This window comes from Streptomyces sp. NPDC029139 (assembly GCF_055564335.1).
In genome coordinates, this window is sequence record NZ_JBVHWN010000020.1 from 1 (window position 1) to 57671 (window position 57671).

Below are 57671 nucleotides of genomic sequence, written 5' to 3' on the forward strand. Positions count from 1 at the left end.
GAATCTCAAGGACCGGAGGCGGTGACCAAGCTGCGGCATGGCCACCACCCTCGCACGTGGCCCGATCGACATGAAGTCAAAGAGACAGAACCTAGCCCCCCCTGGCCGCCCCCGCCCCTCTCCCCCGGCCCCCCTCTCCCCCGCCCCGTAGTCCCCTACCCGTAACGCCTCACGCCCGTAGCCGTCTCACACCTCAGGGCCTTCTCACCCCCCGGGCAGCAGTCGGGTCCCCGCGTTCGGCAGCTTGCTCCACCAGTGGCCGTAGCGGCGGTACACCTCCGGTTCCCGGTCGGACAGGAAGCCCACCAGCGCACGGGCCTCGCCGGCGAGTCCCTCCCACGCCTCGTCCGGCAGGTCGTGGAACGCCGTCGCCTCGATCCCTCCCTCGGTCGGGCGCCACACGCCGGCGACGTATCCGTCGACCAACAGGGTCGGCAGCACGTCTCCGTTCCGCCGGATGACGAGTGGGCGGTAGTCGGGCGGTATGACCCGGCCCCGGTCGGCGTAGGCCAGGAGGGTGCTGTCCCACATGGCCATGAGCCGAGGTGGGGCGGCCGCGTCCTCGTCCGGTAGTGGTGCCCCCGGCACGTCGAAGAGCTGCTCGCCGTTCGGCCCTTCGCACCGCTCGAGCCGGTCGGCCAGCGCGTCCAGGGCCTTCCTGACCCGGGCCCGCTGGATCAGCCCGAACTGGGCCACGTCCGCCACCGACGCCGGCCCGAACGCTTGGAGATAGCGCAGGACCAGCGTGCGCAGGGCGGCGTCGGACACCTCCGGCTCCGGCGGCGCCGGCGGGTCGGGCGGTGCCACGTACGCGGGCCGTTCCCCGAACGACCACGGCGGCGTGGTGGGCGCGTGGAGCAGCGGCGTGTAGTGCCGCAGCCCCCACCAAGCACCCGACTTCGGTGCGGTGCCCACCCGTTGCTCGAGCCATGCCTCGTACTCCGCGTTCGTCCGGGGCCGGTCGGCGAACGCCAGCAGCTCCGGGACGAGCGTGTCGGCGTCCGCCGGAGTCAGACCGGACGCCGCGAACCGGCTGCCGAGCCTCCCCGCCCTCAGCAGGGGATGCACCGCCTCCCGGAACGGCCGGTAGTCGTCCGTGTGCACGGCATGCAGGGTGATCCGCATGAGTGTCGACTTGACGACCGTTCCCAGGGCGAACGCGTCGTCGAGGTCGGCCGCGTCGAAGGCGACGGTCCTGTTCCACAGCGCGAGGTACGGCGAGGCCGGCTGCTGTGCCTGCAGCGCGACGACCCGCTGCACCGCCTCGGCGGCGCCGAGCTTCTCCCGCCGCAGCAGCAACTGCCGGGCCAGCGTCGAGCGGTTGAGCCCCCGCGCCGTGATCCTCATGCCGTGATCCTCATGCCGCGATCATTCCTCACCGGCGCGCGCGGACCGTGGCGTGGACCTCCCGGTCCGGCTGGAGCGTCAGGCTCGGTACGGGACGTATCTCCCCCGGGTCGAGGTCGAGACGGAACCGCCGGGCGAGGACGGCGAGGACGAGGACGGCCTCGACCATGGCGAACCGTGTCCCCAGGCAGACCCGCGGCCCGCCGCCGAACGGGAACCAGGCGTACTCGGGTATCTCCTCGGCTCCCTCGGTCCCCGCCGTTCCCCAGCGTTCGGGACGGAACTCTTCGGGGTCGGTGAACCAGCGGCCGTCCCGGTGTGTGGCCCACTGGCTGGTCCACACCCGCGTCCCGGCCGGGATCGACAGGCCGCCGAGGGTCGCGCCCTCCTTGGCGATGCCCGTGATGAGCCAGATCGTCGGGTAGAGCCGCAGGGTCTCCTTCACCACGGCCTGCGTGTAGGTCAGCCGGGCATAGTCGTCGAAGCCCGGTTCGTGGTCGCCGAGGACGCTGTCGAGTTCTTCGGTGAGCGCCTCGCGCACCCGGGGGTTGTGCGAGAGCAGGTGCCACGCCCAGACGAGGGTGGAGCTGGTGGTCTCGTGCCCGCCGATGTAGAGGGTGACTGTCTCGTCGCGGATCTCCTGGTCGGAGAGGTGGGCGCCGGTCTCGTCCTGGGCGGCGAGGAGCCTGCTGAGCAGGTCGGGGCGTTCGGTCCCGCCGTCGCGGTGGCGGGCGACGACCCGGGAGACCTCGGCGTCGATGACCGCGGTGGCGCGCTTGACGCGTGCGCGTCCCGGCGTGGGCACCCAGTCGGGCAGCAGGGCGCCGATGCCGCTGAACTCGGCGCCTATCTCCTTCTGCGCGACGTCCATGGCGCGGCCGATGGCCTCGGCATCGGCGGCGGTGTCGACGCCGAAGATGGTGCGTACGGCGATGAGTTGGGTGAGGGCCGCCATCTCCTTCTTGATGTCGACGCGCTGCCCGTCGCTCCACCGGTCGGCGAAGGCGATGGCGCACTCGGCCATGGTGGCGGCGTAGGACCGCACCTGCTTGGGCCGGACGGACGGCTGGACGAGGGAGCGCTTCCGGCGCCAGTCGGCGCCCTTGGCGACGACGACTCCGTTGCCGAGCAGGGTGCGGAAGGCGATGCCGAGGTCGGGCTGGTCGAAGGTGCGCTCGACCTCGGTGAGGAGTTCCCCGATGGCGTCGGGCTGGGCGATGAAGAGGGCCGGACCCGGCCCGAATCGCCAGCTGACGAAGTCGCCTCGGGCGCGGAGCCGTTCGAAGAAGGCGAGTGGGTCCCTGCCGAATTCCGGCAGGTTCCCGAGCAGCGGTACGCCGCGTGGCCCCGGCACGATCTTCTGTCCGCCCGCGGTCTCCTCGACCGCGGCCGGACCGGTTTGCGTGGTCATGCGCGTCCCCCTCCCAGCGGTACTGCCCGGTGTGTGACTCCATGGAATCGGAGAGGTCCGACACTCCGCCACCCCTGTGGAAAACGACCTGTGGACAACGCGGCCATGGGAAGAGCGCGATGACAGGTGACCACACGCCACGACGGGCGACGAAGAGGAGCGGCGCAGAGCGACGAAGGGGTGAAAGGCCGCGACGGAGGGGGCGAAAGGCCGCGACGAAGGCCACGGCGAAGGCCACGGCGCTCACACCAGGGGCCCGTGGCGTCGACCACGGGCCCCTGGCAGGCGGTGTTCAGAACGGACCCTCGGCGGGCGGCGTTCAGGACGTGGCTCGGAGCGAGCCGCGGGTCACGTCACCGAGCTGTAGGCGACGACGCCCCGCAGCAGTGAATCCACCGCCTTGCGCGCGTTCTTGGAGACCGTGCTGTTCTCCTTGGGCGCGGCTGCGGCGATCTGTCCGAGGACGTCGATGACCTGCTTGCACCAGCGGACGAAGTCACCGGCGGGCATTTCGGCCTCGCGCAGGACTTCGTCGAGCCCCCGGTCGGAGGCCCACTGGTGAGCGGCCCAGGCGAAGCCGAGGTCCGGCTCGCGCTGGCCAACGCCCTCCGCCTGATGGATCCGGAACTCCTCCTCCAGCGCGTCGAGCCGGCCCCAGATGCGCACCATCTCGCCGAGGGCGGCCTTCGCCTTGCCGGTGGGGAGTTTCGGCGCGACCGCGTCGTCGGCCTGCCGCGCCTCGTACACCAACGCCGAGACGCAGGCGGCGAGTTCCGCCGGGTTGAGGCCCTCCCATACGCCTTCGCGCAGACATTCGCTGGCCAGCAGGTCGAGTTCGCCGTAGAGCCGGGCGAGCCGCTTGCCGTTCTCGGTGACGTCGTCGCCCCGCAGGTAGTCGAGCTCGGTGAGGAGCGCGACGATCCGGTCGAAGGTGCGCGCGATGGTGTTGGTGCGGCCCTCGATGCGCCGCTCAAGCTGCCGCGTGTCGCGCTGCAGCCGGTGATAGCGCTCGGCCCAGCGGGCGTGGTCCTCGCGCTCGTCGCATCCGTGGCAGGGGTGGGCGCGCAGCTCCGTACGCAGCCGGGCGATCTCGCGGTCGTCGGCGGCGGGCGAGCGGTCCCTGCGGTGGCGCTCGGGGTTGATGTGTCCGGCCTTGGTGCGCAGGGCCGAGGCGAGGTCCCGCCGGGACTGCGGGGAGCGCGGGTTGAAGGACTTGGGGATCCTCATGCGCTCCATGGCCTCGACCGGGATCGGGAAGTCGATCGAGGCGAGCCGCTTGACCTGCCGTTCGGCCGTGAGCACGAGCGGGCGGGGCCCGTCGTGGTGCTCGAAGCCGCGGTGGCCGTTCGTCCGCCCTGCGGGGATACCGGGGTCGAGGACGAGGGCGAGTCCGGCGAACTTGCCCGTGGGAACGTGGATGACGTCGCCGGGCTTCAGCTTCTCCAGGGAGGCCGCGGCCTGGGCGCGGCGCTGCGCGGCCCCCTGCTTGGCCAGTTCCGTCTCGCGGTCCTTGAGGTCGCGGCGCAGCCGCGCGTACTCCTCGAAGTCGCCGAGGTGACAGGTCATGCCCGCCTTGTAGCCCTCCAGGCCCTCTTCGTTCTTCTGCACCTGGCGGGAGATGCCGACGACGGACCGGTCGGCCTGGAACTGCGCGAAGGAGGTCTCGAGCAGTTCGCGGGAACGGTGGCGTCCGAACTGGTCGACCAGGTTGACGGCCATGTTGTACGAGGGCTTGAAGCTGGAGCGCAGGGGGTACGTGCGCGTGCCGGCGAGCCCGGCGAGGTGGCCCGGGTCGAGCCCGCGCTGCCAGAGGACCACGGCGTGGCCCTCGACGTCGATGCCGCGGCGTCCGGCGCGTCCGGTGAGCTGGGTGTACTCGCCGGGCGTGATGTCGGCGTGCTGCTCGCCGTTCCACTTGACGAGCTTCTCCAGGACCACCGAACGGGCGGGCATGTTGATGCCCAGCGCGAGGGTCTCCGTGGCGAAGACGGCCTTCACGAGGCCGCGTACGAAGAGCTCCTCGACCACTTCCTTGAACGTGGGCAGCATGCCGGCGTGGTGGGCGGCGATGCCGCGCTCCAGGGCTTCCAGCCACTCGTAGTACCCGAGGACGTGCAGGTCCTCGGTGGGAATGGAGGCCGTGCGCTCCTCGACGATCTCGCGGACCCGCTGCCGTGCGTCGTCGTCGTTGAGCCGCAGGCCGGCGTACAGGCACTGCTGGACAGCGGCCTCGCAGGCGGCGCGGCTGAAGATGAAGGTGATGGCGGGCAGCAGCCCCTCGGCGTCGAGCCGCTCGATGACCTCGGGCCGGCCGGGCGTCCAGATGCGGGAGCGCTGACGGCGCTCGCGCTCGCGGTCGGCCTCGCGGATCATCTTGCCGCGCCGTCGCTCGCGCGGGTTGTAGGTGCGGGTGTTCTCGGTGCGGGCGAGGCGCATGAGGTCGGGGTTGACCTCGCGGCGGGAGGCGGCGCGGCCGCCGTGGTCGGTCTCCTCCTCGAAGAGGTCGTACATCCGGCGTCCGGCCAGGACGTGCTGCCACAGCGGGACGGGACGGCTCTCGGAGACGATGACCTCGGTGTCGCCGCGCACGGTGTCGAGCCAGTCGCCGAACTCCTCGGCGTTGGAGACGGTCGCGGAGAGCGAGACGAGGGTGACGGACTCGGGGAGGTGGATGATCACTTCCTCCCAGACGGCGCCGCGGAAGCGGTCCGAGAGGTAGTGGACCTCGTCCATGACCACGTACCCGAGGCCACTGAGTGCCTGGGACCCCGCGTACAGCATGTTGCGGAGGACCTCGGTGGTCATGACGATGATCGGCGCATCGCCGTTGACGCTGTTGTCGCCGGTGAGGAGGCCGACCTTGCCGGGTCCGTACCGCTTGACGAGGTCGGCGTACTTCTGGTTCGACAGCGCCTTGATGGGTGTCGTGTAGAAGCACTTGCGCCCTTGGAGCAGGGCGAGGTGGACGGCGAACTCGCCGACGATGGTCTTGCCCGAGCCCGTGGGGGCGGCGACGAGTACGCCTTTGCCCGCCTCGAGGGCCTGGCATGCCTCGATCTGGAAGGGGTCCAGACCGAACTCGTACATCTCGCGGAAGGGGGCGAGCGCCGTGGCCTGCTCGGCGTTGCGGGCCCGAGCAGCTGCGTACGCTTCGGCTGGTGTGAGGTCCTCTGTCATCTTACTGTCGAGCCTACCCGCCACCTCTGACACTGACGCGATCTTTAATGACCGCCTCTCGCCCGCCCGGACTCGGCCCGGGGCGCGAGGACGCGCAGCGCCCCCGGGACGCAGGTGGCGGTCAGCGGCAGCGGTCCCAGGGGCTCGCCGTCGGCGTAGCCGGTGATGCCGGGGGCGTCGAGGGTGAGGGCGCGGACGCGGTGCACGGTGACCTTGGGGTGGTCGAGATGCGTGCCGCGGTAGACCCGGGGGAAGACCTTGATCAGGGTCGTACGGGAGCAGTCGCCGACGACGGTGACGTCGAAGAGGCCGTCGTCGATGCGCGCCCCGGCGCAGATCCGCATGCCCCCGCCGTACGAGGTGCCGTTCCCGACGGCGACGAGCGTGGCCTCCACCTGTCGCTCGCTGCCGTCATCGAGCGTGAGGCGGTACGGCACCGGGCGGAACGCGGCGAGCTCGGCGATCATGGCGAGGTCGTACTTGAACCGGCCGACGGGCAGCTTCATGCGGTTGCCGCGGTCGTTGACCCGGGAGTCGAAGCCGGAGGCGAGGACGGTCCCGAACCAGCGGTCGCCGACCCTGCCGAGGTCGATGTCCCGCCCGCCGCCGCCCTTGAGGAGCCCGGCCGCGAGCCGGCCGGCGGCCGCGGGCTCGCGTACGGGCAGGCCGAGGGTGCGGGCGAAGTCGTTGCCGGTGCCGACGGCGACCACGCCGAGCGGCGTACGGGTGCCGGCGAGGGCCTGCAGGGCGAGCGAGACCATGCCGTCGCCGCCGACCGCGACGAGCGCTCCGGTTCCGCCGGCGACGGCGTCGCGGGCGCGATGAAGGGCGTCGTCGGCGTCCGCGCCGAGGACCGTACGGACCGAGAAACCGGCGTCCCTCAGCGCGCGGGCGGCCGGCTGCGCGGCGTGCGCGCCCCTGCCGCGGCCCGCGGTGGGGTTGACGAAGAGGGTGATCTCGCTGGTCATGGGTCTCCCCCCGGGCGGACTCTGGGGGGAGGACCCTACAAGATCAGGTGACGTCGTCGTAACTGCTCGGGCGGAGCGCCCTGGCGCCGTCGGCCTCGCCGCCGGCCTGCTCGGGCAGCGCGCGGGTGGCCCCGACGGGCTCGACGGAACCGACGCGCTCGGGGGTGAGGTCGAGGGCGGACGCCTCGTCGTCGTCGAGTTCGGCGTCGGGGTTGTTGCGGGCCCGGCGGCGGTCGTTGAGGAGCGAGAAGCCGACGGCCCCGAAGTACAGGACGGTGATCGGCCCCGCGAGGGCGATCATGCCGACGGGGTCCGTGGTCGGGGTGATGACGGCGCCGAACACGAAGACGCCCATGATCACGCCACGCCACCAGCCGGCCATGCGGCGGCCGGTGAGGACTCCGGTGAGGTTCAGCATCACCAGGACGAGCGGGAGCTCGAAGGCGAGGCCGAAGACCAGGACCATGCGCAGGGTGAAGTCGAGGACGTCACCGAGGGAGAGGATGTTCGCCGATCCACCCGGCGTGAGGCTGATGAGGACCTTCACGCTGATGGGGAGGATGAGGTACGCGAGGTAGGCACCGGCGGTGAACAGGGGGACCGCGGCGCCGACGAAGGCGTAGGTGTACTTCTTCTCGCTCTTGTGCAGGCCGGGCGCGATGAAGGCCCAGAGCTGGTACAGCCAGATCGGGCTGGCGACGACGAGGCCGGTCACGAGGCTGACCTGGATCGTCGTGCTGAAGGGGGCGATCAGTGTGTTGAAGGAGACGATCGCGCAGTTTCCGCCGTCGCTGGTGACGCCGGGCCCGCACTTGGGCACCGACTTCGTCAGGAACTGCATGAGCTCCTCGCTGTACACGAGGGCCACGACAGTGACCGCGGCGATGGCCAACAGGCCCTTCGCCATGCGGTTGCGAAGTTCACGCAGGTGCTCCACGAGGGGCATCCGGCCCTCGGGATCCTTCTCCTGCTTGCGGGCAGACTTGAGCAACCCACGTCCTCATCTCGTGCGGCCGGCCGCCGCTCGCCGCGGCGGCCGCGGCGGACCGGGTCAGCGCTTGGTGGTGTCCGAGGGCTCGGTGACGGGACGCGAGCTGGTCACGTCGCCGGGCGCGGCCTGGATGGTGCGCGGGGCGGCCTGGTCCGGGGTGCCGGTGGTCGGCGGGTCGGCCGGGGCGCTCTGCTGGTCGTCCGACTTCATCGCCTTGGCCTCGCTCTTGAGGATGCGGGCGGACTTGCCCAGCGAACGGGCCATGTCGGGGAGCTTCTTGGCGCCGAACAGCAGGATGATGACGACGAGGATGAGAATGATCTCGGTGGGGCCGAGCCTACCCATAGCTTTTACCTTCTTCACCGAGGCGACATGGTGTGCGTGCCCGGCGGGTCGGACATGCGTCCGGCCACCGCGCTGTCTGCGATCGTAACCCGCAGGAGTAAACGCAGGGCAATGCCTGTGCATACTCACGATTGCGGCCCGCGCGCCCCCGTCGGGACCGTCCTGAGCAGCGTACGGCACACGCTCAGCGCAGTGCTTCGCCGGTTCGGGCGAGCCGGCCGGCGGCGTTCTCGAGGTCTTCGGCAGCGCGATTGATGCGCTCCGTGGTCCGGGCCACCTGGCGGCCGAGCCGCTGGGCCTCGATGAAAACCTTGATGCCGAGGACGCCGAGGACGGCGATGCCGAGGAATCCGAGAGCGATGGCGAGCATGGGCCAGAACATGTTCCGAGCCTAGACGCTGCGCGGCCCCGGCCGGACTCCCGGGGCGTCAGACGGTGGAGTGCAGACGCAGGGTGCGGACGCCGCCGCCGGTGAGGAGCTCGACGATCCGCTCGCCGGCGGGCTTGCGGACCGAGCTGCCGCACTCGGGACAGGTGAAGGAGTAGAAGGTGGTACGGCGGCTGGCGCCGATCGCGAGGCGCAGCGCGCCCGCCGAGAGTTCGCAGCGGGCGCGGCAGTCGGGACAGGCCGCCTTGAAGAGGACCGGTGCGATCGACGCCGTCATTCCGTGCATCACGGACATTTCCCTCATCCCTCTCGATTCCCGCGCACGCGCGAATCCAACGACTCCACAGGCAACAGCGTCGACGCGGCGGGGAATGTCACCTTCCCCCCGCGTCACTCCTGGCCGTCGTAGGCGGCGAGGGCCGCCGTCGCCGCCTCACGGGCACTGTCGGCGAGGTCCTGCGGGGAGACGATCCGCCCGTCGCTGCCGAGCCGCAGCGCAAGGCGACGCAGCGACGCCGGCGCCGGCGTCCGCAGCGTGATGCGCAGCCCCCCGTCCGGCAGCTCGTCGGCCCGGTCGTGCGGGTAGTACTCCGCCACCCAGCGGCCGCCGGGTCCCACCTCGACGACGACCTCCGGGTCCTCGGCGGACGGCTGGACCAGCCCCTCCGAGAGGTCCCGCAGCTCGATCTCGGGCGGGGCGGACTGCTCGTCCAGGATCCGGATCTCGGCCACCCGGTCGAGGCGGAAGGTGCGGCGCGCCTCCGAGAGCCTGCACCAGGCCTCCATGTACGTGTGACCGACGGCGAACAGCCGGATCGGATCCACCTCGCGCTCGGTCAGCTCGTCCCGGGCGGGCGAGTAGTAGCGCACCCACAGACGCCGGCGTTCGGAGATCGCCCGGTCCACCTCGGCGAAGACGCCACCCTCGGACTCGAAGGTCACCGAGAGCCGGGAACTGGCCCCCGCGGCCTCGCCCGCCGCCGTCTCCAGCTTGGCGGTGGCACGCAGCAGCGCCTCACGGTCGCTCTCCCGCAGGCCGGGCAGCGTGGCCACGGCCCGTGCCGCGACCAGCAGGGCCGTCGCCTCGTCGGCGGCGAGCCGCAGCGGCTCGGCGACATCGTCCGGGTTGTGCCACCAGATCCGGTCGCCGTCCGTGTCGATGTCCAGCAGATCCCCGCCGCGGAAGCTCGTCCCGCACATGGGCAGCACGTCGAGGTCGGAGATCAGCTCGTCCTCGGTGATCCCGAAGGCGCGGGCGACATCGGCGACATGCGCACCGGGCCGTTCCCGGAGATAGGTGACGAGGGAGAGCATCCGCCTCGTCTGGTCGATCGCGTTCGCAGCCATGCCGTACGTCTCCCCTTCAGCCCTTGGCCACGGCGCGCAGCCGGTCCACCACATCGGCCCGCAGATCCGCGGGCTCCAGTACGACGACATCGGGACCGAACTCCACGAGCCAGGCGTCCAGACCGTGCCCGTACGGGATCTCCAGCTCGTCCCAGCCGTCCGCGCCCTCGGTCACCGACTGGGCGCGGGCCCGCAGCGGATAGCCGCAGCCGGCGCGCAGCCGGATCCGGGCGGAGCGGGTCGCGATCTCGCCCGCCCAGCTCTCGACGGTCTCGCGGACGGTCACGACATCGGGAACCGGCGCGGTGAAGGCGCCGGCCCGCGAGCGGACCTTGCCGGTGATACGGGAGAGACGGAAGACGCGCTCGGCGCCGCGGTCGCGGTCCCAGCCGGCCAGGTACCAGTGGCCGCGCCAGCACTCCAGGGTCCACGGCTCCACCTGGCGCGTCTCCGGGCGGGCGGCGGTGGCCTTGCGGTACTCGAAGACGACCGGGCGCCGGTCGCGGCACGCCAGCATCAGCGGCTCGAAGGCCGCCTCGTGCACAGGGATACGGGGCTCCAGCGCGCTGTGCTGGGCGTCGTACGCGTCCTCCGCCTCGGGCATCCCGGCGGCGCGCAGCTTCTGCAGGGCGCCACTGGCCGCTCCGGCGAGACGCGCCTGCTGCCACACCTTCGCGGCGAGACCCAGCGCCGCGGCCTCCTCGGCGTCGAGCGTGATCGGCGGGAGGCGGTTGGAGTCGCGGCGGGCCAGATACCCGATCTCGCCCTCGAGGTTCTCGACCGTCTCGATGACCAGCCCGAGCTCGCGCAGATCGTCCTTGTCCCGCTCGAACATCCGGTTGAAGGCGTCCTCGCCCCCAGCGGCGCCACTGCCCCTTGTGGCCTCGACATAAGCCTCGATCGAGTCCCGCAGCTCACGCTTCGACAGCGGCCGCCGGGTTCCGAGCAGACAGAGGGCCAGATTCATCAGCCGCTCGGCCTTGGCAATCGCCATCGACGCCCTGCACCTCTTCTGCCGGATTGACTTCTCGGACATCCGACCGTACCGCCCCGGGGTGTCGCGACAAAAGCCGAGGGTCCCCGTCGTACGACGGGGACCCTCGGATGACCGTTTCGGGTCGTGGCGTGACCGATCAGACCGCGACCAGGTCGCAGACGAAGATCAGGGTCTCGCCCGGGGCGATCTTGCCGCCGGCACCCTGGTCGCCGTAGGCGAGGTGGGCGGGGATGATCAGCTGTCGGCGGCCGCCGACCTTCATGCCCTGGACGCCCTGGTCCCAGCCCTTGATGACCTGGCCGATGCCCAGCTGGAACTGCAGCGGGGTGCCACGGTTCCACGAGGAGTCGAACTCCTCACCGGTGGAGAAGGAGACGCCCACGTAGTGGACGGAGACGGTGGCCCCGGCCTTCGCCTCCGGGCCGTCGCCCTCCCAGATGTCCTTGATCTCCAGGTCGGCCGGCGGCTCGCCGCCCGGGAAGTCGACCTCGGGCTTCTCGATGCTCACTGCAGTGTGCTCCTCAAACGGATGAACCGCGCAAACGATGAACTGCGCGACCCGGACAGTCTTACATCTTCGCCAGGATGTCGATGGCGAACACCAGCGTGGAGTTCTTCGGAATCCCCTGCTGCTCCTTGTCGCCGAACGCCTCGGCCGGCGGGGCGACGATCAGGATGCGGCTGCCGACCTTCTTGCCGGTGATGCCGTCCTTCAGGCCCTTCAGCGTCAGCTGCGCGAGCGGGAAGTTGGCGGTCTTGCCCTGCGCGTACGTCGAGTCGAAGACCTTGCCGTCCTTCCACAGCGACGCGACGTAGTTCACGACGACCGTGTCGGTGGCCTTGACGACCTCGCCCTTCGACTCCAGCACGTAGTTGGAGACGAGCTTGGTCGGCGGGTCGACCTTCGGAACCGTCACGGAGGGCGCCTTGCCGTCGGTGTTCGTACCGACCTTCGGCAGGTCCTTGTTCTCCTGGGCGACCTCGGTGCCCTCGGCCGACTTCGGGACCGTGGTGGCCTTCAGGATGTCCACGACGAAGACGAGGGTGGCGTTGGGCTTGATGTCGCCCTGCCCCTTGTCCCCGTAACCGAGCGCCGGCGGGATGCCGATCTCGATGCGGCTGCCGACCTTCTGGCCCTCCAGGCCCTGGTCCCAGCCCTTGATGACCTGGCCGGCGCCCAGGGTCAGCTCGAACGGCTGCCCGCGGTCGAAGCTGTTGTCGAAGGGTGTGTCCGAGTCCCAGGCCTGCCCCAGGTAGTTCACCTGGAGGGCGTCACCCTTCTTCGTGACCGCGCCGTCGCCCGCGCTGATCACATTGACCTTGAGGTCCTTGGGCGGATCGCCCTCGCCCTTCGCGAGCGTGGGCTTCTCCCCGAACTTCTCACCCGCGGTGATGGCGGGCAGCCCGTTCTTCATCGAGGCGGAATCGGAGCCCTTGTCATCGCTGCCGCAGGCCGCTGTCGAGAGCAGCAGCAGCGGGACGACCAGTAGGCCGGCAAGTCGGCGCACGTGTTCCTCAGATCTCAGACGGCACAGTAGTTGCCCGACACTCTAGGGGACCGTCCGGCCAGGCCAAGGGCCCCGCACGTCAAACGCACGGGGCCCTGGCACTTCGTACGACGATGTCCTACATTCCGGCGATCAGCTTTTCCACGCGGTCGTCGACCGACCGGAACGGGTCCTTGCACAACACGGTGCGCTGCGCCTGGTCGTTGAGCTTGAGATGGACCCAGTCGACGGTGAAGTCCCGCCGCTGCTCCTGCGCGCGGCGGATGAAATCGCCGCGCAGACGCGCCCTGGTGGTCTGCGGGGGCACCGACTTGCCCTCGAAGATCTTCAGGTCGTTGCAGATCCGGGCCGCCTGGCCCTTCCTCTCCAGGAGGTAGTAGAGACCGCGGCGGCGGTGGATGTCGTGGTACGCGAGGTCTATCTGCGCGACCCGGGGGTGCGACATGGTCATGTTGTTCTTCGCCCGGTACCGGTCGATGAGCTTGTACTTCATGACCCAGTCGATCTCGGTGCCGATCCGGTCGAGATCCTCGGCCTCGATGGCGTCCAGGGTGCGGCCCCACAGCTCCAGGACCTGGGCGACCGTGCCCGTACGGATGCCGCGGCGGTCGACGAAGTCGGCCGCCTTCTCGTAGTACTCGCGCTGGACCTCCAGGGCGGACGCCTCGCGGCCGCTGGCGAGCCGGACCTTGCGCTGGCCGGTGATGTCGTGGCTGACCTCGCGGATCGCCCGGATCGGGTTCTCCAGGGTCAGGTCGCGCATCACCGTGCCCGCCTCGATCATGCGGAGCACGAGGTCGGTGGCGCCGACCTTGAGCAGCATGGTCGTCTCGGACATGTTCGAGTCGCCGACGATGACGTGCAGCCGGCGGTAGCGCTCGGCGTCCGCGTGCGGCTCGTCACGGGTGTTGATGATCGGCCGGGAACGGGTCGTCGCGGAGCTGACGCCCTCCCAGATGTGCTCGGCCCGCTGGGAGACGCAGAAGACCGCCCCGCGCGGGGTCTGGAGCACCTTTCCGGCGCCGCAGATGAGCTGTCGGGTGACGAGGAAGGGAATGAGGATGTCCGCGAGCCGGGAGAACTCTCCGTGGCGGGCGACGAGATAGTTCTCGTGGCAGCCGTAGGAGTTTCCCGCCGAGTCGGTGTTGTTCTTGAAGAGATAGACGTCGCCGGCGATTCCCTCCTCGTGCAGGCGGCGTTCGGCGTCGACGAGCAGGCCCTCGAGAATGCGTTCGCCCGCCTTGTCGTGCGTGACCAGTTCGGTCACGTTGTCGCATTCGGGAGTTGCGTATTCCGGATGCGATCCCACGTCGAGGTACAGGCGGGCGCCGTTCCGCAGGAAGACATTGCTGCTGCGGCCCCATGACACGACACGGCGGAAGAGGTAGCGCGCCACTTCGTCAGGTGACAGTCGGCGCTGTCCCCTGAACGTGCACGTGACGCCGTACTCGTTCTCCAGCCCGAAAATGCGGCGGTCCATGTCTGAACATTACGCCTGATGGCCTGAGCTGAAACCGGGTTCGACGGCCCCGTTTCGATCATTTTCCGAAGGGTGCGCGTTCCTTTCGGCGTGTCCGGTGCTCCCGGCAGTACCGCTGACGGCGTGTCGCACGCTCCGGCCGGGGACCGTGAGGACCCGCCCGGTGCCCAGGAGCACGAGCAGGGCCACGAAACCGCCTGCCCCGGCCACGGCGAAGCCCGCGGTGGTCCCGGCCAGTTCGACGGCCGGTCCCGCGACCGCCGAGCCGAGGGCCGCGCCCACGCCGAAGGTGGTGACGAGCCAGGAGAAGGCCTCGGTGACGGTACCGGCCGGCGCGTGCCGGTCGACGACGATGAAGCCGCAGGCGAGGGCGGGGGCGAGGAAGACGCCGGAGAGCGCGGCGAGCGCCGCCATCGGTACGACACCGGGCGTGAGCATGAGCGGCAGGTAGCCGAGGGCGAGCAGCCCGACGATGACCCGCAGCCGCCGCTCGGGCGCGCCCGCCCAGCGCCGGGCGCCGTAGAGGACACCGCCGATGAGCGCGCCGAGGCCGAGAGCGGCCATCAGCCAGCCGTAGGCCGCCTCGTCGCCCCGGTCGTCGGCGTAGGCGAGGCCCGCGACGGTGATGGAGCCGAGGGCGAGCCCGACGAAGAAGAACGAGCCGAGCAGGGCGAGCAGGCCGGGCGAGCGCAGGGCGCCGAGCCAGTGGGCCTCACGCGGTTCCGAGCGCCACGCGCGCGAGGGCTGGGACAGGACGACGGAGAGCGCGCCGAGGATGCCGAGGACGTTGATGACGAGGAGGGCCGCGGCCGGCGACCAGAGGGCCACCAGGAGGGTGACCAGCAGCGGTCCGACGGTGAACATGACCTCCTGGGCGACGGCGTCCAGGGCGTAGGCCCGGTGGACCCGGTCCTCGCGGCCGAGCACGCTCGGCCACAGGGCGCGCAGCCCGCCCTCGAGGGGCGGGGTGAAGAGCCCGGCGACGACGACCGCCGCGTAGGCGAGCACGAGGGGGCTGATTCCGGCCACGGCCAGGACGATCATGCCGAGGGCGGAGACGATCGCAGCGGGCAGCTGGACGCGCGGCTGCCCCTTGAGGTCGACGGCCCGGCCGAGCAGGGGCTGGCCGACGGCGGTGGCGATCCCGTACGCGGCGGTGAGCCCGCCGGCCAGGCTGTAGCTGCCGCCCTCCGAGCGGACGAAGAGCACGAGGGCGATGGGGCCCGTGCCGTTCGGGAGCCTGCCGACGAGGGTGCCGGCGAGCAGTCGCAGGGCGTGCGGCGCCCTGAGGATGTCGAGATAGCCGCCGCTCTCCTTGGCCTCGGTGGCCATGTCCGTCTCCTCTCCCCCGGTACCCCCGCCGAGGTTTTACGTATAACTTCCGACGTCATACGTACCATGGCGGGATCCCGCGGGTCCACCCCGCGGCCGGCAACCATCCCTCGCGGAGGCAACGAGTGCAGACCCCGGAAACCCCCAGCGCAGCGCGGCCCACCAGCCGGGACGTCGCCAGGGCCGCCGGGGTGTCCCAGGCCACCGTCTCCCTCGTGCTCGGCGACAAATGGCGCGGCCGCGTCTCCGAACGCACCGTCGAGGCCGTACGGGAGGCGGCCCGCGGTCTCGGATATCGGCCGAATCTCGCCGCCCGCAACCTGCGGCTCGGACACACCCGGACCGCGCTCCTGGTCGTCCCCGCCCTCACCAACGAGTTCTTCGCCCGCGTCTACACGGGCGCCGCCGGCGTCGCCGCCCGGCACGGGTTCGGCGTCGTCCTCTACCCGTCCCCCGAGGGCGTCGGCCCCGCGAAGGACCCCTTCGCGTCCGCCCGTGCCGCACTCGACGGCGTGATCGCCTCCTCCATGGCCGCGGACGCCCTCGCCGCCTTCCGCGGCACCGACCTGCCGCTGGTCATGCTGGACAGCGACCCCTCCGACAGCGGCGCGGCAGCCCACGTCAACCTCGACATCGCGGACGGGATGCGCCAGGTCACCGGACACCTTCTGGCGCTCGGCCACCGCCGCTTCGTCCACCTCGCCTCGGCCGTGCCGTCCTGGACCTTCGACGTGCGGGCGGCGGCCCTGGCGGAATCGCTGCGCGGCGCCTCGGTCCGCACGCTGCGCGCGCCCCTCGACGTGGACGGCGCCCGTGCCGTCGCCGAGCGCGCCCTCACCGGCCCCGGTCCGCGGCCCACCGCCCTCGTCTGCGACGACGACATCCTCGCCGCCGGCGCGTGCAAGGCCGTGCGCCGCCTGGGCCTGCGCGTCCCCGAGGACGTCTCCGTCACCGGCTTCGACGACCTGGCCCTCGCCACCGCCGTCGAACCGGAACTCACCACCGTCCGTCTGCCCGCCGAGCGCATCGGCGAGCGGGGCATGGCCGCTCTCCTCGCCGTCCTGGCGGGCGAGACCCCCGAACCCGGGGATCTCCCGGTCGCCCTCATGCCCCGCGGCTCCTCCGGACCCGCACCGGTCTGAGCACGACGGAGCCCCGGCCCGCCGAAGCGGACCGGGGCCGTCGAGTGCGCGAAAGGATTACTCCTCCGTGTCCTCCGGGATCTCGTCCGAGGGCTCGTCCGTCCTGGCGCTCGCCGCGTTGTCCGCCTCCAGCAGACGCACCAGCTGACGCCCGACGATCCGCTTGAACTTGCGCTGCTGCGGGCGCGTACGGTCGAGGACCGCCACCTCCAGCCGCTCCGCGGGGATCTCCCGCTCGCTGCCGTTGGTGTCCCGCGACAGCGCCTGCACGGCGAGCTTCAGCGCCTCGGCGAGCGACATGCCGTCACGGTGCCGCTGGTCGAGGAAGCTGCCGATCTGCTCCGCGTTGCCGCCCACGGCGACCGAGCCGTGCTCGTCCACGATCGAGCCGTCGTGCGGCAGGCGGTAGATCTGGTCGCCCTCGGGCTCCGTGCCGACCTCGGCGACGACCAGCTCCACCTCGTACGGCTTCTCCCCCGCGCTCGAGAAGATCGTGCCCAGCGTCTGGGCGTACACGTTCGCCAGGCCCCGGGCCGTCACATCGTCCCGGTCGTAGGTGTAACCCCGCAGGTCGGCGTAGCGGACACCGCCGATCCGCAGGTTCTCGTACTCGTTGTACTTGCCCGCCGCGGCGAAACCGATCCGGTCGTAGATCTCGCTGAACTTGTGCAGCGCGCGGGACGGGTTCTCACCGACGAACACGATGCCGTCGGTGTACTGCAGGACGACCAGACTGCGGCCGCGGGCGATGCCCTTGCGGGCGTACTCCGCCCGGTCGGCCATGGCCTGCTGGGGTGAGACGTAGAACGGAGTCGACACCGGCTACCCGTCCCTTTCTTCTGGGATTCTGCGGACGACGAGTGATCAGAGCAGGGCGGCGCGCGGGCCGTCGGGCTGCTCCAGGCGCCGATCGGTGACCGAGCGGGCGAGCGCCGAGGACTCCTCCTCGGAGAGCCTGCGGAAACCCTCGTCGGTGATGACGGTGACGATGGGGAAGATCTTGCGGTACAGGTCCGGGCCGCCGGTCGCCGAGTCGTCGTCGGCGGCGTCGTACAGCGCCTGCACGACCAGCGTCGTGGCCTGCTCCTCCGTCAGATCGGGGCGGTACAGCTTCTTCATGGAACCCCGGGCGAAGATGGATCCCGAGCCGGTGGCGGCGAAGCCGTGCTCCTCGGAGCGGCCTCCCGTCACGTCGTAGGAGAAGATGCGGCCCTTCTCCTTGCCCTCGTCCCAGCCGGCGAAGAGCGGCACGACGGCGAGGCCCTGCATGGCCATGCCCAGGTTGCCGCGGATCATGGTGGACAGACGGTTCGCCTTGCCCTCCAGGGAGAGCGTCGTCCCCTCGACCTTCTCGAAGTGCTCCAGCTCCAGCTGGAACAGCTTCACCATCTCCACGGCGAGACCGGCGGTGCCGGCGATGCCCACGGCCGAGAACTCGTCGGCCGGGAACACCTTCTCGATGTCGCGCTGCGCGATCATGTTCCCCATGGTCGCCCGCCGGTCACCGGCGAGCACCACGCCGCCGGGGAAGGTCGTGGCGACGATGGTGGTGCCGTGCGGCGCCTCGACGATCCCGTCGGGCAGCTTCCGGCTGCCCGGCAGCATCTCCGGCGCGTGGTCGGAGAGGAAGTCCATGAACGAGGACGATCCCGGCGTCAGGAAGGCAGCTGGTAGACGCCCGGTGCTACGAGTGTTGGCTTCCACGCGTGTCCCTCCAGGTATGAAAATGGCCCGACGAATGGTGTCGGGATCGTCTCCCAACAAGCCGATAGCCGTATTGCAGTTGAAGCACGGTACGCCACGGACCCTACCCGTCTTGTGACGGTGATCAACATGGACTGCGGGGGCAGTCGCCGCACCGTTTTCCGGACGCGTCGCGCGCGACCGGACGGCACGGGCAGCTCTGCCCGCACCGTCCGGCACCCGCCTGGGTCACCCCGCCCTTGCCTTCGATCCGAAGGCGTGTGACCTTACTGGCCACCCTTTTGCACGAAGGAGCGCACGAAGTCCTCGGCGTTCTCCTCGAGCACGTCGTCGATCTCGTCCAGTACGGAGTCGACGTCGTCGCTCAGCTTCTCCTGGCGCTCCTTGAGGTCGGAGGTCTCCTCCGCGGTCGTCTCCTCGACCTCCTCCGTGGAACGCGTCGCCTTCTGCTGTCCGCCGCCGGTGTCCTTGGTCGCCATATCCCTCACCCCGCTCGAATCGGCCCGCTCGGTTGGGTCTCTCAAGATCAGACCCTACAAGCCAGGTCTGACATCGGCCCCGCAGTTTGGTACAACGTCCGGGCACTAGTCCCATGATTCCCAGTGCCCGGTCGTTTCAGCCGCACATCGGCCCCTCATCGGCCCCGGATCAATTCCCGGACAGCACGCGCACCAGCTCCTCGGCCGTGCGGCAGCGGTCCAGCAGCTCCTTGACGTGGGCCCTGGTGCCCCTCAGCGGCTCCAGGGTCGGCACCCGCTGGAGCGAGTCGCGGCCCGGGAGGTCGAAGATCACGGAGTCCCAGGAGGCGGCCGCCACGTCGTCGGCGTACTGCTCCAGACAGCGGCCCCGGAAATAGGCCCTGGTGTCCTCAGGAGGCTTCGTCTCGGCCCTCTCGACCTCTGTCTCGTCCAGGAGGCGCTTCATGCGCCCACGGGCCGCCAGACGGTTGTACAGGCCCTTCTCGGGGCGTACGTCGGCGTACTGCAGGTCCACGAGGTGCAGCCGGGGCGCGTCCCAGTCCACCTCGTCGCGGCGCCGGTAGCCCTCCATGAGCTCCCGCTTCGCGATCCAGTCCAGCTCGCCGGCCAGGCTCATCGGATCGTTCTCGAGCCGGTTGAGGGTGTCCTCCCAGCGGATCAGGACGTCCTTGGTCTGGTCGTCGGCGTCGGCGCCGAAGCGCTCCTCCACGTACTTCCTGGCCAGCTCGAAATACTCCATCTGGAGCTGGACCGCGGTGAGTGTCCGGCCGCTGCGCAGAGTGACGAGGTGTTGCAGCGTCGGGTCGTGGGAGACCTCGTGGAGGGTGCGGACGGGCTGCTCGACGGCGAGGTCGACGTTGATGAAGGAGTCCTCGATCATCGAGAGGACCAGGGCGGTCGTGCCCAGCTTGAGGTAGGTGGAGATCTCCGAGAGGTTCGCGTCGCCGATGATCACGTGGAGGCGGCGGTACTTCTCGGCGTCCGCGTGGGGCTCGTCGCGGGTGTTGATGATGGGGCGCTTGAGCGTGGTCTCCAGGCCGACCTCGACCTCGAAGTAGTCGGCGCGCTGGCTGATCTGGAAGCCGTGCTCGCGGCCGTCCTGGCCGATGCCGACGCGCCCGGCGCCGGTGACGACCTGGCGGGAGACGAAGAAGGGCGTCAGGTGGCGCACGATGTCCGAGAAGGGGGTCTCCCGCTTCATCAGGTAGTTCTCGTGCGTGCCGTAGGAGGCGCCCTTGTTGTCGGTGTTGTTCTTGTAGAGGTGGATGGGCTGGGCACCGGGGAGCTGCGCGGCTCGTTCCGCGGCCTCCGCCATGATCCGCTCGCCGGCCTTGTCCCAGAGGACGGCGTCGCGGGGATTGGTGACCTCGGGGGCGCTGTATTCCGGGTGGGCGTGGTCGACGTAGAGCCTTGCTCCGTTGGTGAGGATCACATTGGCCAGGCCGATGTCCTCGTCGGTGAGCTGGCTGGAGTCGGCGGCCTCACGGGCGAGGTCGAAGCCGCGGGCGTCCCGCAGCGGGTTCTCCTCCTCGAAATCCCAGCGGGCGCGGCGCGCCCGGTGCATCGCCGCCGCGTAGGCATTGACGATCTGGGACGAGGTGAGCATGGCATTGGCGTTCGGATGGCCCGGAACGGAGATCCCGTACTCCGTTTCGATGCCCATTACTCGCCGTACGGTCATGCGGCCCTCCTTGCCCGGCGGCGCTCCCCTTCGGGTGCGGCGCAACAAGTACCGACGAGCCTAGAGCGACTCCGCGCCGGTGGGGAGATCGATTCACGGTTTTGCTGAGGTCTGTGTGGTGCTGGGGTCTGTGCGCTGAGGTGGAATACGACGGCTGCGGATGTCCGAGGTTCCGGACATCCGCAGCCGGTGTGCGATCTAGAGGTACTGACCGGTGTTCGCCACCGTGTCGATGGAGCGTCCGGTGTCAGCGCCCTGCTTTCCGGTGACAAGGGTACGGATGAACACGATCCGCTCGCCCTTCTTACCGGAGATACGGGCCCAGTCGTCCGGGTTGGTGGTGTTGGGCAGGTCCTCGTTCTCCTTGAACTCGTCCACGCATGCCTGGAGGAGGTGGGAGACGCGGATGCCCTTCTGGTTGTGGTCGAGGAAAGCCTTGATGGCCATCTTCTTGGCCCGGTCGACGATGTTCTGGATCATCGCTCCGGAGTTGAAGTCCTTGAAGTACAGGACTTCCTTGTCGCCATTGGCGTACGTGACCTCGAGGAAGCGGTTCTCCTCGGATTCCGCGTACATCTGCTCGACCACGGACTGGATCATCGCGTGGGCGGCCGCGTCCTTCGAGCCCTGGTGCTCGGAGAGGTCGTCGGAGTGCAGCGGCAGCGAAGGTGTGAGGTACTTCGCGAAGATGTCCTTCGCGGCCTCCGCGTCCGGGCGCTCGATCTTGATCTTGACGTCGAGCCGGCCGGGCCGCAGGATCGCGGGGTCGATCATGTCCTCGCGGTTCGAGGCACCGATGACGATGACGTTCTCCAGGCCCTCCACACCGTCGATCTCGGCGAGCAGCTGCGGGACGATCGTGTTCTCGACGTCCGAGCTGACTCCGGATCCGCGGGTGCGGAAGAGGGATTCCATCTCGTCGAAGAAGACGATGACGGGGGTCCCCTCGCTCGCCTTCTCCCGCGCACGCTGGAAGACGAGGCGGATGTGCCGCTCGGTCTCGCCGACGTACTTGTTGAGGAGCTCCGGACCCTTGATGTTGAGGAAGTAGGACTTACCGGCGGGCTGGCCGGTGACCTCGGCGACCTTCTTGGCAAGGGAGTTGGCGACGGCCTTCGCGATCAGCGTCTTGCCGCAGCCGGGCGGGCCGTAGAGCAGGATGCCCTTCGGCGGCCGCAGTTCGTGCTCCTTGAAGAGGTCCGGGTAGAGGTACGGAAGCTCGACCGCGTCCCGGATCATCTCGATCTGGCCGCCGAGGCCGCCGATCTTGGTGTAGTCGACGTCCGGGACCTCTTCGAGGACGAGCTCTTCGACCTCGCTCTTGGGGACCACTTCGTAGACGTAGCCGGACCTGGGTTCGAGCAGCAGGGCGTCGCCGGGACGGATGGTGATGTCCAGCAGCGGCTCGGCGAGCCTCACCACCCGTTCCTCGTCGGTGTGCCCGATCACCAGGGCGCGCTCGCCGTCCTCGAGGATCTCCTTGAGGGTGACGATGTCCCCGGCGCGCTCGAATTCCATGGCCTCGACCACGTTGAGCGCCTCGTTGAGCATGACTTCCTGGCCGCGCCGGAGCTCGTCGAGCTCGACGCTGGGGCTGACGTTCACCCGGAGCTTGCGGCCCCCGGTGAAGATGTCGCACGTGCCGTCCTCATTGGCCTGCAGGAAGACACCGAAGCCGGCCGGCGGCTGCGCGAGCCGGTCGACCTCCTCCTTGAGGGCCACGATCTGGTCGCGGGCCTCACGGAGTGTGTTGGCGAGCCGCTCGTTCTGCGCGGACACGCCGGCCAGGTTGGTCTGCAGCTCGACGATCCGCTCTTCGAGAATCCTCGTATGACGCGGAGAGTCGGCGAGCTTGCGGCGCAGGACGGCGATTTCCTGCTCGAGATAGGCAACCTGACCGGCGGGGTCTTCAGACCCCCGCCCCGGCCGGATGCCGCGGTTGATGTCGTCGTCGTGGGCTGCCACGGTCCTCACCTCCTCCAAGGGGAGCTGGACGCTTCCTGACCCTACCTGCGTGGGTGGTGATTGAAACCCCTAGATCACAAAGACTCTGGGGTGTGTCCGATCTTCACCCTTGCGCTTCCCCTCACGCCAAGGGAATACCCACCCATCAACATCGGAAAGCAGGCGGTTGTATCGTCGTCGGTGGTCAACACCCGTCAGGCTTGACCGGACTTAGAAGAACGATCTTTTTCGACGCTCAGGAACGGCAGGAGACATGACCGTGCAGCACGAGGTCCCGACGACGGACACCGGCGACGCGCTGGAGGTCTGGATCGACCAGGACCTCTGCACCGGTGACGGGATCTGCGTGCAGTACGCCCCAGAGGTCTTCGAGCTGGACATCGACGGGCTCGCGTATGTGAAGAGCGCGGACGACGAGCTGCTGCAGGAGGCCGGGGCGACGACGCCGGTGCCGCTGCCGTTGCTGCGGGACGTGGTGGACTCGGCGAAGGAGTGCCCGGGCGACTGCATCCACGTCCGCCGTGTTTCGGACAGGGTCGAGGTCTACGGCCCTGACGCCGAGTGACACCTCAGACGCTCCGCGCGTCGGCCGGGGCGGCCCGGACGAAGGCTCCGCCCCTCCAGCGCCAGCTGACCCGTTCCTGCTCGTCGGGGCAGCAACTGGGTACGTTGGGGGACGAGTAGCCGAGCAGGGTGGCGGTGACCGCCCCGTCGCGTACGGCGAGGCCGGTGACGTTCTTCTGCTCGGAGGGCTCGACGAGGGTCGCGACCACGCGCGGGTCCGGGCCCGTCTTGGCGTGGGTCAGGACGTAGACGCCGTGGGGAGGCGTTCCCGAGCCGGCTTCGCAGTGTACGACTGCGACGGTTTCGGGGTTTCCGTCGCCGTCGAGGTCCCCGCCGGCCCGCTGCGCGATCTTGAACGGGGCTCCCCCGCAGTCCAGGGGGTAGTCGGCCGACGTGGCGTCGGGGGCCGGCCGCGGGGCGGTCGCCGTGCTGCCCGCGGCGGTGGTGACGGTCGCGGTGGCGGGGCCGGGCTGCAGCAGCCCGGCGGCGGCCACGACGGCGGCCATGGCGGTCGCGGTGGCCAGCCAGTGCACCGGCCGGGCGTGGGTGTGCGCGAGGTCCGGGACGGCGGGGGGCTGCACGCGGGATGTCTCCTGTGAACGTGGTGCGGAAGGAGTTGCGGGCATCGTGCCACACGTCACAGAGGGGTGGAACAGTCGGGGTGCGGGCTGTCCGCGAAGAGGCCGAACGTGAAGGTGCCGCCGTCGAGTTCCCCGCTCCTGGGCGGGAACTCGACGGCGGCACGCGTTCGTTGTCGGGGCGTCAGCCCTTGTTGGGGCCTTCGTAGTCCTCGCCGTACGCGCCCTTGGCGGGGCGGCGGCGGCGCATGGGGGGCTCGACGCCGTCCGCGAGGCGGCGGGCGGTGACGAGGAAGCCGGTGTGGCCGATCATCCGGTGGTCCGGGCGGACGGCCAGGCCTTCCACGTGCCAGTTGCGGATCATGGACTCCCAGGGCTGCGGTTCGGCGTAGCAGCCGAACTCGCGGATGGACTCCACGGTGCGCGCGAGCTGGGTGGTCGTCGCCACGTAGCAGCAGAGGATGCCGCCGGGGACGAGGGCCTTGGAGACGGCCTCGAGGCACTCCCACGGGGCCAGCATGTCCAGGATGACGCGGTCGACGTCGGTGTCGGACAGGTTGTCCTGGAGGTCGCCGACGGTGAGCTGCCAGGCGGGGTGCGGGCCACCGAAATAGCGTTCGACGTTGCCCTTGGCGATCTCGGCGAAGTCCTCGCGGCGCTCGTAGGAGTGCAGCATTCCGCTGTCGCCGATGGCGCGCAGGAGGAAGCTGCTGAGCGAGCCCGAGCCCACCCCGGCCTCCACGACGCGGGCGCCGGGGAAGATGTCGGCGAAGGCCAGGATCTGACCCGCGTCCTTCGGGTAGACCACGGCGGCGCCGCGGGGCATGGACAGGACGTAGTCGGGGAGCAGGGGGCGCAGCGCGAGGTAGGCGACGTTTCCCGTGGTACGGACAACACTGCCCTCGGGAGCACCGATCAGCTCGTCGTGGGGGAAGGAACCCTTGTGGGTGTGGAAATTCTTCCCGGCCTCGAGCGTGAACGTGTAGTGGCGTCCCTTGGGGTCGGTGAGCTGGACCTGGTCCCCGACCTTGAAGGGCCCGCGACGGCGGGCGGCACCGGTCGGTTCGGACATGTGACCAGAGTACCGGGGTTACGCGGAGGGTCTTGCCATGGCCTTGACGAAGGCGCGCTCCACGTCGTTGGTGGAGAGGACTCCGTAGATCTCCCCGGTCTCCTCGACGACGAGGTATTCGGTCGCGGGACTGGCGCGGAGGTGGTCGAGGAGGGGCTGTCCGGCGAGTTCGGCGGGGACCTTCATGCCCTCGCTGAGGTCCTGGGTGAGGGTGCTGACGGCGACCCAGGGGCGGCGGTGCTGGGGGACGCCGGCGATGGCGCTCTCCCGGACGAGGCCGGTGGGGTTGCCGCTGCCGTCGACGACGACCAGGGCGCGGGCTCCCGCCTCGTTGGCGCGGCGCAGGGCCTCGGAGAGCGGGGTGGCGGGCTCGACGGGGATGGCGCGCCGGGTGAGGGCACGGGCCTGGAGCTCGGGGAGGTGTTCGCGCAGCCGGGCCATGCGCAGGCTGTTGCCGGCGCCGGTCCAGATGATGGCGGCGAGGATCGCGGCGAGCAGGGCGTCCGTGACGGTGTCCATGCCGCTGATGTCGTCGGTGGAGTTCCCGAGGAGGCCGGTGCGGGTGAGGAGGGGGAGGCCGACGAGGACGGCCACGGCGAGGGCCCGGCCGACCCAGGCGGCGGCGACGGTGCCGGCCATGGGCTTGCCGGTGATCTTCCACACGACGGCGCGGAGCATGCGGCCGCCGTCGAGCGGGAGCCCGGGCAGCAGATTGAAGACCGCGACGATCAGGTTGGAGATCATCAGGCCGGCGAGGAGGACACCGGGGACGGTGCCCGGCTCGACGGCGTACAGGGTGAGATAGAAGACACCGGCGAGGACCAGGGAGAGCAGCGGGCCGACGAAGGCGAGGACGAATTCGCGGCCGGGGGTCTCGGTCTCCTTCTCGATCTCGGAGACCCCGCCGAAGAACTGGAGCTGGATCCGGCGCACGGGCAGCTTGAAGCGGAGTGCGGCGATGGTGTGGGCCAGCTCGTGGACGAGGACCGAGGCGTAGAAGGCGATGGCGAAGAAGAGGGAGACCAGGTAGCGGGCGGCGCCGAGCTCGGGCAGGACGCGTTCGATCTGGTCGCCGAAGACCCAGGTGATGAGGGCCGCGACGAGGAACCAGCTGGGTGCGACGTAGACGGGCACGCCGAAGGGGCGGCCCATGAGGATCCCTCCGCCGGGTTCCTCGCTCCGCCGGGTGCGGGAGTCGGCGGTGGCCGGCGGTTCCCCTTCGCCGGACCGGGGCCGCTTCTTCTCGCCGCGCTCGTCGTCCTGGTTCACGGGTTCCTCTCGTAGCCTTCCGCGCGACCCCCGTCGTGCGTCACTCTTCGATCATGCAGCGTGACGTGGTCTGCCGTCGATGGTATTCGGCTCGCTGTCGGTGGCGGGTCGTAGGGTCTGAGTCATGAGTACGAGCGAGCAGCCGCCCTCCGGGGCCCGGACACCCATGTCGTTGTCGCCCTCGCGGGCGAGCGACTTCATGCAGTGTCCCCTGCTGTACCGGTTCCGGGTGATCGACAGGCTGCCGGAGAAGCCGAGCGAGGCGGCGACGCGGGGCACGCTGGTCCACGCGGTGCTGGAGCGGCTCTTCGACGACCCGGCGGTGGACCGCACGGCGCCCCGGGCGAAGGCGATGATTCCGGGGCAGTGGGACCGGCTGCTCGAGACGAAGCCGGAGCTGGGCGAGCTGTTCGCCGAGGACGCCGAGGGTGAGCGTCTGGCGCGCTGGCTGGGCGAGGCGGAGCAGCTGGTGGAGCGGTGGTTCACGCTGGAGGATCCGACGCGGCTGGAGCCGGCGGAGCGTGAGCTGTTCGTGGAGACGGAGCTGGACTCGGGGCTGCGGCTGCGCGGGGTGATCGACCGGATCGACGTGGCGCCGACGGGCGAGGTGCGGATCGTCGACTACAAGACGGGCAAGGCGCCCCGGCCGGAGTACAGCGAGGGCGCGCTCTTCCAGATGAAGTTCTACGCGCTGGTGATCTGGCGGCTGAAGCGGGTGGTGCCGCGCCGGCTGCAGCTGGTGTACCTGGGCAGCGGCGATGTGCTGACGTACGACCCGGTGGAGACGGATCTGCTGCGGGTGGAGCGGAAGCTGCTCGCCCTGTGGGAGGCGATCCGGCAGGCGACGGAGACGGGCGAGTGGCGGCCGCGTCCGACGAAGCTGTGCGGCTGGTGCGACCACCAGGCGGTGTGCCCGGAGTTCGGGGGGACTCCCCCGGTGTATCCGCTGGAGATCCGGCGGGAGATCGTTTCCGCGCGCCCGCCCGAGTCGGGCGATTCGGGGCAGGGCAGAATGGGGCCGGTCCCGCCCGCGCAGTGAAGGAGTTTCCGTGGCAATCCGCGTCCTGTTGGTCGACGACCAGCCGCTGCTGCGTACCGGTTTCCGGATGATTCTGGAGGCGGAGCAGGACATCGCGGTCGTCGGTGAGGCCGGGGACGGCCTGCAGGCTCTGGACCAGGTCCGGGCGTTGCAGCCGGACGTGGTGCTGATGGACATCCGGATGCCGCGGATGGACGGGGTCGAGGCGACGCGTCAGATCACTGGTCCGGGACGGGACGGTCCGGCGAAGGTGCTGGTGCTGACGACGTTCGATCTGGACGAGTACGTGGTGGAGGCGCTGCGCGCGGGGGCGAGCGGGTTCCTCCTGAAGGACGCGCCGGCCAATGAGCTGGTGCAGGCGATCCGGGTGGTCGCGGCCGGTGAGGCGATGCTGGCTCCGTCGATCACGCGGCGACTGCTCGACAAGTACTCGGCGCATCTGCCGTCGGGCGACGAGCAGGTGCCGGACACGCTGAACACGCTGACGGAGCGTGAGGTCGAGGTGCTGAAGCTGGTGGCGCGCGGTCTGTCCAACGCGGAGATCGCGGCGGATCTGTTCGTCAGCGAGACGACGGTGAAGACGCACGTGGGGCATGTGCTGACCAAGCTGAGGCTGCGTGACCGGGTGCAGGCGGCGGTGTACGCGTACGAGAGCGGTCTGGTGCGCCCGGGCGGGCAGTAGCCGGCGGAGCGAGTCCTACGGAAGCGCCGCGGGCGACCAGCGAGACGTACGGAACCGTGGGACACGGAAAGGGGCCCGGTGCGCGACACGCGCGCCGGGCCCCTTGTCCGTACGGATGACCGGTGTGACCGTCAGCCCTTCTTGATCTCCCAGAAACGGAAGACGGTCGAGGCGTCCAGGGTCCACTCGAGGCCGGTGATGCCGTCACGGGCGACGGCGTACTGCTTGCCCTGCCAGAGCGGGAGGAGGGGCAGTTCCTCGGCGACCAGGTCCTGGAGCCTGCCGAAGTCCTGGTCGGTGGCGGCACGGTCGGCGGCGGCCGAGGTCTTCGGGAGGAGGCTGCCGGTGATGGTGGCGTTGTCGTAGTTGTTGCCGAGGACGTTGCCCGGGCCGAAGAACGGCGCGGTGAAGTTGTCGGCGTCGGGGTAGTCGGGGACCCATCCCTTGACGTACACGCCGTACTTGCCGGCGGCGATGTCCTTCTCGTACTGCTCGAACTCGACGGACCGCACCGTGGCCTCGAACAGGCCGCTCTTGTTCAACTGTTCGGCTATCGCCTTGAACTCCTGGTCGGTGGCGGGGCCGTAGCGGCTCGGCGTGGACCAGAGGGTGAGCTTCACCTTGTCGGTGATGCCGGCCTTGCGCAGCGCCTTCTTGGCCTTGGCCGCGTCGGGGCTGCCGTAGGTGTCGAAGAAGGCGGTGTTGTGGCCCGCGATGCCGGCCGGGACGATCGAGTACAGCGGGGTGGCGGTCGACTTGTAGACGTTCTGGACGAGCGCCTCGCGGTCGACCAGGTGGGCGATGGCCTGGCGGACGCCGAGCTTGCCGACCACGGGGTCCTTGACGTTGAAGACGAGGTGCTGGACCTCGGCGCTGGTGCCCGGGATGACCTCGACGCCCTGGTCGGACGCGCCGGCGGACGCCTCGAGGGCGGCGATGTCGTCGGCGGACAGACCACGGTAGGCGACGTCGATGTCGTTGTCGGCGATGGCCTTGGAGAGGGCCGCGCGGTCGCCGCCGTAGAGCTTGAGGGTGACGCCGCTGTTCTTCGGCTCGGCGCTGCCCCGGTAGTCGGCGTTGACCGAGAAGACGGCCTGGGTGTCGCTGATGGACTCCAGCTTGTACGGGCCGGAGCCGACGGCCTTGCCGTCGGTGCGCAGCGCGTCCTCGGGGTACTCGCGGTGGTCGACGATCGAGCCGGCGCCGGAGGCGATCTTGCTGGGGAAGGTGGCGTCGGGGGTCTTGAGCCGGAAGACGACGGTGAGGTCGTCGGGCGTCTCGACGGACTTGATCGTGGACAGCAGCGGCGCCGGGCCGGCCGGGTCGTCGATCTTCAGCGCGCGGTCGAAGGAGAACTTGACGTCCTTCGAGGTCAGCGGGTTGCCGTTGGAGAACTTCAGGCCCTCGCGGAGGGTGCAGCGGTAGACCTTGCTGCCCCCTTCGAACTGGCACTTGTCGGCCGCTTCCGGCTGGGGCTCGGTGGTGCCCTTGGGGAAGCTGAGCAGGGACTGGAAGACGTTGTTGAACAGCAGCCAGGAGCCGGGGTCGTAGCCGGCGGCCGGGTCGGTGGCCAGCACCTCGTCGGACATGCCGACGCGGATGTTGTCACCGGAGCTCGCGGCGCCGTCGCCCTGCTCCGTGCCACAGCCACTGAGCAGGGCGGCGGACAGCCCCGCGGCGAGGGGGGCCGTCAGCCACTTGTTGTGCTTCACAGAACGTGCCTCTTGATCTCTTGCCAGACCGGCGCGCGCCGGTGCGCGGCCGGTGTTACCGAGCTGGTTGCGGGGTCAGGCGGTGCCGCGGCCGAGCTCCCAGAGGAGCAGGTCCGAGGAGGTGTTCAGCGCCCATTCGACGCCGGTCAGGTCGTCGCGCGCGGCGACGTACTGCTTGCCCTGCCAGAGCGGCAGGACGGGTACGTCCTTGGCGACGATCTCCTGGATCTGTCCGAAGACGGGGCTCGCGGCGGTGCGGTCGGCCGAGCGGCGCGACTGCGGGATCAACCGGTCGCGGACGGACTTGTTGACGTAGGGGGTGTTGAGGAAGTTGTCGGCGTCGAGGAAGGGGGCGACGTAGTTGTCCGGGTCGGGGAAGTCGGGGAACCAGCCGAGGCCGTAGACGGGGTAGTCGCCGCGCTTCTGCGCGGGCCGGAAGGTGGACCACTCGGAGCCCTGGACGGTCACGTCGAAGAGTCCGGTGGCGTTGAGCTGGTCGCGCAGCGCCTCGAACTCCTTCTTCGTGCCGGTGCCGTAGTGGTCGGAGGTGTAGTGGAGGGTGATCGCGACCGGCTTCGCGATGCCGGCCTTGGCGAGGATGCCGGCCGCCTTGGCGGTGCTGGGCTCTCCGTAGTTGTCGAAGAAGGCGGTGGAGTGGCCCGTGACGCTGGAGGGGATCAGCGAGTAGAGCGGCTGGGCGGTCGTGCCGTAGACCCCGTTGATGAGCGCGCCGCGGTCGACGACGGCGGCCATCGCCTGCCGGACGGCCTTGTCCTTGACGGAGGGGTCGGCGGTGTTGAAGGCGAGGTAGCGGATCTCCAGGCCGGGGACCTCGGTGAGGTCGATGCCCTCCTTGGGCTTCTCGGTGAGTTCCTTGACCTGGTCGAGCGACATGGAGCGGGTCATCATGTCGATCTCGCGGTTCTCGAGGGCCTCGCCCATCGTGTCCGCGTCCGGGAAGGAGCGCAGTTCGACCTTGTCGTTGCGCAGGGTGATGTCGCCCTTGTACTTCGGGTTCCTGGTGAAGACCGCCTTGACGATCTTCTCGCCCTGGCGTTCGGTCTTCATGGTGTACGGCCCGGAGCCGTCGATGTCGAAGCCCGCGCGGAGCTCCTTGGCGCCGTACTTGTTCTTGCTGAGGATGCCGGCGACCGGGGTGGAGAGCTTGTACGGGAACGTCGCGTCGGGAGTCTTCAGGTGGAAGACGATGTCTCGCTCGCCGTTGGTCTCGACGGTGTCGATGTTGGCGAGGAGGGCGGCCGTGCCGTTGTCGGACTTGATGGCCAGCACGCGTTCGACGGAGAACTTCACGTCTTCGGCGGTCAGGGGGGTGCCGTCGGCGAAGGTGAGTCCCTCGCGCAGGGTGCAGCGGTAGCTCTCGCTGGCGCGGTCACTGAAGAGGCAGCTCTCCGCGGCCTCGGGGACGGGCTCCCCGCCGCCGCGCGGCACGTGCATCAGGGTCTGTACGGTCTGCCGCAGGATGTTCCAGGCGCCCGTGTCGTAGGCGAAGGCCGGGTCGAGGGGCGCGGGGGCCTCGGCGGTGGCGAGGAACTGGTCCGTGGTGCCGACGACGATGGCTCTGTTCTCGTCCGAGCCGCCGCAGGCGACGAGCAGCGGGGCGAGCAGACCGGCGACGGCCGGCAGGGCCAAGGTCTTGCGGTTCATCCTGGACGTTCTCCTCATCCGGCACTGGGATACAGCGATGGCGGACACTCCGCCGCTGCGCCCGGTCGGGGCGGGGATCGGGCCGGGAAGGTATGCGATCGGTCCTGTGTTCACGGCGACTTGGGTGATCGTCGGTGTACGCGGATTGCGGCGAAGTACTCGCGAAAGATTAGTGCGCCGGGCCGCGTCGCCCGGACCGCGGGCGGCCGGAAGCGGCTGCGCATAGTGATCATGAATACGGGCAGCTCGATAGTCATGCGGAGGCATGATTCACCAGGGAGTACGCGAATCGGGACACACGGGGAGGGCCGAATCACCGCGTTCCGGACACAGGGCGCAGGGCGGCCACCCGCCGGTCGGCACGCTGGGTGACCAAGGTCACGTACACGCCTGCCCGGCGGATGGCCGGTTCATTTCGAAGGCGCCGTCACGGAAAAGGCACGAGCGGACGCCCTGCGTCTCCGGTGGCGCATTCCACGGGAATGGCCCGAGAAAAGCAGGCCGCCGGCGGACGGAAACCGCTGACGGAAAGCTCAGGAAAAGCTCAACATCATCGCGAGGCTCTCATCGTGAGGCCCTCAAGGCGAGGCCCCTCAGGGCGAACCCCTCATCGCGAAGCGCTCATCGCGGCGCCGCGATGAGCGTGCGCAGGAAGGGGACGTCGACGTCCTCCAGGGAGCGGACCACGACCCGGCCGGCGGAGGGCGCGATCGGCGCGACGGACGGCACGGCGACCACCCGGCAGCCGGCGGCCTCGGCGGCGGCCACGCCCGTCGCCGTGTCCTCGATGACGGCACAGAGCGCCGGATCGGCGCCCACCCCGCTCGCGGCGGCCAGATACGGCTCGGGGTCCGGCTTGGTACGGATCACCTCGTCGCCGGCCACGGTGAGGGTGAAGCGGTCGCGCCCCAGGGAGGCGAGGACCCGGTCGATGATCCGCCGGTGGGAGGCGGAGACCAGGGCGGTGGGGATGTTGTGGTGGGCCAGTTCGGCCAGCAGCCGCTCGGCGCCGGGCATCAGGGGCACGCCCCGGTCGATGCGCCGCTCGAACTTCTCGTTGAGCAGGACGGTGAGCTCGGCGAGCGTGATGTCGGCGCCGGTGGCCTCGATGAGGTAGCCGGCGCTGCGGGTCATGGGACCGCCGACGACGATGTCGCGCCAGCCCTCGTCCAGCCGGTGCCCCAGGTCGGCGAAGACCTCGACCTCCGCGTCCCACCAGAAGCCCTCGGTGTCGACGAGGGTGCCGTCCATGTCGAGGAAGACCGCTTGCAGGGCGGAGCTCTCGCTGGCACGGAACAAGGACGCGGGGACCGTACTGGTCATCCGGCACACCTCCATGGAGGGACGAGAAGGCCGGCCTCCCTCCCCGGTACGGGGAGGGTGACCGGCCTGCACTGGACCGACAAGTGTACGTCCCGATCACCGGAAACGCAGGGATATACGCCTCGACGGCCGTCGGTGGCGCGTCCGGGCGGCCGTCGCGGGGTGCCGGAGGCGCGCCCGGGCGGGGTGCCGGAGGCGCGCCCGGGCGGGGTGCCGGAGGCGCGCCCGGGCGGGGTGCCGCCGAGGAGTGCGCCGACGCCCTCGGACGGCCTCAGCGCGCGTTGAAGTACTTCGCCTCGGGGTGGTGGATGACGATCGCGTCGGTGGACTGCTCGGGGTGGAGCTGGAACTCCTCCGAGAGCTGGACACCGATCCGCTCGGGCCGCAGCAGCTCGGCGATCTTCGCCCGGTCCTCCAGGTCCGGGCAGGCACCGTAGCCGAGGGAGAAACGCGCGCCGCGGTACTTGAGCGCGAACATGTCCTCGACGTCGGCCGGGTCCTCGCCCGCGAAGCCCAGCTCGGCGCGCACGCGCGCGTGCCAGTACTCGGCGAGGGCCTCGGCCAGCTGGACGGAGAGTCCGTGCAGTTCGAGGTAGTCGCGGTACGAGTCGGACTCGAAGAGCTTGGCGGTGGCCTCGCCGATCCGGGAGCCGACGGTGACGACCTGCAGGCCGACCACGTCGGTCTCGCCGGACTCCTCGGGACGGAAGAAGTCCGCGAGGCACAGACGGCGGCCGCGGCGCTGGCGCGGGAAGGTGAAGCGGGTCCGCTCGTTGCCCTGCTCGTCGAGGATGATCAGGTCGTCGCCCTTGGAGACGCAGGGGAAGTAGCCGTGGACGACGGCCGCCTCCAGCAGGTTCTCCGTGTGGAGACGCTCCAGCCAGCCGCGCAGCCGGGGACGTCCCTCGGTCTCCACCAGCTCCTCGTACGACGGCCCGTCGCCGGTCCGGTTCTGCTTGAGGCCCCACTGGCCCTTGAACAGGGCGCCCTCGTCGAGCCAGGAGGCGTACTCCTTGAGCTGGATGCCCTTGACGACGCGGGTGCCCCAGAACGGCGGGGTGGGCACCGGGTTGTCGGTGGCCACGTCGGAGCGACCGCCCTCCTCGGGCTCCTCGACCGTGTGCGCCGAGGCGCGCGGGGCGACCCGGCGCTGCTTGAGCTCGGGGAGCGACGCTCCGGGGACGCCGCGCTTGACGGCGATGAGGGCGTCCATGAGGCGCAGGCCCTCGAAGGCGTCGCGGGCGTAGCGGACCTCGCCCTGGTAGATCTCGTGGAGATCCTGCTCGACGTAGGCCCGGGTGAGGGCCGCGCCGCCGAGGATGACGGGGAAGTCGGCGGCCAGGCCGCGCTGGTTCAGCTCCTCCAGGTTCTCCTTCATGATCACCGTGGACTTGACCAGCAGGCCGGACATGCCGATGACGTCGGCGCGGTGCTCCTCCGCGGCCTCGAGGATCGCGGAGACCGGCTGCTTGATGCCGAGGTTGACGACGTTGTAGCCGTTGTTGGAGAGGATGATGTCGACGAGGTTCTTGCCGATGTCGTGGACATCGCCCCGCACGGTCGCGAGGACGATCGTGCCCTTGCCCTCGGCGCCCTCGACCTTCTCCATGTGCGGCTCCAGGTGGGCGACCGCCGTCTTCATGACCTCGGCCGACTGGAGCACGAACGGCAGCTGCATCTGGCCGGAGCCGAAGAGCTCGCCGACGACCTTCATGCCGTCGAGCAGCGTCTCGTTGACGATGTCGAGGGCCGGGCGGTCCCGCAGGGCCTCGTCGAGGTCGGCCTCCAGGCCGTTCTTCTCGCCGTCGATGATGCGCCGCTTGAGGCGCTCCTCCAGCGGCAGGGCGAGCAGTTCCTCGGTCTTGCCGGCCTTCATCGACTTCGTGGTGGCGCCCTCGAAGAGGGCCATCAGCTTCTGCAGCGGGTCGTAGCCCTCGGAGCGCCGGTCGTAGATGAGGTCCAGGGCGGTGTTGACCTGCTCCTCGTCGAAGCGGGCGATCGGCAGGATCTTGGAGGCGTGCACGATCGCCGAGTCGAGTCCGGCCTTCACGCACTCGTCGAGGAAGACGGAGTTGAGCAGGATCCGGGCGGCCGGGTTGAGGCCGAAGGAGATGTTGGACAGACCCAGCGTCGTCTGGACGTCCGGGTGGCGCCGCTTGAGTTCGCGGATGGCCTCGATGGTGGCGATGCCGTCCTTGCGGGACTCCTCCTGCCCGGTGCAGATCGTGAAGGTGAGGGTGTCGATCAGGATGTCCGACTCGTGGATGCCCCAGTTGCCGGTCAGGTCGTCGATGAGCCGCTCGGCGATGGCGACCTTGGTCTCGACGGTGCGGGCCTGGCCCTCCTCGTCGATCGTCAGGGCGATCAGCGCGGCGCCGTGCTCCTGGGCGAGCCGGGTGACCTTGGCGAAGCGGGAGTCGGGTCCGTCGCCGTCCTCGTAGTTGACCGAGTTGATGACGGCGCGGCCACCGAGCTTCTCCAGACCGGCCCTGATGACCTCGACCTCGGTGGAGTCGAGGACGATCGGCAGGGTGGAGGCGGTGGCGAAGCGGCCGGCCAGCTCCGCCATGTCCGCGACGCCGTCGCGGCCCACGTAGTCGACGCACAGGTCGAGCATGTGCGCGCCCTCGCGGATCTGGTCGCGGGCCATTTCCACACAGTCGTCCCAGCGGCCTTCCAGCATGGCCTCGCGGAACTTCTTCGAACCGTTGGCGTTCGTCCGCTCGCCGATCGCCATGTACGAGGTGTCCTGGCGGAACGGGACCGTCTGGTAGAGCGAGGCGGCGCCGGGCTCGGGGTGCGGCTCGCGGGCGGGAGGAGTGAGGTCGCGGACCCGCTCGACGACCTGGCGCAGGTGCTCCGGGGTCGTGCCGCAGCAGCCGCCGATCAGGGAGAGGCCGTACTCGCGGACGAAGGTCTCCTGGGCGTCTGCCAGCTCGACGGGGGTCAGGGGGTAGTGCGCGCCGTTCTTGCCGAGGACGGGGAGGCCGGCGTTGGGCATGCAGGAGAGCGGGATGCGGGAGTGCCGGGCGAGGTAGCGCAGGTGCTCGCTCATCTCGGCGGGGCCGGTGGCGCAGTTCAGGCCGATCATGTCGATGCCGAGGGGCTCGAGCGCGGTCAGCGCGGCGCCGATCTCGGAGCCGAGCAGCATGGTGCCGGTCGTCTCGACGGTGACGGAACAGATCAGCGGCACATCGACGCCGAGGGCGTCCAGGGCGCGCCGGGCGCCGATGACGGAGGCCTTCGTCTGCAGCAGGTCCTGGGTGGTCTCCACGAGGAGCGCGTCGGCACCGCCGGCGAGCATGCCCTCGGCGTTCTGCTGGTAGGCGTCGCGCAGGGTGGTGTACGCGGCGTGGCCGAGCGTCGGCAGCTTGGTGCCGGGGCCCATGGAGCCGAGGACCCAGCGCTGCTGTCCGGTGGAGGCGGTGAACTCGTCGGCGACCTCGCGGGCGATCCGGGCGCCGGACTCGGAGAGCTCGTACACGCGCTCCGGGATGTCGTACTCGCCGAGGGCGGCGAAGTTCGCGCCGAAGGTGTTGGTCTCGACGCAGTCCACGCCCGCCGCGAAGTACTCCTGGTGCACGGAGCGGACGATGTCCGGCCGGGTCACGTTCAGGATCTCGTTGCAGCCCTCGAGGTTCTCGAAGTCCTCGAGGGTGGGGTCCTGCGCCTGGAGCATGGTGCCCATGGCGCCGTCGGCCACCACCACTCGGGTCGCGAGTGCCTCGCGGAGGGCTGCGGCGCGGGTCCGGCTGTCGGCGGAAGGGGTTGGCGACGAGGCCATGGATGAGCTCCCTGGGATGCGACGGCTGTCGGCTTTGCACTCTCGGAGGAGGGTGCACGGGGCCCAGCGTAACCGTGAGCGTGCCGGGGTGGACATGGCGTCCCACGGGCCGGACGGCATCCTGTGTCCGGGGTCTCCCGGTCGGGCCCGATCGTGTCCGACACTGTGAGGGTAAAGAGTGGTCGGCATCGACCGATAGTGTTCAGCATTGTCGAACAGCATGATCCGCGGGATCCTGTCCGTAAGATCACGGGACCGCCGGGATCGTGGGACCGCCGGGATCGGGGACAGGGAGAAGGGCCGGGCGATGGCGAAGAACATCCAGTCGCTTGAACGGGCGGCGGCGATGCTGCGACTGCTCGCGGGCGGCGAGCGCCGGCTCGGCCTGTCCGACATCGCCTCGTCGCTGGGCCTGGCCAAGGGCACGGCCCACGGCATCCTGCGCACCCTGCAGGCCGAGGGCTTCGTCGAGCAGGAGGCCGCCTCGGGCCGCTACCAGCTGGGCGCGGAGCTGCTGCGCCTGGGCAACAGCTATCTGGACGTGCACGAGCTGCGGGCGCGGGCGCTGGTCTGGACGGACGACCTGGCGCGCTCCAGCGGCGAGAGCGTCCACCTGGGGGTGCTGCACCAGCAGGGCGTCCTGATCGTGCACCACGTCTTCCGGCCGGACGACAGCCGGCAGGTCCTGGAGGTGGGGGCCATGCAGCCGCTGCACTCCACCGCGCTGGGCAAGGTGCTGGTGGCCTACGACCCGGTGGCCCACAGCGAGGCCCTGGAGGTTCCGCGCGAGGGCTTCACGCCCCGTACGACCACCGATCTGGCGGAGTTCGAGACCCTGCTCGACATGACCCGCGCCCGGGGCTGGGCCGCGGACGTGGAGGAGACCTGGGAAGGGGTGGCCTCGGTGGCCGCCCCGATCCACGACCGGCGCAGGATGCCGGTGGGCGCGGTGGCGATCACGGGCGCGGTGGAGCGGGTCTGCGACTCCGGGGAGCTGCGATCGGAGCTGGTGGCGGCGGTACGGGACTGCGCCCGGGCCGTCTCCCGCGATCTCGGCGCGGGCCGCTTCTAGGGTCCGTCCGAGACCTTCCCCGGGCCCATTCCTAGGCCCTGCCGGAACCCCTGACCACGACCCGGCCGCCCCATGGCGGCCGGGTCGTGGCGCGTCTGCGGTCGCGTACGCAGAACCGGTCGGTAACGATCGGGGCATGCGCGACGCAATCAGCCACCGAACCCTTGACGCGCTGTTGACCCTGGGGCAAAACTTCCGTTCATCGGTCGGCATTGCCGAACACCTACCGGCAATACGCGCTAGAGTGTGGCACTGCCAAGGGCCGGCAACGCCCTCATACGAGGGCGCGGACCACCGGAGGGACCCGGGGTTCGCCTTCCCCTGGACGAAGGACAAAGGAGTCGCGGGTGTCCAGCTCCGACATCTTCATCGGCGAGATCATTGGTACCGCCGTACTCATTCTGCTCGGCGGCGGCGTCGTCGCCGCCGTGGTGCTCAAGCGCTCGAAGGCCCAGAACGCCGGATGGCTCGCCATCACGTTCGGCTGGGGCTTCGCCGTCATGACCGCCGTGTACATGACGGGTACCCTCTCGGGCGCCCACCTGAACCCCGCCGTCACGGTCGGCATCGCGATCAAGGACGGGGACTGGAGCAACGTACCGGTGTACTTCGCCGGTCAGATGCTCGGCGCCATGCTCGGCGCGTTCCTGGTCTGGGTCGCGTACTACGGACAGTTCCAGGCCCACCTCACGGACCCGGAGATCCTCTCCGCTCCGCCGCACGAGGAGGGCATGGTCGACCAGAAGGCCGCGCCCAAGGCCGGCCCGGTGCTCGGCGTCTTCTCCACCGGACCCGAGGTCCGGAACGTCTGGCAGAACCTCGCCACCGAGATCATCGGCACGGTCGTGCTGGTCCTCGCGGTGCTCACTCAGGGTCTCAACGACAGCGGCAAGGGTCTCGGCGTCCTCGGCGCCCTGATCACCGCGTTCGTCGTGGTCTCCATCGGCCTCTCGCTCGGTGGCCCGACCGGTTACGCGATCAACCCGGCCCGGGACCTCGGCCCGCGCATCGTGCACGCCCTGCTCCCGCTGCCGAACAAGGGCGGCTCCGACTGGAGCTACGCCTGGATCCCGGTCGCCGGTCCGCTGATCGGTGGCGCACTCGCCGCGGGTATCTACAACCTCGCGTTCGCCTGAGCCGTCCTTCCACCCAGACCTCCTTGGAGCACACCGTGACCGACGCACACACCGCCGGCCCGTTCATCGCCGCCATCGACCAGGGCACCACGTCGTCCCGCTGCATCGTCTTCGACACGGACGGCCGGATCGTCTCGGTCGACCAGAAGGAGCACGAGCAGATCTTCCCGAAGCCGGGCTGGGTCGAGCACGACGCCGCCGAGATCTGGACCAACGTCCAGGAAGTCGTGGCGGGCGCCATCCACAAGGCGGGCATCACCTCCGCCGACGTGAAGGCCATCGGCATCACCAACCAGCGCGAGACCACCCTCCTCTGGGACAAGAACACCGGTGAGCCCGTCCACAACGCCCTCGTCTGGCAGGACACCCGCACCGACACCCTCTGCAAGGAGCTCGGCCGCAACGTCGGCCAGGACCGCTTCCGCCGCGAGACCGGTCTCCCCCTCGCCTCGTACTTCGCCGGCCCGAAGGTCCGCTGGCTGCTCGACAACGTCGAGGGGCTGCGCGAGCGGGCCGAGCGCGGCGACATCCTCTTCGGCACCATGGACTCCTGGGTCATCTGGAACCTGACGGGTGGTGTGAACGGCGGTCACCACGTCACCGACGTCACCAACGCCTCCCGCACCATGCTGATGAACCTCCACACCATGCAGTGGGACGAGCGGATCCTGGACTCGATGGAGGTCCCGGCGGCCGTCCTGCCGGAGATCCGCTCCTCCGCCGAGGTGTACGGCACCGTCAAGGGCGGCGTCCTGGACGGCGTCCCCGTCGCCTCCGCGCTGGGCGACCAGCAGGCCGCCCTGTTCGGTCAGACCTGTTTCGCCGAGGGCGAGGCCAAGTCCACGTACGGCACCGGCACCTTCATGCTGATGAACACCGGTGACAAGATCATCAACTCCTACAGCGGCCTGCTGACCACGGTCGGCTACCAGATCGGCGACGAGAAGCCGGTCTACGCGCTGGAGGGCTCGATCGCCGTCACCGGTTCGCTGGTGCAGTGGATGCGCGACCAGATGGGTCTGATCAAGTCCGCCGCCGAGATCGAGACCCTCGCGTCCTCGGTCGAGGACAACGGCGGCGCCTACTTCGTGCCGGCCTTCTCCGGACTGTTCGCCCCGTACTGGCGCTCCGACGCCCGCGGTGTGATCGCCGGCCTCACCCGGTACGTCACCAAGGCGCACATCGCCCGTGCCGTCCTGGAGGCCACCGCCTGGCAGACCCGCGAGATCACCGACGCCATGACCAAGGACTCCGGCGTCGAGCTGACCGCGCTCAAGGTCGACGGCGGCATGACCTCCAACAACCTGCTGATGCAGACGCTCTCGGACTTCCTCGACGCGCCGGTCGTGCGCCCGATGGTCGCCGAGACCACCTGCCTCGGTGCCGCCTACGCCGCCGGCCTGGCCGTCGGCTTCTGGCCGGACACCGACGCCCTGCGGGCCAACTGGCGCCGCGCGGCGGAATGGACCCCTCGCATGGACGCCGAGAAGCGTGACCGCGAGTACAAGAGCTGGCTGAAGGCCGTTGAGCGCTCCATGGGCTGGCTCGAAGACGGATCTGACGAGGAGTAATTCGACATGACCACCCTGCAGAGCGTCCCTGCCCTGGGGACGCGCCCGGCTGCCGGTTCCCTGCCGAGCCGCGCCGAGACCCGGGAGCAGCTTTCCAAGGCGACGTACGACCTCCTGGTGATCGGCGGCGGCATCCTGGGCATCTCCACCGCCTGGCACGCCGCGCAGTCGGGCCTGCGGGTGGCCCTGGTGGATGCCGGCGACTTCGCCGGCGCCACCTCCTCCGCCTCCTCCAAGCTCCTCCACGGCGGTCTGCGCTACCTGCAGACCGGCGCCGTGAAGCTCGTGGCGGAGAACCACTTCGAGCGACGTGCGGTCTCCCGTCAGGTGGCGCCGCACCTCGCCAACCCCCTCACCTTCTACCTGCCCGTCTACAAGGGCGGCCCGCACGGCGCGGCGAAGCTCGGCGCCGGTGTCTTCGCGTACTCCGCCCTGTCCGCCTTCGGTGACGGGGTCGGACACCTGCTCAGCCCGGCGAAGGCCGCGCAGGACGTGCCGGAGCTGCGCACGGACAACCTCAAGGCCGTGGCCGTGTACGGCGACGACCAGATGAACGACGCGCGGATGGCGCTGATGACGGTCCGCGCCGCGGTCGACGCCGGTGCCGTCGTCCTCAACCACGCCGAGGTCACCGGGCTGCGCTTCACCCGCGGCCGGGTCACGGGCGCGGAGCTGAAGGACCGTACGAGCGGCGACGAGTTCGGCGTCACCGCCCGTCTGGTGCTGAACGCGACCGGCCCGTGGGTCGATCACCTGCGGAAGATGGAGGACCCGAACGCGGCCCCCTCCATCCGCCTGTCCAAGGGCGCGCACCTGGTCCTCAAGCGGACCTCGCCGTGGAAGGCCGCGCTGGCCACCCCGATCGACAAGTACCGCATCACCTTCGCCCTCCCCTGGGAGGACATGCTGCTGCTCGGTACGACCGACGAGGAGTACGAGGGCGACCCCGGCCAGGTCGAGGTCACGGAGAAGGACACCGCCCAGATCCTGGACGAAGCCGCCTTCTCCATACGCGACCAGCAGCTGTCACGCGACCTGATCACGTACGCCTTCGCGGGTCTGCGGGTGCTGCCGGGCGGCCCCGGCGACACCTCCAAGGCCAAGCGGGAGACGGTCGTCACCGAGGGCCGCGGCGGCATGCTGTCGGTGGCCGGCGGCAAGTGGACGACCTTCCGCCACATCGGCCGTACGGTGATGAAGAAGCTGGAGTCCCTGCCGGGCCACCCGCTCGGGGAGGACTACGAGTCGGTGTCGACGCTGCCGAAGCGGCTGCCGCTGCCCGGTATCGCCAACCCGAACGCGGTCGCGCACCGGCTGCTCGTCGACGGTCCGGCGCCCGGCCCTCGGATGGCCGCCGACACCGCCAAGCACCTGGCGACGCACTACGGTTCGCTCTCCTTCGACATCGCTCGGATCGCGAACGAGAACCCGGAACTGGGCCAGCGCATCCACCCGGACGCCCCGGAGATCTGGGCGCAGGTCGCCTACGCCCGTGACCACGAGTGGGCCGAGACGGCGGACGACGTGCTGCGTCGCCGTACGACCCTGACGATCCGCGGTCTGGCGACGGACGAGATCCGCGGCAAGGTCGAGGACATGCTCGGCCGCTAGGCCGCACGAGGCCGCTCGGCCGTTCGACGGGTGAGGGGGCGGTCTCCGTGGAGACCGCCCCCTCACTCGCGGGATGCCGAGGGGAGTTCCTGGGTAGTCGATCAAGGCCGAGAACGGTTTCCGGCGGGTCCGAGGGCTGCGGACGGGCCGTCGGGAAGCCGTAAGGTTGGTCCGTACGACAGGAACTTCGAAAAAGGAGGCACTGGGTGATCGAGCTCGAGGGGGTTCCCGAGCTGATCGACCCGGTCATGGTGGCCGCGTTCGAGGGCTGGAACGACGCCGGCGACGCCGCCTCCACCGCGGTCGCCCATCTGGACCGGGAATGGAAGGGCGAGGTGTTCGCGGCGCTCGACGCCGAGGACTACTACGACTTCCAGGTCAACCGGCCCACCGTGTGGCTGGACAACGGTGTCCGGAAGATCACCTGGCCGACGACCCGGCTCTCCGTGGTCCGGGTCGGCGGCGACAAGCCGCGCGACCTGGTGCTGGTGCGCGGGATCGAGCCGTCGATGCGCTGGCGCTCGTTCTGCAACGAGATCCTGGGCTTCGCCCATGAGCTGGGCGTGGAGATGGTGGTGATCCTGGGCGCGCTGCTCGGCGACACCCCGCACACGCGGCCCGTGCCGGTCAGCGGGGTCACGTCCGACCCGGACCTGGCGCGGACGATGGATCTGGAGGAGACGCGCTACGAAGGCCCCACGGGCATCGTCGGCATCCTCCAGGAGGCCTGCACGCACGCGGGCGTGCCCGCGGTGAGCCTGTGGGCGGCGGTGCCGCACTATGTGTCGCAGCCGCCCAACCCCAAGGCGACGCTGGCGCTGCTGAACCGCCTGGAGGACCTGATCGGCCTGCGGATCCCGCTGGGCGAGCTTCCCGAGGACGCGCGGGCCTGGCAGCTGGGCGTGGACCAACTGGCCTCCGAGGACAGCGAAGTGGCGGAGTACGTCCAGACGCTGGAGGAGGCGCGGGACACCGCCGAGCTGCCGGAGGCTTCGGGCGAGGCCATCGCCCGGGAGTTCGAGCGGTATCTGCGTCGGCGTGACGGCGGGCCGGGTCCCGGCCAGGGCCCCGGTCTCGCGACGGAGGGCGGTGACACCTCGTATCTCCGGGAGACCGGCAGCGGGCGGACCCGGCCGCCGAAGCCGGATCAGCCGGGGCCGGAAGCCGCGCCGGAGAGCTCCGAGCCGGCCACACCGACGACACCGGAAGCCTCGGACACGCCCGGAGCGCCCGAAGCACCGGGAACACCGGAGGCAGCGGACGGGCCGGAAGAGAGCGACGCGGGCGAGGGCAAGGGCGACCGCGAGTAGAGCGTACGGAAGAGGGGGCCGCGCCGGGACCGGCGCGGCCCCCCTCTTCCGCGTTCTCACACCCGCGGGACCGACACCACGTCGTACGCGGTGTCCGGCGCCGGCTCCACGTCGAACCGGGCGTTGGGCAGATAGATCCGGTCGCCCCAGGCGGCCGCGGTGGTCGGGATGCGGAACGCGTCGTCCGTGATCCGGGCGACGGGGGTGCCCCGGGTGCCCGCGTCGTTCAGCCGGACCACGTCGATCCGGTTGAGCGCCTGCTGGACGACGTACAGCGTGCGGCCGAGAAGCAGCAGGCCGTCGCCGCGGGGGATCTTCAGGCCGCCGAGATCGACGGTGCGGGCGACCCCGGTGTCCGGGTCGATCCGCATCAGGGCGCCGCCGTCGAGGAAGGTGTTCACCACGAGCAGCGCGCGGCCGTCGGGGGTGCGCTCGATTCCGTTGGCGGTGAAGTCGGGGCCCTGGGCCCAGTCGCCGCCCAGCGGCACGGTGACCGGAACGCCGGCCGGGGCGCCGGAGCGTTCCAGGGCGAGCCGGTAGAGCTGGGGCTGGTACGAGTCCGTGAACCAGGCGGCCGCCGGGGTCAGGACCACGTCGTTGACCATCGAGTTCTCGGCGCCGAGTCCGGTGAAGTTCTTCCGGAGCGCGCCCGAGCGGGCGTCGACGACGCGGATGGCCCGGCCCCAGCCGCCGGCGAGGAAGAGGTGCCGCTCGGCGCGGTCGATCTTCAGGCCGACCGTGGGGCTGTCGGTGCCCGGTCCCGCCGAGATGATCCGGCCCTGCCCGGTGGCCAGACTCGCCCTGTACACATCGCCGTTGGCGAGCGAGCCGAAATAGGCGTAGGGGCTGTGGCCGATGGTGATGCCCTCCGGCCGGAAGCCGGCGGGCAGGGGGAAGCGGGTGGGCCACCGTCCCCCGGGGGCGGCCGCGTGTGCCGCCCCGCCGAGCGGGGCGAGGAGAGCCGCCGCGCCGGCTGCCGCGGCGGCTCCCAGGAGACTTCTGCGTGCGAAGGAACGGTGCAACTGAGCGTCCTTTCGTACAGCTGGTCGACAAGACCCTCACACCTCATCACAACGCACGCCGGTGACCCGGTGATTGGCCGGATCACGTCCCCGCTTCGACGTGACGGTCAGGCACAGGCGAAGCGGGCCGCCGCCCAGTCGCCGTGGTCGCCGCTCTTGGAGCCGTTGGTGTCGGTGATCCGCAGGCGGAGGTGGCGGGCGCCCGTGACATCGACGTCGACGGGTACGGTCGCCGAGGCGCCGGTCACCTTCGGCGAGGTCCACAGCACCTTGCCGTCGGCCTCGACCGAGAACGCGACCTCCCCGTAGCCGTTGATCTCGTCGTCGATGCCGACGTCCGCGGTGAAGCCGGTGCAGCGGCCCCCGAGGTGGACCTCGATGTCGGAATCGGCGTGGGCGCCGATGCCCTTCTCGTAGGTCTTTCCGGCCAGGGTGAGGGTGCGGCCGTCGCTCGCGCCCGACTCGCCGTTGGAGCGGTCGCGTTCGGGCGGGCCCCAGCCGTTGGTGGCCTTCAGCCAGACCAGGTCACTGGCCCACGCGTCGGTGGTCGGCGGCTCGGGCATCACTCCCACGGCGAAGCGCTGGACGGCGGTGCGGTCCTGGCCCGCGGAGCGGTGCCGGGCGGTCGCGGTGAGCGTGACCTCCCCGGGTTTCGCGTCCTCGGCCGGGGTGACGGAGACGTCGACCCGCTTCGTGGTGCCCGCCGGGATGCGCGCGACCGGCGCGGCCGGGGTGACCTGCCAGCCGGCGGGCGTCGTCAGCGAGACCTGGACGCCGGTGGCGTCCTTCGTACCCGCCGTGACGTCGACGGCCACGGTGCCGGGAACGCCGGCGCCCAGCTCCTGTCCGGCCGGGACGGCGAGGGTGGCGGCGGCGCCCGGGACGGCTCCGCCGACCGCGCTGGTGTCGGCCAGTGCGAGGGTGAAGGCCCGGTCGGTGCGCTGGGCGGCCGTCTTGACCTTCACCACTCCCCCGCGGTCGTCGCGGTCGTACCACCAGCCCTGGCCCGCCGCCTCGTAGGCGGCGCGGGAGGTGAGGCGGGGCAGCGCGCGGTCGCCGAGCGTGACCCCGCTCGGCGCGTCGCCGGTGTGGACCGTGAACTGGTACGGCCGGGCGGCCGACTTGCCCGCGAAGGAGCCCTTGCTCGCCCCGATCCGTACCGTCACGTCCCCCGCCCCGCGCTGCGGTGCGCGGACCTCGGCGGTCTGGGTGGCGTACTGGCCGGCCCGGTGGGCGCGGGTGACGCCGTCGTCCTCGTACAGCTCGAAGGACGAGGCGCCCTGCGGGTAGATGTCCCAGGCCAGCGGGGAGTCCGGGGTGCGGTCTGCGTACGAGCGGATGCCGCCGGGCCACATCGGGACGGTGGCCCCGGCCCGTACGAACAGGGGCAGGGTGTCGAGGGGCGCGCTGTAGTCGTCGACGGTCACGGGCCCCTGGTGGGTGCGTCCGCTCCAGTAGTCGATCCAGGTGCCCTCGGGGAGGTAGATGCCGTCACGCTCGACGGCGTCCTGGTGGACCGGGGCGACGAGGAAGTCCTCGCCGCTGAGGAACTCGTACTTCGCCGCGTCGCTCGCGGCCTTGGGGTCGTCCGGGTACTCCAGGACCAGCGGACGGGCGAGACCCACGCCGGTGGTGGTGGCGCGGTGGGCGTGCGAGTAGATGTAGGGCAGCAGCGCCTCGTGGAGCTTCAGGTAGTCGCGGTTGATCGAGGTGTACGGCTCGCCGTAGCGGAAGGGCTGCTTGTCGTCGGCGGCCCAGCCGTCCATGGTCATGGTGACCGGGAGGAACATCTTCCACTGGAGGTCGCGGGTGTACGTCTTGGCGCTGCCGCCGAAGATGCCGTCGACGTCACCGGTGGTGTAGGCGAGACCGGACATGGAGGCGCCGGCGTAGGTGGGGATCTGCCAGCGGATGTACTCCCAGGTGCCGGACTGGTCGCCGGACCACTGCACACCGCAGCGCTGGGCCCCGGACCAGCTCTCGGGGGCCCAGGTGAAGCCGCGGGCGTCGCTGTTGGCCTCGATGCCGGCGTGGGCGTCCTTGCAGCCGTCGAGGGCGAACTTGTAGCCCGCGCCGACCCACGCGACGTCGAGCTTGGCGACCCGCTGGCCGGCCTTGACCTGGGCGGCGAGTGTGTCGAGGCCGTCCTCGGTCCACAGCCCGAGCTGCATCTTGCGCTGCTGCAGGCCGGTCGCGGTCTCGGCCAGGTTCTCGTAGCCGCAGCCGTAGCCGTCGTTGACGAGCATCCAGCCGTTGGGCATGTCGTTCTGGACGTATCCGTCGGCGACCTTCAGGGCGTCGAGCGTGTGGCGCTCGCCGCGGTTGGCGTTGTGGAGGTAGCAGTCGGCATCGCCGATCTCCAGGCCGTAGACGGGCGGCAGGAACGGTTTTCCGGTGAGGCTCGTGTACTGGCCGATGACGTCCTTGACGGCGTCGGAGCCCTCACCCGCGAAGTAGTAGGCGTCGAAGCGCTGTTCGCGGGCGGTGGTGGTGACGGGCTCGCCGAAGACGTAGGTGTTGGGGGCGTAGGTGTTGCGGTAGACGCCGTAGCCCGCCGAGGAGAGGTAGAACGGGACGGAGTTGGGGTGCCCGCCGTCGTTCCAGTTGTAGTCGACGCCGACCTCGACGGTCTTGCCGCGGTGCGAGGTGTTGCCGCGGCCGTTCTGCATCCCGGCGCCGTAGAACTGCTCGTCGGCGCCGCGGGCCAGGGACTGGGTGGTGCGGTCCTGGTTCCAGGTCAGGCCCCTGGTCTCGGACCACAGGGGGGTGCCGTCGGCGCGGAAGGCCGCGAAGCGGAGCGGGGCCTTGTAGGCCCGCAGGGTCACCTTCGCGGAGGTGAGCTCGTAGTGGTCGCCGCGGTCGTACCAGCGGGTGGCGGGCGGCGGGCCCTGGGGCAGGACGATGTCCTGCCCGGTGGGGTCGGTGAACCGTCCGTCGGGCGCGAGTTCGATGCGGAAGGTCTCGTCGGTGACGAAGGTGACGCGGGCCTCGGCCTGACCGGCGGTCAGACGGTGGACGGCGCCGTCGGCGGCGAAGCCGGTGACGTCCCCGACGGTGGTGGGCGGCGGCTCGGCGGACTGGGCACTGCCCGGTCCCGCGAGCACGGCGAGAAGCCCGAGCACGGCGCCGGAGAGTGCAGCTTTCATGCGCACTATTGATTGCATGGAGCGTATTTAGCGCAGAAACGAGCAGAGAGCCAGGACAAAAGGAACCGCCCCCGGACTTCGCGGAGAAGTCCGGGGGCGGTTGTCCGAAAGGGAATCGGTGGAGCGCCGGCTACAGAGCCACCCCGAGCAGGGCGTCGACGGCGCGCGAGACGAGACCGGGCGCGGACTCGTCCGTACCGCCCTCGGCACTCTGGTGCGCGGCCCAGCGGTCGACCGCGGCGAGCGCGGCCGGCGCGTCGAGGTCGTCGGCCAGCGCCTCGCGGATCTGCTCGACGAGCGCGTCGGCGGACGGGCCGTCGGGGCGGGAGACGGCGGCGCGCCAGCGGTCGAGGCGCTCCACCGCGTCCTGGAGGACCTGATCGGTCCACTCCCAGTCGGCGCGGTAGTGGTGCGAGAGGAGGGCCAGGCGGATGGCCGCCGGGTCGACGCCCGCGCGACGGAGCGCGGAGACGAAGACGAGGTTCCCCTTGGACTTGGACATCTTCTCGCCGTGCAGGGCGACCATGCCGGCGTGGACGTACGCCTTGGCCATGGGGAACTCGCCGGTCAGCGCCTGGGCGTGGGAGGCGCCCATCTCGTGGTGCGGGAAGATCAGGTCGGAGCCGCCGCCCTGCACGTCGAAGCCCATTCCCAGGTGGTCGAGGGCGATGGCGACGCACTCGATGTGCCAGCCGGGGCGGCCGGGGCCGAGGGTGCCGCCGTCCCAGCTGGGCTCGCCCTCACGGGCGGCCATCCACAGCATCGGGTCGAGCGGGTTCTTCTTGCCCGGGCGGTCCGGGTCGCCGCCGCGCTCGGCGGAGAGGTGCCGCATCAGCTCGGTGTCGTAGCGCGACACCTGACCGAAGTGCGGGTCGGCCTCCACGGAGAAGTAGATGTCGCCCTCGAGCTCGTACGCGGCGCCGGAGTCCCGCAGCCGCTCGACGAGCGGCACGATGCCCGGTATGGCCTCGACCGCGCCGATGTAGTGCCGCGGCGGCAGCATCCGCAGAGCGGTCATGTCCTCACGGAAGAGGGCCGTCTCGCGCTCGGCCAGGCCGACCCAGTCGATGCCGTCGCGGATCGCCCGTTCGAGGAGGGGATCGTCGACGTCGGTCACGTTCTGGACGTAGTGGACCTGCCGCTTGGTGTCGAGCCACACGCGCTGAACGAGGTCGAACGCGTTGTAGGTCGCCGCGTGACCCAGATGGGTCGCGTCGTACGGCGTGATGCCGCAGACGTAGATACGGGCGACGGGACCGGGGGCGAGGGTCACTCGCCCGCCGGTCGCGGTGTCGTGGATCCGGAGGTCGCGGCCCTTGCCGGGCAGGGCGGGGACCTCAGAAGCGGGCCAGGCATGCATGTCCTGAGCGTAACCGGACAGGTGTTCCGGATACGAACCGGATCGGGGATCTTGACCGATCAGGCGCTCTTGCAGCTCGCGCCCGTTCGTGCATACCCCTGGGGGGTGCGGCTCCACGAAACGACACCTGGCCGGATCGGATCGGTCGGAGCGGGGCCGTCCGTGAGGGGCGGACCGGGGCCGGTCCGCCCGGGCCGACGCTGTCGAGCGGTCAGACGGGTGGCCAGGGGATCGCCGGCCACTGGCCGGAGGGCTCCGGGTGCCGGCCGGCCGTGCGCAGCGCCTTCACCCGGCGGCGCAGGGCGTCCACCTCGGCCGCGGTGAGCAACTCCGCCAGCCGGGTGGCGAGCGGCGTGCCGGGGGCGAGATCGCCGTCGAGCCGGTCGAGCACCTCCACGGCCTCGGGCGGCAGCTCCTCGCCCGCCCAGCCCCACAGCAGGGTGCGCAGCTTGTCGTCCACGTTGAAGGTCACCCCGTGGTCGATGGCGTACAGACACCCGTCCGGGGCCGGCAGCAGGTGGCCGCCCTTGCGGTCGCCGTTGTTGATGACGGCGTCCAGGACGGCGAGCCGGCGCAGGTCCGGGCTGTCGGCGTGGACGAGCAGCACGGTGCGGTCCTCGCCCACCTGGGCGGGTCCGACGGCCTTCCAGCCTTCTCCCGCCTCCTCGTCCTCGGTGAGGGCGAGCAGACGCGCCCCGGGGTCGGCCTCGATCCACAGCTGGACCATGCCCTCGCCGTACGGACCCTCGCGCAGCACGGTCGGCGGTACGTAACCCCAGCCGGTGGCCTCGGAGAGCTCGTAGGCGGCGACCTCCCGCTGGGCCAGGGTGCCGTCGGGGAAGTCCCACAGCGGCCGCTCGCCCGCGACGGGCTTGTAGACGCAGGCGACCTCCTCGCCCGCGTGGGCGACGGAGCAGAAGAGCACCGCGTTGGAGGCCTCACGGACCTGGCCGCGGACGGTCAGCTCCCCCTCGGTGAGAAGGTCGAGGACCGCCCGGCTGTCGGGACGGCTCATGCTCCGCGCCGGTATCCGTTCTGGCGCGGGCACACATGGCCCTCGGGGTCGAGCGGCAGGCTGCACAGGGGGCACGGCGGCCGGCCGGCGTTGACGACGTCGAGGGCGCGCTTGGCGAAGGCCCTGGCCTGGGCGCCGGTGAGCCGGACCCGCAGCATCGGCGGACCGTTCTCCTCGTCCTGGAGCATCCGCTCCTCCGCCTCGGCGAGGTCCTCGTCGGTCTCGGCGTCCAGCTCGACGAGCGCCTGGGCCTCGACGATCATGCGCTGTTCCTCGCCGTCCCAGGCCAGCGCCATCGTGCCGACCCGGAACTCCTCCTCGACCGGGACGTCGAGGGGGGCGGTGTCCGAGATCTCCGTCGGGGCCACGGCCGGGACCGGGGCGTTGCCACCGGTGCGGCGGACGACCTCGTCGAGGAGTTCGTCGATGCGTTCGGCGAGCGCGGCGACCTGGGTCTTCTCCAGGGCCACGCTGGTGACCCGGCCTCCCGCGGACGCCTGCAGGAAGAACGTACGGCGGCCAGGCAGCCCGACCGTGCCGGCCACGAAACGCTCCGGTGGGTCGTAGAGGAACACCTGACGGGACACGTCCCTGACTCCCTTGAGTCTCGACAGCGGTGAAGGCCCGCGCTACAGCGGCCCGTCCACCCTACTGCGCGGATGGATCACGGTGCGCCCGCACCGCCCCCGACCTCCGCGGCCCCGCCGCCGTCGCCGCTCTCGCGCGGGGTGAGCGCGGCGAAGTCGCCGGTGTCGCCGAGGCGTACGAGGAAGGGACGCAGCCGCGTGTAGCGGATGGCGGTGACGGAGCAGGGGTCGACGTGGATGCGCTGGAAGAGGTCGAGGTGCATCCCGAGGGCGTCGGCGACGATCGACTTGATGATGTCTCCGTGCGAGCACATCGCGTAGACGGCGTCCTCGCCGTGCTCGGCCTCGATCCGGGCGTTCCAGTCCCGTACGGCCTCGACGGCGCGCGCCTGCATGGCGCGCATCGACTCCCCGCCGGGGAAGGCCGCGGCGGAGGCGTGGGCCTGGACGATCTGCATCAGCGGCTCGTCGCCCAGCTCGGCGAGTTTGCGGCCGGACCAGTCCCCGTAGTCGCACTCGCTGATCCGCTCGTCGGTGTGGAAGGCCAGACCGGGCCGGGCGTCGAGGAGCGGCCGCAGGGTCTCGCGGCAGCGTTGCAGGGGGCTGGAGACGACCGCGGCGAGCGGCACCCCGCCCAGTCGCCCGGGCAGCGCGGCGGCCTGCGCGGCGCCCCGCTCGTCGAGGGCGACACCGGGCATGCGCCCGGCGAGGACGCCCGAGGTGTTGGCGGTGGAGCGTCCGTGGCGGACGAGGATCAGCGTGGCCATGGCGGCAAGCGTAAGTGGCCGCACGCGCGCGTGGGGCGGAGAGCGGGGGAAGGGACGCCGGGGGGCGAGGAGAGGGGCCCGAGGTGAGAAAGGGGCGGACGCATGCGCGTGGGGTGGGGAAGGCGGGGAACAATACGCCGCGTGATCGTGGATTCCGCCATCTACCGGGACGGGCGCCGTACGGACGGCCCCGCCGACCTGTCCGATGCCCTGGAGCAGGCCAGAGCGGCCGGTGACGCGTTCCTGTGGGTCGGCCTGCACGAGCCGACGGAGCAGGAGTTCGACCATGTCTCGGCCGAGTTCGCCCTGCATCCGCTGGCCGTGGAGGACGCGCTGAAGGCCCATCAGCGGCCCAAGCTGGAGGTGTACGACGACTCGCTCTTCGTGGTCCTCAAGCCGGTCGTGTACGAGCCGAAGAGCGACCGGGTCTCGTCGGGCGAGGTGATGGTCTTCATGGGCGACTCGTTCGTCGTGACCGTGCGCCACGGGGAGGGCGCTCCGCTGGCCGCCGTACGGCACCGGCTGGAGGCGGATCCCGAGCTGCTGCGGCACGGTCCGACGGCCGTGCTGTACGCGATCAGCGACGAGGTCGTGGACCACTACATAGAGGTGGCCGGGGAACTCCAGGTCGACCTGGAGGAGCTGGAGGCCGATGTGTTCGCCCCGGCCGGCGTGACCCCCGGGAGCACGGCGGAGCGGATCTACACCGCCAAGCGCCAGGTGCTGGAGTTCCGCCGGGCGAGCAACCCGCTGGTGACGCCCATGGAGCGGCTCGCGGCCGGCACGGTGCCGTTCGTGCGGGAGGAGGCGAAACCGTTCTTCCGGGATGTGAGCGACCATCTGACCCGGGCGACCGAGCAGGTCGAGGGCCTGGACCGGCTGCTGTCGGACGTGCTGTCGGCGCATCTGGCGCAGATGGGTGTCCGGCAGAACGACGACATGCGGAAGATCTCGGCGTGGGCGGCCATGGCCGCGGTCCCCACGATGGTGGCGGGGATCTACGGCATGAACTTCGACCACATGCCCGAGCTGCGGTGGGGCTGGTCGTACCCGGTGGTGATCCTGCTGATGGCGGGCGCGGTCGTCGGCCTCTACCGGCTGTTCAAACGCCGGGGCTGGATGTAGCGCCCGCCCGGGTGTCGCGGACCGGTTCAGAAGGCGGGCGCCGGGGTGGCCGGGCCGCCGAGGGCGTTGCGCCGCTCGGGCATCTCGAGATCGACCATCTTGTGCCAGCCGCCCACGCGTTCCCACGCGTACATGCCGTGGATCCCGGCGACGAGGGCGGCTGACTTGGCCTTGGGCCAGCGCAGGATGCGGCCCATGTGGCTCATCACGGCGAGGCTCACGTCCCGGTACACCCGGATCTCGGCGAGCGCGGACGTCCGCAGGGTGCGGTGGATGAGCCGGCCGTGTCCGGCGTACGCGAGGCGCAGCAGCTCCTCGTGGCAATAGGCCAGGTGGTTCGTCTCGTCCTGGTCGATCATGTGGATCGCCTTGCCGAGCTCGGGGTGGTCCCCGAAGTACGTGACCAGCATGTCCATCTGGTCCGCGGCCCGCTGCTCGGTGACCCGGCTGTGCGCGAGGTAGACGATGATGTCCTCCTCGCTCAGCGGCTCGTCGCGGCGGAGCTTGTCGTGGGCGAGGCCGATGCCACGCTGTTCGAGGAGCATCGTGTAGTCGGTGTCCGGCGGCACCGGGACGGGCTCGAGGCCGCGTTTCTTCAGCAACGCGTTGAAGATCCGGCCGTGCTTGTCCTCGTCGGACCCGTGCCGGGTGATCTTGGGGGCCATGTCCCGCATCCCCGGCGGGACGAGGGCCGCGATCCGGGCGTTCTCCCAGCCGCCCTGGGCCTCGCCGCTGGCGGCGATGGAGCAGAAGAGCTGGAAGGACTCGTCGTCGTCGATGATTTCCTGGAACAGGCTCTTGGCCGTGAGCATTGCTGCCACCTCCATGCGGGCGTCCGCACGCCGCACGTCCGCAGAGAACGAGTCAAATGCGGTACCGGCGAGTGGGCAACAGGAGCGGTGGGCGACTCGGCCGAAAGAAGTACCTCCGGCACTCGTAACCAGGAGGTCCGTGGAGCGTTGTTCTGCATGACGGCCGTGGCGGGGAAGACCCCCGAGCCCCCACCACGGCCGCAGACTTTCTCCGCCCGCTCCCTTCGACCCCCTGCTAGGCGAGGCCCGCGTGCTCCAGGGCCTCGGTGCCCGCCCGCAGCGCCGCGACCCGCTCGTCGAGGGTGAAGCCGGCCGGGTTGAGGCTCAGGGTGGTCACGCCGGCCTCCGCGTAGGCCTTCATCCGGTCGGCGATCCGCTCGATCGAGCCGAGCAGGGTGGTCTGGTCGATCAGCTGGCGCGGTACGGCGGCCGCGGCGCCCGCCTTGTCGCCCGCGAGGTACATCTCCTGGATCTCGGCGGCCTGCTTCTCGTAGCCCATGCGCCGGGCGAGCTGGTTGTAGAAGTTCTGCTTCGGGCTGCCCATACCGCCGACGTACAGGGCGGTGTACGGACGGAAGATGTCGGCGAGGGCGTCGATGTCGTCGCCGAGGGCGATCGGCAGCGTGGGGTGGACGTCGAAGCCGTCCATGGTCAGTCCGGCCTTCTCGCGGCCCGCGCGGAGCGGGCGCAGCGCCGTCTCCTCCAGGTGCTCGGCCGAGGGGAAGATCAGCAGCGCGCCGTCGGCGATCTCGCCGGTCTGCTCCAGGTTCTTCGGGCCGATCGCGGCGATGTAGAGCGGGATGTGCTCGCGCTGCGGGTGGACGGTGAGCTTGATGGGCTTGCCCGGGCCGTCCGGCAGCGGAAGCGTCCAGTGCTCGCCCTCGTACGTGAGGCGCTCGCGCGTCATGGCCTTGCGGACGATCTCGACGTACTCGCGGGTGCGGGCCAGCGGCTTGTCGAACTTGACGCCGTACCAGCCCTCGGAGACCTGCGGTCCGGAGACGCCGAGGCCCAGCCGGAAGCGGCCGCCGGAGAGCGAGTCGAGGGTGGCGGCGGTCATCGCCGTCATGGCGGGCTGGCGCGCCGGGATCTGCATGATCGCGGAGCCGACGTCGATCCGCTCCGTCTTGGCGGCCACCCAGGAGAGGACGGTCGGGGCGTCGGAGCCGTACGCCTCGGCGGCCCAGCACACGTCGTAGCCGAGGCGGTCCGCCTCCTGCGCCACGGCGAGATTGTCGCCGTCCATACCGGCGCCCCAGTAGCCGAGATTGATGCCGAGCCGCATATCCGCACCCTCTTTACTGATCAGTAACGTCCCTTGTGGCGGACTCTAGCGCGCGGGTGCGCGATCCGTCAGGAGGAGGTTGTCCACAGGCTCTCTCCGCGTACGGTCCTGGCCAGTAATCTCGCGCCCATGGAGCAGAGGCATCTCGGACGTACCGGCCTGCGCGTGTCCCGGATCGGGCTCGGCACCCTCACATGGGGCCGGGACACCGACGAGCATGACGCCGCCGGTCAGTTGAAGGCGTTCTGGGACGCGGGCGGCACGCTGGTCGACACCGCGGACGTGTACGGCGGCGGCGAGGCGGAGTACGTGCTCGGGCAGCTCATGGAGCGGCTGGTGCCGCGGCGCGACCTCGTCATCTCCACGAAGGCGGGCAGCGTGCCCGACCCCGACCGCCGGACGGACGGCTCGCGCGGGCACCTGCTGGCGGCGCTCGACGCCTCCCTGGCCCGCCTCGGCACCGACCACGTGGATCTGTGGCAGCTCCACGCCTTCGATCCGCACACTCCGCTGGAGGAGTCCCTGCAGGCGCTGGACATCGCCGTGAGCAGCGGGCGGGCGCGGTACGTGGGGGTGTCGAACTTCTGCGGGTGGCAGCTGGCGAAGGCGGGGACCTGGCAGCTCGGCGCCTCCGGAGCGGCGCGGACCCGGCTGGCGGCGACGCAGATGGAGTACTCGCTGCTCCAGCGCGGCGTGGAGCGGGAGGTGCTGCCGGCCGCCCTGGATCTGGGGATAGGACTGCTGCCGTCGTCCCCGCTGGGCCGGGGGGTGCTGACGGGCAAGTACCGCAGCGGCACCCCGACGGACTCGCGCGGCGGTTCGGAGACCATGGCGCCCTTCGTGGAGCCCTATCTCGACGAGGCGGCGAGCCGGATCGTGGACGCCGTCACCACGGCCGCGGACGGTCTGTCCGCGACGCCGCTCCAGGTGTCGCTCGCGTGGGTGCGCGACCGGCCCGGGGTGACCGCCCCGATCGTCGGAGCGCGCAACGCGCGGCAGCTCGCGGCGGCGCTGTCAGTGGAGAGCCTTAGTCTTCCTGACGAGATCTGTCGGGCGCTCGACGATGTGTCCGCGCCCGTGCACCGTTATCCGGACCAGGACTGGAGCACCCTGTGACCGAGCCTTCCCGGGAGACCCCTCCCGAGGCAGCCGAGCCCACACCGGGCGAGGACGAGGCCGCGACGGACCGTCCCGCGGAGGGCGCCGACGGCACCGGAGACCGTGCGGTCTCCGGGGGCGCGCCGGCCCCGACCGACGGCGACGACGTTCGGTCGGCCACGGGCGAGCCGTCCGAGGAGGGCGGCCCGGCCGCCGACGGAGCCGGCGAGGAGAGCGCGCAGGGCGGCCCGGCCGACGGAGTCGCGGGGACGGACGGCAGGACCGACAGCGCCACCGACGCCGAGGCGGGCGCTGCGTCCACCGACGCCGGAGAGGCCACACCCGCCGACGGCGCGGAGGCCGGGGTCGGCGCTGCGTCCACCGACGCCGGAGAGGCCACACCCGCCGACGGCGCGGAGGCCGGGGCCGGGGCTGCGTCGCCCGACGCCGGAGAGCCCACACCCGCCGACGGCGCGGAGGCCGGGGCCGCCGCGCTCTCCGAGGCGCAGGCCGAGCTCGTGGCGCAGCGTGAGCTGCGGGCGCGGATCGAGCAGCGCAAGGCGGAGAAGGAGGGTCCCGTCGCCGCGGGCGCCAAGCTCAGCGGCAAGGCGGCCGACCTGCTCGCGGCGGTGCGGGCCGTCGAGAGCGGTACGACATCGGGCAGCGCGTTCCTGGAGGCCCCCGAGCCGGAGCCCCGGCGCCCCGCCCCGTCGGCGGCGCCGGCCGCGACGGTGCGCCCGTCCCCCGTGGAGAAGGCGGCGGCCTCCACCGAGACGCTGACGGCCGTACGGGAGGTCCTGGCACGCGGAGGCGCGCCGGAGTCGCTGACCGGGCAGGTCGCCGCGGTGCTCGGCGAGGGCGCCCCCGAGGCGCTGCGCGAGGACCCGTGGCGGCTGCTCACGGTGCCGGGGGTCCTGCCCGAACACGCGGACGCCTTCGCGCGGGCCCTGCTCGGCACGGAGTGCGGCCCCGGCGATGCGCGCCGGGCCGTCGCCCTGGTGGCCTGGTTGCTGGAGCGGGCCGCGCTGAAGGGGCACACCGCCCTGGAGGAGGCGGCCGTCCGCACCGGGCTGGCGTCGCTGTCCGTGCCGGACCCCGACGAGGCCGTCCAGCAGGCGATCTCCGAGGGCGCGGTGCTCGTGTTCCAGGAGGAGGACGCCCAGGCCGCCGAGGAGGACACGGACACCGAGGACGCGGAGGACGAGCGGGAAGCCGCGCCGGAGACCCCGGACGTCCCCGTCCTGCTCGGGCTCGACCGGTACGCCCTCGCCGAGGAGAGCCTGGCCGACGGCCTCGCCCGGTTGGCGAAGACGGTCACCGCCGAGACCTGGGACGGGCCGGAGCTCGCCCGTGCCGTCGGGGCGCACGGACTCGTCGCGCACACCGGCGGCGAGGCGGCCCGCGGCGAGCCGGTCGCACTCGCCGAGGCCGCACGGGCGCGGGGCCTGCGGGTCGCCGTGGCGGCGCACAGCGAGAACGGCGTCCGCCGCCTCGGGACGCAGGCGCTCACGGTCGCCGCCCTGCTGTCCGGGGCGGGACCCGGCCGGGACGACGAGGGCGCGCTCGCCCTGGACCTGCTCGTGGTGCTCGACGCGCCCCAGCTGGACGTCGAGACCGCTGCCGTGCTCGTGGAGTCGCTGCCCGACGGCTGCCGACTGGTGCTGAGCGGCGACCCCGGCGTCCTCGGCTCGGCGGGCGCCGGCCGGGTGTTCGGCGATGTGCTGGCCGCCCGGGTGTGCCCGCAGATCGCGTCCCGCGTCCCCGATCCCGGTCCGATCGGCGAGCTCGTCTCGGGCATCGGCATCGGTGAGCTGAACCAGGTGGACGCGCCCGGCAAGGAGGTCGTGATCGTCCCCGTACGGGACGCGGGCGAGGCCGTCCACCGCTCCGTCCAGCTGGTCGCCGACTCCGTGCCGCGGGCGATCGGTGTGCCGGCCGAGCAGACGCAGGTGATCACGGTCGGCCACGGCGGTTCGGCGGGCACCCGCGCGCTGAACGCCGCGCTGAAGCAGCGGCTCAACCCCGGCACGGGCCGCTTCGGCGGCTTCGACCCGGGCGACCGGGTGGCGTACGTCCCGGCCCCGGGCCGCACGGTGACCGGGACGGTCGTCTCGGCCGACGCCGAGGGCCTGTGGCTGGAGTGCGAGGGCGAGAAGCTCGTCGTACCGAAGGAACGGGTGGAATCGGCCCTGCGCCACGGCTGGGCGCTCACCGCGCACCAGGCGGCCGGGATGCGCTGGCCGGCGGCTGTGGTGGTGCTGCCGGGCGATGCGGCCCAGGGCCTGAGCCGGGCCTGGGTGTACACGGCCTTCGGCCGGGGCGAGCGCCATCTGTCGGTCGTCCACGGCGTGGACCAGGCGCTGCCGCGCGCGGTGGCCGAGGGGGTGGCCCAGGAGCGTACGACGCGACTGCGCCCGCTCCTGGAATCGCTCCTGGCCGTCGGGGAGGAATGACCCGGGCAGGCGGACGTACGGCGGAGGGCGGGACACCCACACGGTGTCCCGCCCTCCGCCGTACGCCTCAGGCTTCCTGCTGCTCCAGGCCGTCGTCCAGCTCGTCGTCGAAGACGGCGCTGACGTCGAAACGGCAGACGATCCGCTCGGGGTCGGCCTGCTCGAAGGGGGCGTTCAGCCACTCCCCCGGATCCGGCAGTTCCTCGGCGGCGGAGACCCAGAGGGTGGAGTCGCCCTCTTCCAGGCCGAACTCCTTGTGCCGTGAGGCGATTTCGTCCGGTTCGTACTCACCGAAGAGGACACCGAGCGCCGCGTGCGTACTCGCGCCGACGACGGGCACCGCCTCCGAGC

General features: G+C 70.8%; 47 protein-coding genes and 1 pseudogene (1 of these 48 running past the window's edge). 12 read left to right on the plus strand and 36 right to left on the minus strand.

Annotation, left to right across the window (positions count from 1 at the left end):
• Positions 1–204: 204 nt before the first annotated feature.
• The 14 genes from ACZ4VW_RS30335 to ACZ4VW_RS30400 all read right to left on the minus strand — a co-directional run bounded on the left by ACZ4VW_RS30335 (position 205) and on the right by ACZ4VW_RS30400 (position 15291).
• A complete protein-coding gene (locus ACZ4VW_RS30335) occupies positions 205–1347 on the minus strand; it encodes a winged helix DNA-binding domain-containing protein (RefSeq protein WP_467967948.1) in 1143 nt (380 codons plus the stop codon).
• A 28-nt stretch (positions 1348–1375) separates the two neighbouring features.
• Positions 1376–2758, minus strand: coding sequence for a cytochrome P450 (locus ACZ4VW_RS30340; protein WP_467967950.1), 1383 nt, complete (start codon positions 2756–2758; stop codon positions 1376–1378).
• A 348-nt stretch (positions 2759–3106) separates the two neighbouring features.
• The gene (locus ACZ4VW_RS30345) at positions 3107–5935 is read right to left on the minus strand and encodes a DEAD/DEAH box helicase (protein WP_467967952.1); all 2829 of its coding nucleotides are present in this window, start codon (positions 5933–5935) and stop codon (positions 3107–3109) included.
• A gap of 44 nt (positions 5936–5979) precedes the next feature.
• Complete coding sequence (locus ACZ4VW_RS30350) at positions 5980–6903, minus strand: diacylglycerol kinase (protein ID WP_467967954.1); 924 nt, start codon at positions 6901–6903, stop codon at positions 5980–5982.
• A gap of 43 nt (positions 6904–6946) precedes the next feature.
• Positions 6947–7894, minus strand: a complete 948-nt coding sequence (tatC, locus tag ACZ4VW_RS30355; RefSeq protein WP_467967956.1) for a twin-arginine translocase subunit TatC — start codon at positions 7892–7894, stop codon at positions 6947–6949.
• A gap of 60 nt (positions 7895–7954) precedes the next feature.
• Positions 7955–8239: a Sec-independent protein translocase subunit TatA gene (gene tatA, locus ACZ4VW_RS30360; protein WP_467967958.1), complete on the minus strand. Its 285-nt coding sequence runs from the start codon at positions 8237–8239 to the stop codon at positions 7955–7957.
• 184 nt (positions 8240–8423) lie between these two features.
• Positions 8424–8621 (minus strand): hypothetical protein, encoded by a 198-nt coding sequence (locus ACZ4VW_RS30365; protein ID WP_467967960.1) that lies wholly within the window; start codon positions 8619–8621, stop codon positions 8424–8426.
• A 46-nt stretch (positions 8622–8667) separates the two neighbouring features.
• Entirely contained in the window at positions 8668–8931 is a 264-nt protein-coding gene (locus ACZ4VW_RS30370; protein WP_467967962.1) for a hypothetical protein, read from the minus strand.
• Positions 8932–9017: 86 nt separating this feature from the next.
• The gene (locus tag ACZ4VW_RS30375; RefSeq protein WP_329122576.1) at positions 9018–9974 is read right to left on the minus strand and encodes a helix-turn-helix transcriptional regulator; all 957 of its coding nucleotides are present in this window, start codon (positions 9972–9974) and stop codon (positions 9018–9020) included.
• Between the two features lie 16 nt (positions 9975–9990).
• Positions 9991–10968 (minus strand): helix-turn-helix transcriptional regulator, encoded by a 978-nt coding sequence (locus ACZ4VW_RS30380; RefSeq protein ID WP_467967964.1) that lies wholly within the window; start codon positions 10966–10968, stop codon positions 9991–9993.
• 139 nt (positions 10969–11107) lie between these two features.
• The gene (locus ACZ4VW_RS30385; RefSeq protein ID WP_467967966.1) at positions 11108–11479 is read right to left on the minus strand and encodes an FKBP-type peptidyl-prolyl cis-trans isomerase; all 372 of its coding nucleotides are present in this window, start codon (positions 11477–11479) and stop codon (positions 11108–11110) included.
• Between the two features lie 61 nt (positions 11480–11540).
• Entirely contained in the window at positions 11541–12479 is a 939-nt protein-coding gene (locus tag ACZ4VW_RS30390; protein WP_467967968.1) for an FKBP-type peptidyl-prolyl cis-trans isomerase, read from the minus strand.
• Positions 12480–12597: 118 nt separating this feature from the next.
• Positions 12598–13959: a Pup--protein ligase gene (gene pafA / locus ACZ4VW_RS30395; RefSeq protein WP_467967970.1), complete on the minus strand. Its 1362-nt coding sequence runs from the start codon at positions 13957–13959 to the stop codon at positions 12598–12600.
• Positions 13960–13968: 9 nt separating this feature from the next.
• Positions 13969–15291, minus strand: coding sequence for an MFS transporter (locus ACZ4VW_RS30400; protein ID WP_467967972.1), 1323 nt, complete (start codon positions 15289–15291; stop codon positions 13969–13971).
• Between the two features lie 125 nt (positions 15292–15416).
• Between ACZ4VW_RS30400 and ACZ4VW_RS30405 the strand changes: the two genes are divergently transcribed.
• Positions 15417–16433 carry a LacI family DNA-binding transcriptional regulator gene (locus ACZ4VW_RS30405; protein ID WP_467967974.1) on the plus strand — a complete coding sequence of 339 codons (1017 nt, stop codon included), beginning with the start codon at positions 15417–15419 and terminating at the stop codon, positions 16431–16433.
• Positions 16434–16490: 57 nt separating this feature from the next.
• Here ACZ4VW_RS30405 and prcA read toward each other — a convergent pair whose 3' ends face one another.
• The 6 genes and pseudogenes from prcA to arc all read right to left on the minus strand — a co-directional run bounded on the left by prcA (position 16491) and on the right by arc (position 22262).
• Complete coding sequence (gene prcA, locus ACZ4VW_RS30410; RefSeq protein WP_467967976.1) at positions 16491–17252, minus strand: proteasome subunit alpha; 762 nt, start codon at positions 17250–17252, stop codon at positions 16491–16493.
• Between the two features lie 45 nt (positions 17253–17297).
• Positions 17298–18137, minus strand: a complete 840-nt coding sequence (gene prcB / locus ACZ4VW_RS30415; protein ID WP_467967978.1) for a proteasome subunit beta — start codon at positions 18135–18137, stop codon at positions 17298–17300.
• Positions 18089–18281: pseudogene (locus ACZ4VW_RS30420) on the minus strand (endonuclease domain-containing protein); the annotation flags it as partial. The pseudogene ACZ4VW_RS30420 and the gene prcB, both read right to left, overlap by 49 nt.
• 122 nt (positions 18282–18403) lie before the next feature.
• Positions 18404–18616, minus strand: a complete 213-nt coding sequence (locus ACZ4VW_RS30425) for a ubiquitin-like protein Pup (RefSeq protein ID WP_215071186.1) — start codon at positions 18614–18616, stop codon at positions 18404–18406.
• Between the two features lie 169 nt (positions 18617–18785).
• The gene (gene dop, locus ACZ4VW_RS30430; RefSeq protein ID WP_467967980.1) at positions 18786–20297 is read right to left on the minus strand and encodes a depupylase/deamidase Dop; all 1512 of its coding nucleotides are present in this window, start codon (positions 20295–20297) and stop codon (positions 18786–18788) included.
• Positions 20298–20495: 198 nt separating this feature from the next.
• Entirely contained in the window at positions 20496–22262 is a 1767-nt protein-coding gene (arc, locus tag ACZ4VW_RS30435) for a proteasome ATPase (RefSeq protein ID WP_467967982.1), read from the minus strand.
• A gap of 253 nt (positions 22263–22515) precedes the next feature.
• On the opposite strand from arc, the gene ACZ4VW_RS30440 reads away from it, so the two are divergent.
• Positions 22516–22827, plus strand: coding sequence for a ferredoxin (locus tag ACZ4VW_RS30440; RefSeq protein ID WP_467967985.1), 312 nt, complete (start codon positions 22516–22518; stop codon positions 22825–22827).
• A gap of 4 nt (positions 22828–22831) precedes the next feature.
• On the opposite strand, the gene ACZ4VW_RS30445 is transcribed toward ACZ4VW_RS30440, so the two are convergent.
• The 3 genes from ACZ4VW_RS30445 to ACZ4VW_RS30455 all read right to left on the minus strand — a co-directional run bounded on the left by ACZ4VW_RS30445 (position 22832) and on the right by ACZ4VW_RS30455 (position 25745).
• Positions 22832–23407, minus strand: coding sequence for a hypothetical protein (locus ACZ4VW_RS30445; protein WP_467967988.1), 576 nt, complete (start codon positions 23405–23407; stop codon positions 22832–22834).
• Positions 23408–23588: 181 nt separating this feature from the next.
• Positions 23589–24476, minus strand: coding sequence for a tRNA (adenine-N1)-methyltransferase (locus tag ACZ4VW_RS30450; RefSeq protein ID WP_019884997.1), 888 nt, complete (start codon positions 24474–24476; stop codon positions 23589–23591).
• An 18-nt stretch (positions 24477–24494) separates the two neighbouring features.
• Complete coding sequence (locus tag ACZ4VW_RS30455; RefSeq protein WP_467967990.1) at positions 24495–25745, minus strand: site-2 protease family protein; 1251 nt, start codon at positions 25743–25745, stop codon at positions 24495–24497.
• 124 nt (positions 25746–25869) lie between these two features.
• On the opposite strand from ACZ4VW_RS30455, the gene ACZ4VW_RS30460 reads away from it, so the two are divergent.
• Positions 25870–26784, plus strand: coding sequence for a RecB family exonuclease (locus tag ACZ4VW_RS30460; protein WP_467967992.1), 915 nt, complete (start codon positions 25870–25872; stop codon positions 26782–26784).
• Between the two features lie 10 nt (positions 26785–26794).
• Positions 26795–27466, plus strand: coding sequence for a response regulator (locus ACZ4VW_RS30465; protein WP_467967994.1), 672 nt, complete (start codon positions 26795–26797; stop codon positions 27464–27466).
• A gap of 131 nt (positions 27467–27597) precedes the next feature.
• Here ACZ4VW_RS30465 and ACZ4VW_RS30470 read toward each other — a convergent pair whose 3' ends face one another.
• The 4 genes from ACZ4VW_RS30470 to metH all read right to left on the minus strand — a co-directional run bounded on the left by ACZ4VW_RS30470 (position 27598) and on the right by metH (position 35950).
• On the minus strand, positions 27598–29178 hold the full coding sequence (locus tag ACZ4VW_RS30470; RefSeq protein WP_467967996.1) for an ABC transporter substrate-binding protein: 1581 nt from the start codon (positions 29176–29178) through the stop codon (positions 27598–27600).
• A gap of 75 nt (positions 29179–29253) precedes the next feature.
• Positions 29254–30843: an ABC transporter substrate-binding protein gene (locus tag ACZ4VW_RS30475; RefSeq protein ID WP_467967997.1), complete on the minus strand. Its 1590-nt coding sequence runs from the start codon at positions 30841–30843 to the stop codon at positions 29254–29256.
• Between the two features lie 621 nt (positions 30844–31464).
• A complete protein-coding gene (locus ACZ4VW_RS30480) occupies positions 31465–32166 on the minus strand; it encodes an HAD family hydrolase (RefSeq protein ID WP_467967999.1) in 702 nt (233 codons plus the stop codon).
• Positions 32167–32437: 271 nt separating this feature from the next.
• Complete coding sequence (gene metH, locus ACZ4VW_RS30485) at positions 32438–35950, minus strand: methionine synthase (RefSeq protein ID WP_467968002.1); 3513 nt, start codon at positions 35948–35950, stop codon at positions 32438–32440.
• A 307-nt stretch (positions 35951–36257) separates the two neighbouring features.
• Here metH and ACZ4VW_RS30490 point away from each other — a divergent pair, with 307 nt between their 5' ends.
• The 5 genes from ACZ4VW_RS30490 to ACZ4VW_RS30510 all read left to right on the plus strand — a co-directional run bounded on the left by ACZ4VW_RS30490 (position 36258) and on the right by ACZ4VW_RS30510 (position 42650).
• Positions 36258–37022 carry an IclR family transcriptional regulator gene (locus tag ACZ4VW_RS30490; RefSeq protein ID WP_467968004.1) on the plus strand — a complete coding sequence of 255 codons (765 nt, stop codon included), beginning with the start codon at positions 36258–36260 and terminating at the stop codon, positions 37020–37022.
• 347 nt (positions 37023–37369) lie between these two features.
• Positions 37370–38158, plus strand: a complete 789-nt coding sequence (locus tag ACZ4VW_RS30495) for an MIP/aquaporin family protein (protein WP_467968006.1) — start codon at positions 37370–37372, stop codon at positions 38156–38158.
• A gap of 35 nt (positions 38159–38193) precedes the next feature.
• On the plus strand, positions 38194–39729 hold the full coding sequence (gene glpK / locus ACZ4VW_RS30500) for a glycerol kinase GlpK (RefSeq protein WP_467968008.1): 1536 nt from the start codon (positions 38194–38196) through the stop codon (positions 39727–39729).
• Between the two features lie 6 nt (positions 39730–39735).
• A complete protein-coding gene (locus tag ACZ4VW_RS30505; RefSeq protein WP_467968011.1) occupies positions 39736–41340 on the plus strand; it encodes a glycerol-3-phosphate dehydrogenase/oxidase in 1605 nt (534 codons plus the stop codon).
• A gap of 206 nt (positions 41341–41546) precedes the next feature.
• Positions 41547–42650 carry a PAC2 family protein gene (locus ACZ4VW_RS30510; RefSeq protein WP_467968013.1) on the plus strand — a complete coding sequence of 368 codons (1104 nt, stop codon included), beginning with the start codon at positions 41547–41549 and terminating at the stop codon, positions 42648–42650.
• Positions 42651–42706: 56 nt separating this feature from the next.
• On the opposite strand, the gene ACZ4VW_RS30515 is transcribed toward ACZ4VW_RS30510, so the two are convergent.
• The 6 genes from ACZ4VW_RS30515 to ACZ4VW_RS30540 all read right to left on the minus strand — a co-directional run bounded on the left by ACZ4VW_RS30515 (position 42707) and on the right by ACZ4VW_RS30540 (position 50547).
• On the minus strand, positions 42707–43672 hold the full coding sequence (locus tag ACZ4VW_RS30515) for an SMP-30/gluconolactonase/LRE family protein (protein ID WP_467968015.1): 966 nt from the start codon (positions 43670–43672) through the stop codon (positions 42707–42709).
• 107 nt (positions 43673–43779) lie between these two features.
• Entirely contained in the window at positions 43780–46818 is a 3039-nt protein-coding gene (locus tag ACZ4VW_RS30520; RefSeq protein WP_467968017.1) for an NPCBM/NEW2 domain-containing protein, read from the minus strand.
• A 130-nt stretch (positions 46819–46948) separates the two neighbouring features.
• Complete coding sequence (gene mshC, locus ACZ4VW_RS30525; RefSeq protein WP_467968019.1) at positions 46949–48178, minus strand: cysteine--1-D-myo-inosityl 2-amino-2-deoxy-alpha-D-glucopyranoside ligase; 1230 nt, start codon at positions 48176–48178, stop codon at positions 46949–46951.
• Positions 48179–48389: 211 nt separating this feature from the next.
• The gene (locus tag ACZ4VW_RS30530) at positions 48390–49226 is read right to left on the minus strand and encodes an SCO1664 family protein (protein ID WP_467968021.1); all 837 of its coding nucleotides are present in this window, start codon (positions 49224–49226) and stop codon (positions 48390–48392) included.
• Positions 49190–49780 carry a DUF3090 domain-containing protein gene (locus ACZ4VW_RS30535; RefSeq protein WP_467968023.1) on the minus strand — a complete coding sequence of 197 codons (591 nt, stop codon included), beginning with the start codon at positions 49778–49780 and terminating at the stop codon, positions 49190–49192. The genes ACZ4VW_RS30530 and ACZ4VW_RS30535 overlap by 37 nt, the downstream gene beginning before the upstream one ends.
• A gap of 77 nt (positions 49781–49857) precedes the next feature.
• Positions 49858–50547 carry a histidine phosphatase family protein gene (locus tag ACZ4VW_RS30540; RefSeq protein ID WP_467968025.1) on the minus strand — a complete coding sequence of 230 codons (690 nt, stop codon included), beginning with the start codon at positions 50545–50547 and terminating at the stop codon, positions 49858–49860.
• A gap of 132 nt (positions 50548–50679) precedes the next feature.
• Here ACZ4VW_RS30540 and corA point away from each other — a divergent pair, with 132 nt between their 5' ends.
• The gene (gene corA, locus ACZ4VW_RS30545) at positions 50680–51672 is read left to right on the plus strand and encodes a magnesium/cobalt transporter CorA (RefSeq protein ID WP_467968081.1); all 993 of its coding nucleotides are present in this window, start codon (positions 50680–50682) and stop codon (positions 51670–51672) included.
• Between the two features lie 26 nt (positions 51673–51698).
• On the opposite strand, the gene ACZ4VW_RS30550 is transcribed toward corA, so the two are convergent.
• Both ACZ4VW_RS30550 and ACZ4VW_RS30555 read right to left on the minus strand, forming a co-directional pair.
• Positions 51699–52484, minus strand: a complete 786-nt coding sequence (locus ACZ4VW_RS30550) for a ferritin-like domain-containing protein (RefSeq protein ID WP_467968082.1) — start codon at positions 52482–52484, stop codon at positions 51699–51701.
• A 235-nt stretch (positions 52485–52719) separates the two neighbouring features.
• Positions 52720–53769: an LLM class F420-dependent oxidoreductase gene (locus tag ACZ4VW_RS30555; RefSeq protein WP_467968027.1), complete on the minus strand. Its 1050-nt coding sequence runs from the start codon at positions 53767–53769 to the stop codon at positions 52720–52722.
• 129 nt (positions 53770–53898) lie between these two features.
• Here ACZ4VW_RS30555 and ACZ4VW_RS30560 point away from each other — a divergent pair, with 129 nt between their 5' ends.
• Positions 53899–54885 (plus strand): aldo/keto reductase, encoded by a 987-nt coding sequence (locus ACZ4VW_RS30560; protein WP_467968029.1) that lies wholly within the window; start codon positions 53899–53901, stop codon positions 54883–54885.
• Positions 54882–57320 (plus strand): helix-hairpin-helix domain-containing protein, encoded by a 2439-nt coding sequence (locus ACZ4VW_RS30565; RefSeq protein ID WP_467968031.1) that lies wholly within the window; start codon positions 54882–54884, stop codon positions 57318–57320. Before ACZ4VW_RS30560 ends, ACZ4VW_RS30565 begins: the two co-directional genes overlap by 4 nt.
• 67 nt (positions 57321–57387) lie before the next feature.
• On the opposite strand, the gene ACZ4VW_RS30570 is transcribed toward ACZ4VW_RS30565, so the two are convergent.
• Positions 57388–57671 carry the 3' portion of a hypothetical protein gene (locus ACZ4VW_RS30570; RefSeq protein WP_467968033.1) on the minus strand. Its footprint extends 364 nt past the window's final position, so only the last 284 of its 648 coding nucleotides appear in the window; its start codon lies beyond the right edge, outside the window — the gene reads right to left on this strand; its stop codon occupies positions 57388–57390.

Excerpts from the sequence above, each read along its gene's own strand:
- ACZ4VW_RS30335 (WP_467967948.1), bottom strand. The coding sequence starts at position 1,347 with ATGAGGATCACGGCGCGGGGGCTCAACCGCTCGACGCTGGCCCGGCAG.
- ACZ4VW_RS30340 (WP_467967950.1), bottom strand. The coding sequence starts at position 2,758 with ATGACCACGCAAACCGGTCCGGCCGCGGTCGAGGAGACCGCGGGCGGA.
- ACZ4VW_RS30345 (WP_467967952.1), bottom strand. The coding sequence starts at position 5,935 with ATGACAGAGGACCTCACACCAGCCGAAGCGTACGCAGCTGCTCGGGCC.
- ACZ4VW_RS30350 (WP_467967954.1), bottom strand. The coding sequence starts at position 6,903 with ATGACCAGCGAGATCACCCTCTTCGTCAACCCCACCGCGGGCCGCGGC.
- tatA (WP_467967958.1), bottom strand. The coding sequence starts at position 8,239 with ATGGGTAGGCTCGGCCCCACCGAGATCATTCTCATCCTCGTCGTCATC.
- ACZ4VW_RS30365 (WP_467967960.1), bottom strand. The coding sequence starts at position 8,621 with ATGTTCTGGCCCATGCTCGCCATCGCTCTCGGATTCCTCGGCATCGCC.
- ACZ4VW_RS30370 (WP_467967962.1), bottom strand. The coding sequence starts at position 8,931 with ATGAGGGAAATGTCCGTGATGCACGGAATGACGGCGTCGATCGCACCG.
- ACZ4VW_RS30375 (WP_329122576.1), bottom strand. The coding sequence starts at position 9,974 with ATGGCTGCGAACGCGATCGACCAGACGAGGCGGATGCTCTCCCTCGTC.
- ACZ4VW_RS30380 (WP_467967964.1), bottom strand. The coding sequence starts at position 10,968 with ATGGCGATTGCCAAGGCCGAGCGGCTGATGAATCTGGCCCTCTGTCTG.
- pafA (WP_467967970.1), bottom strand. The coding sequence starts at position 13,959 with ATGGACCGCCGCATTTTCGGGCTGGAGAACGAGTACGGCGTCACGTGC.
- ACZ4VW_RS30400 (WP_467967972.1), bottom strand. The coding sequence starts at position 15,291 with ATGGCCACCGAGGCCAAGGAGAGCGGCGGCTATCTCGACATCCTCAGG.
- ACZ4VW_RS30425 (WP_215071186.1), bottom strand. The coding sequence starts at position 18,616 with ATGGCGACCAAGGACACCGGCGGCGGACAGCAGAAGGCGACGCGTTCC.
- dop (WP_467967980.1), bottom strand. The coding sequence starts at position 20,297 with ATGACCGTACGGCGAGTAATGGGCATCGAAACGGAGTACGGGATCTCC.
- ACZ4VW_RS30440 (WP_467967985.1), top strand. The coding sequence starts at position 22,516 with ATGACCGTGCAGCACGAGGTCCCGACGACGGACACCGGCGACGCGCTG.
- ACZ4VW_RS30450 (WP_019884997.1), bottom strand. The coding sequence starts at position 24,476 with ATGTCCGAACCGACCGGTGCCGCCCGCCGTCGCGGGCCCTTCAAGGTC.
- ACZ4VW_RS30460 (WP_467967992.1), top strand. The coding sequence starts at position 25,870 with ATGAGTACGAGCGAGCAGCCGCCCTCCGGGGCCCGGACACCCATGTCG.
- ACZ4VW_RS30475 (WP_467967997.1), bottom strand. The coding sequence starts at position 30,843 with ATGAACCGCAAGACCTTGGCCCTGCCGGCCGTCGCCGGTCTGCTCGCC.
- ACZ4VW_RS30480 (WP_467967999.1), bottom strand. The coding sequence starts at position 32,166 with ATGACCAGTACGGTCCCCGCGTCCTTGTTCCGTGCCAGCGAGAGCTCC.
- metH (WP_467968002.1), bottom strand. The coding sequence starts at position 35,950 with ATGGCCTCGTCGCCAACCCCTTCCGCCGACAGCCGGACCCGCGCCGCA.
- ACZ4VW_RS30490 (WP_467968004.1), top strand. The coding sequence starts at position 36,258 with ATGGCGAAGAACATCCAGTCGCTTGAACGGGCGGCGGCGATGCTGCGA.
- ACZ4VW_RS30505 (WP_467968011.1), top strand. The coding sequence starts at position 39,736 with ATGACCACCCTGCAGAGCGTCCCTGCCCTGGGGACGCGCCCGGCTGCC.
- ACZ4VW_RS30520 (WP_467968017.1), bottom strand. The coding sequence starts at position 46,818 with ATGAAAGCTGCACTCTCCGGCGCCGTGCTCGGGCTTCTCGCCGTGCTC.
- mshC (WP_467968019.1), bottom strand. The coding sequence starts at position 48,178 with ATGCATGCCTGGCCCGCTTCTGAGGTCCCCGCCCTGCCCGGCAAGGGC.
- ACZ4VW_RS30540 (WP_467968025.1), bottom strand. The coding sequence starts at position 50,547 with ATGGCCACGCTGATCCTCGTCCGCCACGGACGCTCCACCGCCAACACC.
- ACZ4VW_RS30550 (WP_467968082.1), bottom strand. The coding sequence starts at position 52,484 with ATGCTCACGGCCAAGAGCCTGTTCCAGGAAATCATCGACGACGACGAG.
- ACZ4VW_RS30555 (WP_467968027.1), bottom strand. The coding sequence starts at position 53,769 with ATGCGGCTCGGCATCAATCTCGGCTACTGGGGCGCCGGTATGGACGGC.
- ACZ4VW_RS30560 (WP_467968029.1), top strand. The coding sequence starts at position 53,899 with ATGGAGCAGAGGCATCTCGGACGTACCGGCCTGCGCGTGTCCCGGATC.